This is a genomic window from Neisseria basseii, from assembly GCF_962707005.1.
Lineage (GTDB): Bacteria > Pseudomonadota > Gammaproteobacteria > Burkholderiales > Neisseriaceae > Neisseria > Neisseria bergeri.
In genome coordinates this window covers 1-57,497 of the sequence record NZ_CAUIXH010000010.1, presented here as the reverse complement: position 1 = coordinate 57,497, position 57,497 = coordinate 1, and the positions used below count along the sequence as shown (strand labels likewise).

Here is a 57,497-nt window from a genome sequence, read left to right as displayed (position 1 = left end):
TTCATAATCGAAGGCGGGAACGCCGACTTCCATCTTGCCGCTGCCGTTAAAATAAACGGTATTGGCAAGGGAAACCGGAGCTTGTTTCCCAAAAAAGCGTTCCAGAACTTTTTCCGTTTCAGGCGCGTATTTGAACTCGGTTTCAATGTGCGCCTGCGTGCCGAATCCGCCGGCAAAAGGACCGTGCGTGATATGGTTTACCAGCGTAACCGGCTGTTCCAACACTGTTTTCAGGTTGTCCGGCAGGTATTTCCGGGCATTATTCAGCAACTCCGGTTTCAAGCGGATGACCGTCGTTTCCGTAGAGGTAAACCAGCCGCGGTCATATTGGTGCGATTCGACGGTCAAGAAGCCCGTTTCCTGCAATATTTTTTGCTGCTGCGTCAGGCTTTCTTCGGCTTTGACACCCAAATAATAAGGTGTACCCAAAGCAACGCCGAGCAATGCTGCAGCAACCGAAATCAAAGGTTTTTTCATCACTTCAAACAAGCAGGTTTCAAAGGCACTAGAATAGCATTATTTAAGCATATCCCGCCATATCTCTTTAAAAGAAATGCCGTCTGAAACCTGTTCGGACGGCATTTTCCGGATGCGGAGAAATCAGAAATCCAATTCCGCCTTCAGCCAGTAAGTACGCGGCATACCGACGACGGCGAAGCTGCGGTCAAATTGTCCGCGCTGTACCTGCCAGTAGTTTTTGTTGAATAGGTTTTCTACCGAGCTGCTGACGGTCAGGGTGTTTTTGCCGAGCTTGGTTTTGTAGCGCGCGCCTACGTCAACCAAAGTGTAAGACGGGAAGGCGTATTGTTTTTGCGTGTCTTGGTAAGACTTGCCGAAATACGAAACATTGCCGTTCAAGGTCAAACCTTTGGCAAACGGTGTATCCCATTCCACGCCTGCTTTGGCAATCACGCGCGGATTGGCGACTTGTACGCCGTTAACCAGCATATCGCGCGAATTCGGATAATTCTTCACGGTCGATTGCAGATACATCAGACCAAAAGTCGGACGCAGGGTTTTGTTCAACAGGTTGGCGTATGCGTTGAACTCGATACCGCGACTGCGTTCCATTCCTTGCTCGTCGCCCGCCTCGCCTCCTGCTGCTTTGTATGCTGCAAAACCAGTACCTGTTTTGGTATTGCCGCGCCAGTATCCCGGGCGTTTGATTTGGAATGCGTTCAGCGTCGTTACGAAATCGCCCCAGTTTTTGCGTACGCCGATTTCAAACTGGCGGCTGACGCGCGGTTTCGCCATCGTGGTGTCGCCTGTGCCGTCGTCTTTGATGTCGGCAGGCTCAAGGTCTTCCATATAATTGCCGTAAACCACCAAATCAGGCTGCGGAACCCACGCCGCCATCAGCATCGGGCTGAAGCGTTTGGCATTACCGCTCTGCGATTTTTTCTTGTCGGTGTATTCAACCGCTTGGAAACGACCGCCCAAAGTCAAGCGATATTTGTTGTCGGCAAAGCCCAAGGTGTCGGACAAGGCAAGGCTGTTGACTTTGATATTGGCATCCTTGGTGGCGGAGTTCTTCCAAGAATTGGGATAGTCGGCTGTAAACGATGCCAATTGATGCTCAATATTTTCGTTTGCCTTCACTTCTGCCTTGTTTGTTCCGGCTTTACTACCATCGATCGTTGCACGTTGACGGATGATGCGGTCGAAAGCCGTACTCCAGTTGTGTGTTACCGGGCCGGTTTCAAATTCGCCGCGTGCGGTCAGGTTCATACTCAATGTGCGGAAATATTGGTCGGTCAGTTTCGCCGTGCCGGTGTGGTATTGCTTGGCACTTGTGCAGGTAGCGGTTTGGTCGCTCGCACCGCTTGTACCGCAAACGGTCGGGGAAATCAGCGTACCGTAATAACGCGCTTTGTTGTAGCCGATACCGCCTGTAATCTGTGCATTGTCAAACGCATCCCATTCAAAGGTCAGCATATTGGTTTCGCCGACGGTATTTTGCCAGTTCCAAGAAGGCAGCAGATTGGTTTTACCATCGGGCGCGTCAAACAAGCGTCCGTTGGCGTTTTGAATATCTTGCATACGCGCGCGGCCGCCGTTGGTTTTGCGTTTCGCGTAGATGGAATCAAACGCCACGCGCAATTTTTCGCCGCGATAGTCGGCATTCAAGGCAAATTCTTTGTTGTCTTCGCTGTAACCGTGGCGCGGGGTGTCGCCGTGGCGCAGTTTGCCATTGGCGCGCACACCGAATTCTTTGTTTTCGCCGAAGCGTTGGCCCAAGTCGAACGTACCTTGGACGCGGTTGTTGCTGAACCAGCCCAAACCGATTTTGCGGTTGCCTTCATCGGCGGCTTTTTTGGTCTCGATATTGACGGAGCCGGATACCGCGCCTTCAGGGTCCATGCCGTTTACGGCGGTGGACGCGCCTTTAATCAGTTGTGCGGAGCCGACTTGCACGCTCGCCGTGCCTTGCGTGCCGTACATACCTGCCAAACCGTTGACGCTGAATTGGCGCGCATCAAGCTGATAACCGCGGAAATACAGACCGGTCAGCGTGTTGCTTTCGCCGCCGAACTGCCAAACGGAAGCGTCTTTTTTCGCTACGGCATCCACCAAAGTACGCGCTTCGGTGTTGTTGAGGGCTTGTTCGTCGTAGTTGACGACGGTAATCGGCGCGGTAAAGGCGTTGGCTTTGCCCAATACGCCCAAGTTCACGCGGTCGCGCAAATCACCGTCGCTGGCAATGGAGTAAGAACGGGCGGCTTTGACGCGTTTGGCATCGGCACGGACATGAACCTGTCCGAGTTCACCCTGCTGCGGAACATTGTCGGCGGCAGACGAAAACGCACTCAAAATCAACAGCGGCATTAAGGCAAGTTTTTTGTTCATGAAAATGCTCTCTTTATTGATTGTTCAAATTTGAATTGGAAAAGATAAAACCCAAAGGATATTTTGTGCGCGCATTATATTTGATAATCAAACCCATTACAAAACGAATCCATACGCTTAATCTATCCGCCTATCAAATATCGGTTTATTTCTATTTTCAAGTGTGTACTTTATACCACACCTGCAGGGTGTGCCGTCCCCCCGCGCTTTAGGCAGCAATAAAGGAAAAGTTAACGAACCGACAATATCCGACCAAAAGATTGTTCCGCTTAAAAGCAAAATGCCGTCTGAAATACGGTCGGGTATTTCAGACGGCATTCTATTCTTCCCCTCCTTCGGGAAAGACTCGGATTAAACATGTGCGGAAATGATTTTCAACATTTGCGCCAGCACTTTGGGATTGGCGGCGACAACATCGCCGCTTTCCAGCCAGCCGTCTTCACCCGACATATCGGTAACGATGCCGCCTGCTTCTTGGACAATCAATGCACCGGCGGCAATGTCCCACGGTTTGAGGTTAAACTCGAAAAAGCCGTCAAAACGACCAGTCGCAACGGCGCACAAATCCAAAGAAGCCGCGCCTTCACGACGGCCGCCGGCGGTTTTTGCCAAGAAATCTTTCAAAATCGCCAGATACTTGTCCATCATGCTTTGATCGACAACAGGGAAGCCGGTACCGATCAGGCAGCGGTTCAGTTCGATGCGGTTGGAAACGCGGATGCGGCGGTCGTTGAGCAACGCGCCTTTGCCGCGCGAAGCCATATATACGTCGTTGCGCTCAGGTGCGTACACCAAAGCTTCTTGCAACACGCCTTTGTGCAGCAGTGCCATAGAGATGGCGTATTGGGGATGTCCGTGAAGGAAATTGGTTGTGCCGTCGAGCGGATCGATAATCCATTCGTACTCGGCGGTGGCTTTACCGTGGGAGCCGCTTTCTTCGCAAGTGATTTTGTGGTGCGGATAGGCTTCTTTCAAAGCCTCAACCAGGATGATTTCGGAATTGCGGTCAACATCGGAAACAAAATCGTTGAAGGCTTTGCTGTCGGTTTTGACGGCATCGAGGTTGCCTGCGGCGCGTATCATCATCTGACCGGCACGGCGGGCGGCTTTAAAGGCTGTATTCAAAAACGGATTCATCAGATTTCCTTAAGGGTGGCATACCGCCGGTTCGGACGCGCAGTCCTTCGGAGCGGCAAAATCGGAGTTTATTTGGTTGGGGTAAACCCTGCCAAATCGGGTAAAATACCGCCTGACGCGTGTCTGCTTCAGGCGCAACGTTAAATTTCCGACGTTGTTAAAGAACAGTTCAGACGGCATTTGACCGTCCGAACGAAAAAGACGGCGCATTATACCCTATTCCATTCCGACCGAAAACCGAACATGACTGCTCTCAAACCCGCCCTGCCCGCTTATCTGGACAACATCCGCATCGTCCTGACCCGCACCAGCCACCCCGCCAACATCGGCTCTGCCGCGCGCGCGATGAAAACAATGGGTCTGCACAAACTGACCATCGTCGCCCCCAATCTGATGGCTACGCCGATGACGGAAAACCCGCCCGTTTTCAATCCCGATGACGTGCAAAGTTTTGCACTGCCTGAAGAAAGTTTCATCCTCGCTTCGGGCGCGGCAGACGTATTGCACAACGCCGAAATCGTCGCCACGCTGGACGAAGCCCTTGCCGACACTACCATCGCCTGCGCCCTGACCAGCCGCCGCCGAGAAATCACCGTGCCGCTGCAAACCCCGCGCGATTTGGTGCCCAAATTACTACAGGCCGCCAACCGCGGCGAGAAAGTGGCGCTGGTTTTCGGCAACGAAACTTTCGGCTTGAGCATCGAAGAAGTCCAAGCCTGCAACCGACTGATGACCATCAACGGCAACCCCGATTATTTCTCGCTCAACCTCGCCCAAGCCGTGCAGGTCGCGTGTTACGAAATCTTCAGCCAGACCGATATGCCCATGACCCACCTGCAACAGGAAGACCACGCCGCCACCCACGAACAAATTAAAGGTATGGTCGCCCATATGGAAAGCGTGATGGACGACATCGGCTTTTTCAACCGCCGCAACGGCGAGCGTCTGATGCGCCGTATGCAGAGCCTGTTCGGACGCGCCAACACGCAAACGGAGGACATCGATATCCTGCGCGGTTTTTTCAATACGCTGCAACAGCGTCTGAAGGACGGGCAATCCTAAGCACATGCCGTCTGAATCCGCTTTTCAGACGGCATTTCAGGAAAAATCAGAATACAGAAACAGGAAAACCATGAACTACGCCCTCGATGCCCTGTGGTGGAAACTGACCGACCCTGCCGTGCGGGATTTAGCCTCGCTGCTGACCGCGCCGCCTTTGTGGCAAAGCGGTTGCGAATTGAGCGTGCGCGAACTATTGGGGGAATGCGGTTTCCGTTACCTTTTGGCATTGGATGCCGCTTCCGCGCCGCTGACGGAACACCTCGCCCAACGCGCCCCATTCGGACACCGTCTCGGCATTTATGCCGAAGAGTTGTTGGCTTTCTGGTTTGCCAACGCGCCGCACGCCGAACTGCTCGCACACAACCTGACGGTTTCCGGTTCGGACGGCAATACGCAAGGCGCGGCGGATTTTGTGGCAAGGCTTAACGGCAAGCCCTACCATATCGAGCTGACCTGCAAATACTACGGCGGCGGCACGGGCAAACCCGAAGACATGCGCGGACTCAACCCCAAAGACACGCTGTTGGGAAAAGCCGCCAAATTGACTGCCCAACTCGGTCTGCCGCACACTTCAGACGGCATCCGGACCTTGCGGCAGCACGGTTTGCCGCTTGACGTAAAACCCGTTTCCATCGTGCGCGGCATCGGATTTTTTCCACAAGGTTTCCATGCTTTTGAGCCGCCGCTTAATCCATACGGTTGGCACGGCGTCTATATTCAAGACTGGGCGGAATACGGGTTTGAATGCCAAGAAGCGCGCTACCATCTGCTCGACCGCATGGCCTATCTCGCGCCTGCGCGTGTCGCCGAAACCGATACTTTGAACGAAACCGAAATCCGCCGTATCGACCAAGGCTTGATTGCCGTTTTGGAATGTCGGCCGGACGGCTTTTGGCACGAAATCGAACGCATCATGAAGGCCGTCTGAAACCATTTACCAACTTTAAGAGAACCCATTAATGATGAACACCGCACAACTCGACCATACCGCCGAAGTTTTGGCTGAAATGCTGACTTTCAAACAGCCTGCCGATGCCGTCCTCTCCGCCTATTTCCGCGAACACAAAAAACTCGGCCGCCAAGACCGCCACGAAATCGCCGAAACCGCCTTTGCCGCGCTGCGCCACTATCAAAAAATCAGTACCGCCCTGCGCCGTCCGCACGCGCAGCCGCGCAAAGCCGCGCTCGCCGCACTGGTTCTCGGCAGAAGTACCAACATCAGCCAAATCAAAGACCTGCTTGATGAAGAAGAAACAGAGTTCCTCGGCAATTTGAAAGCCCGTAAAACCGAGTTTTCAGACGGCCTGAATACCGCCGCAGAATTGCCGCAATGGCTGGTGGAACAACTGCAACAGCATTGGCGCGAAGAAGAAATCCTCGCTTTCGGCCGCAGCATCAACCAAGCCGCGCCGCTCGACATCCGCGTCAATACTTTGAAAGGCAAACGCGATAAAGTGCTGCCGCTGTTGCAAGCCGAAAGTGCCGATGCAGAGGCCACGCCTTATTCGCCTTGGGGCATCCGCCTAAAAAACAAAATCGCGCTTAACAAACACGAGTTGTTTTTGGATGGCACGCTGGAAGTCCAAGACGAAGGCAGCCAGCTGCTTGCCTTATTGGTGGGCGCAAAACGCGGCGAAATCATTGTCGATTTCTGTGCCGGCGCCGGCGGTAAAACCTTGGCTGTCGGCGCGCAAATGGCCAACAAAGGCAGAATCTACGCCTTCGACATCGCCGAAAAACGCCTTGCCAACCTCAAACCGCGTATGACCCGCGCCGGACTGACCAACATCCACCCCGAACGTATCGGCAGCGAACACGATACCCGTATCGCCCGACTGTCAGGCAAAGCCGACCGCGTGTTGGTCGATGCGCCCTGCTCCGGCTTAGGCACACTGCGCCGCAATCCCGACCTTAAATACCGCCAATCCGCCGAGACCGTCGCCAAACTTTTGGAACAGCAACACAGCATCCTCGATGCCGCATCCAAACTGGTCAAACCGCAAGGACGCTTGGTGTACGCCACTTGCAGCATCCTGCCCGAAGAAAACGAGCTGCAAGTCGAACGTTTCCTGTCCGAACATCCCGAATTTGAACCCGTCAACTGCGCCGAACTGCTGCAAAGCCTGAAAATCGATTTGGATACCGGCAAATACCTGCGCCTCGATTCGGCAAAACACCAAACCGACGGCTTCTTCGCCGCCGTATTGCAACGCAAATAACCCTGTTTAAACAAAATGCCGTCCGAACCCTTTTCAAAGCATTCAGACGGCATTTCATCAATTATAGCGGATTAAATTTAAACCAGTACGGCGTTGCCTCGCCTCAGCTCAAAGAGAACGATTCTCTAAGGTGCTGAAGCACCAAGTGAATCGGTTCCGTACTATTTGTACTGTCTGCGGCTTCGTCGCCTTGTCCTGATTTTTGTTAATCCACTATAAAAATATCAAAATACCGCAAATTCAACCGATTCAACACCAAAGGCAGAATCACACGCCCCATCGGATTTTATACGCACAGGGCTGCAATTTTCTTTTTCTTTGTCGAAATATACGGTAGCATAAGCATATTCCAATGATATTTTTGGGAATCTGTTTTATACCCCAATATATAAAGCACCATATTAAGGCGGAGTGTCTTCCCTGCTTTGACCCGAACCCGGAAAAGACACCGCCCGAGCCAATCCTGATGCTGCCCCGGCAGCCAACCATTAAGGAAACCCTAATGAACTTTGCTTTATCCGTCATCACATTTGCCCTCGCCTCTTTCCTGCCCGTCCCGCCTGCCGAAGCCGCCGTCTTTACTTGGAAGGACGGCGGCGGCAACAGCTATTCGGATGTGCCGAAACAGCTTCATCCCGATCAAAGCCAAATCCTCAACCTGCGGACGCGCCAAACCAAACCGGCGGTCAAGCCCAAACCTGCCGTCGATCAGAATGCAGGCAGTGCGAAGGAAAACGAAAAGGATATTGCCGAGAAAAACGGGCAGCTTGAGGAAGAAAAGAAAAGAATTGCCGAAACCGAACGGCAGAACAAAGAAGAAAACTGCCGGATTTCCAAAATGAACCTGAAGGCGGAGGGAAACTCAAATGCGAAAAACAAGGATGATTTGATTCGGAAATACAATAACGATGTGAACAAATACTGCCGTTGAGCGGCCTCATCGAAAACCCCGATGCCGTCTGAAGCGGCACGGGGTTTGTTTATTTCTGCCAGTATGTTTTGACGTTGACGAACTCGTACAGCCCGAATTCGGACAGTTCGCGCCCGTAACCGGAATCTTTGACTCCGCCGAAAGGCAGGCGCAAATCGCTGCTGGTATGGCGGTTGATAAACACCGATCCCGCCTGTATTTTTTCGGCAAACCGCCAGGCGCGTTCAGTATCGGCGGTATAAATGCAGGCACCGAGTCCGAACGGGGAATCATTGGCAAGGCGGATGGCGTGTTCTTCGTTTTCGGCACGCAAAATCAGGGCGACGGGGCCGAATACTTCTTCATGCCAGACGCGGCAGGCAGGATTTACCCCGTCTAAAACCGTCGCGGGGTAAAACCACCCCGACCCCGGCGGGATTTTGCCGCCGGTCAGGCATACCGCGCCGTTTGAAACAGCATCTTCAACCTGCCCGTGAACCCGCTCCCGCAAATCTTCGCGGTGCAGCGGTGCAAGCGTGGTATCGGGATGCTTGGGGTCGCCCATTTTCAATTTGGCGCATTCGGCGAGAAACAGCGGGATGAAACGATCGGCTGCGGCTTCGGTTACGATGATGCGCTTGGCGGCATTACACGACTGTCCTGCGTCGCGGAAACGGGAATAACAGGCTTCTGCGGCGGCGCGTTCCAAATTGGCATCGGGCATCACGATAAAGGCGTTGCTGCCGCCGAGCTCCAACACGGTTTTCTTGAGGTTTGCGCCCGCGTGTGCCGCAAGGATGCGCCCCGTATGCGTCGAGCCGGTAAACGCCATCGCATCGGTATCTTCGACTGCCTTGAGCGTATCCGCCTCATCCAGCCACGCGCCAGCCAAAGGAATGCCGTCTGAAGCCAAATCGAACAACGCCTGACTGACGCGAGCCACGCTGGGCGCGGGTTTGACGGCACACGCGTTACCCGCGCACATGGCGGGAACGGCGAAACGCAAAACCTGCCAGACGGGATAGTTCCAAGGCATGACGGCAAACACCACGCCCAAAGGCTCGAAGCGCACCTGACTCAAACTCGCCTGCGTCGCGATGGTTTTGTGGGCGAGCAGTTCGGGGGCAAGGCGGGCGTAATAGCGTATCAGTTCGATAGACTTGCCGATTTCCGCGCGACATTCGTGCAGGCAGCGGCCGACTTCCTCGCACACCATTTCTGCAAAACGCTCTTTCTCCGCCTCCAGACGGTCAGCAAACCGCCTCAGACGCGTGGCACGTTCGGTTACGCCCAATTGCGCGAACGCCCCGCCGCGCATTTTCAAATCCGCCAGTTGCCGTTCAAACTCCGCATAATCTTGAGCGGAGCGGCGGTAAAACGTTTCGCCCGTAAATACATTGACACTGTGAAACATCGAATCAACCTGCCAGTTGCGGGAATATCGTTTTCAGTCCCGACACAATAATCTCCACCGATACCGCCGCCAGCATCATACCCATAATGCGGTTTAAAATCGTCAGCCCCGTCGTGCCCAGCAGGCGGCTGACCTTCCCGGCAACGATTAAAATGGCATAACAAATCGCACTGACCACCAAACCGGCCGCGATAATCAGTGCTATGTCGCCGTATGTTTTAGCCGCCGATGCATAAATAATCACGGTCGAAATACCGCCCGGACCGATGGTGATCGGTATGGCGATGGGCACGACGGCAATCGCCCCGGCATTGCGGGCGGGGCGCGCCTGCCCCGTTTCCGGCTGCGCGCCGAGATTCTGCTTGGCGGGATTGTCGTTGCCGTTCATCATCGAAATGGCGATCAGCAGCACCAAAATCCCGCCGCCGACCTGAAACGAACCGACGCTGATGCCCAAAACCTTCAACAGCGCACCGCCAATCAGCGCAAATACCGCAATCACGGCAAACACAGCAACGGCGGCCGTCCGCGCAACCTTCCTGCGCTCCTTCGTACTGTGCCCGTTGGTCAGGTCAAGGTAAAGTGACAACGCACTAAACGGATTAATCAGCACCAAAAAAGCCACAATCAGCTTGCCGATTTCCACACCCAATCCCATTATTCCCCTCCTTCAAACCCGTGCGGCAGGCATTCGATGCCGCAAATTGCCGCTACAACAGATTTTTCCGTTATAATTAAAAATTCAAGATTTTTCCGTTATAATTAAAAATTCAAGCAATACACCCCATCATACCCGAACGACGGTATCTTTACCATCAGACAAGGATGCTTTTCATGGCACTGACACTTGCCGACGTAGACAAAATCGCCCGACTCTCCCGACTGCACCTGACTGCGGAAGAAAAAGAAAAATCGCTTCAAGAATTAAACGACATTTTCGCTATGGTCGAACAGATGCAGAACATTAACACAGACGGTATCGAACCGATGGCGCACCCGCACGAGGCCGCCCTGCGCCTGCGCGAAGACGAAGTAACCGAAACCGACCGCGCCGCCGAATATCAGGCGGTCGCTCCGGAAGTACGCAACCGTCTGTACATCGTACCGCAAGTTATCGAAGAATAATCCGAATACGCTTCAGACGGCATCAAAAATACCGCCTGAAACCCTTTAGGGATGGAAGATTTATGACCCAATATACATTGAAACAGGCGGGCAGCCTGTTGCAGTCCAAACAGATTTCCGCCGTCGAACTGGCAAACGAATACCTCGCCGCCATCGCCGAAAAAAATCCCGCCCTCAACGGCTACATCACGCTGAACCCCGAAAAAACCCTCGCCGAAGCCCGCGCCGCCGACGAACGTATCGCGCAGGGCAACGCCTCCGCGCTTACCGGCGTTCCCGTCGCCTACAAGGATATTTTCTGCCAAACCGGCTGGCGCAGCGCGTGCGCTTCCAAAATGCTCGACAACTTCATCTCCCCCTACACCGCCACCGTCGTCCAAAACCTGCTCGACGAAGGCATGGTAACGCTTGGCCGCACCAATATGGACGAGTTCGCTATGGGTTCGACCAATGAAAACTCATTCTACGGCGCAGCCAAAAACCCGTGGAATCCGGAACACGTCCCCGGCGGTTCATCAGGCGGTTCGGCAGCCGTCGTTGCCGCGCGCCTCGCCCCTGCCGCGCTCGGTTCGGACACCGGCGGCTCTATCCGCCAACCCGCATCGCACTGCGGCATCACCGGTATCAAACCTACCTACGGCACGGTTTCCCGCTTCGGTATGGTCGCCTACGCCTCCAGCTTCGATCAAGCCGGCCCGATGGCGCAAACTGCCGAAGACTGCGCGATTCTGTTAAACGCGATGGCAGGTTTCGACCCCAAAGACTCCACCAGCCTCGAGCGCGAAAAAGAAGACTACACCCGCGATTTGAACCAACCGCTCAAAGGTTTGAAAATCGGCCTGCCCAAAGAATATTTCGGCGAAGGCAACAGCGCCGATGTTCTGACGGCATTGCAAAACACCATTGATTTGCTGAAAGCCCAAGGTGCGGAATTGATTGAAGTTTCCCTGCCGCAAACCAAGCTGTCCATCCCCGCCTACTACGTCCTCGCCTCCGCAGAAGCCAGTACCAACCTTTCACGTTACGACGGCGTACGTTACGGACACCGTGCCGCCCAATTCAGCGATTTGGAAGAAATGTACGGCAAAACCCGCACCGAAGGTTTCGGCAGCGAAGTCAAACGCCGCATCATGATCGGCACTTACGTACTATCGCACGGCTACTACGATGCCTACTATCTCAAAGCCCAAAAACTGCGCCGCCTCGTTGCCGATGACTTTCAGACGGCATTTGCACGGTGCGACCTCATCCTCGCGCCAACCGCACCCACTGCAGCCCCCAAAATCGGAGCGGATGCTTCGCCGGTTGAAACCTACTTGAGCGACATTTACACCATCGCCGTCAACCTCGCCGGACTGCCCGCATTGACCCTGCCTGCAGGTTTCAGCGGCGGCGGACTGCCCATCGGCGTTCAGCTTATCGGCAACTATTTCTCCGAAGCCAAAATCCTCGGTGCGGCGCATCAAATCCAACTCAACAGCGATTGGCACGGCAAACGACCCGAATGAAGCAGAACCGCACCTTTACCTTTCCCGATTTTCGCACCGTTTATAGCTATGCCCCTTTATATCGGCTGCAACATTTAAAATACACATTGCGAAAATTTTTCGGAAAAAAAGAAATTTACGCCTTCGAGCAGTTTGTCAACGCCTCCCCTATCCGTCAGGGGCTGTTCCTCCACTGCCCGCAGGATGCCTATCCGCTGCTGCGCGAATTTGTTGACAGGCGTTTTAACTGCAAACGCCGTTTAGATGCGATGACGGCAGACTTTCTTATGGCGGAAAAACTGTTCGGCACAGACATTCTGCACCAAATGGAAGACTACCGCTTCCATCTGGTCTTGGCGCACCTTTCAGACGGCATCAGCTTGTGGCTCAACCGCAACGACAACTGCGTCGAAGAAGGCGCGTGGTCTTTATCTTTGCGCGATGAAGCAGGCAACCGGCTGTATATGGCGACCTTCGCCTTTGTCGGCACACACCTGCTGACAGCCTCCGTACAAGGGCCTGCGGGTGAAGAAGCCAAAGACACCGTCCGCCGCATCACCAAACAACTTCACGGCTTGCGTCCCCAACAACTGATGGTAACCGCGCTGCAATATTTCGCCGCCGCATTAAAATTAGACGGCGCGATAGGCATTGCACAGAAACATCAAGTCAAATTGCGCTGGAAACTTAAAAAGCGCGTCAAAATGAATTACGACGCATTCTGGCAAGAATACGGTGCAAGTTTGGAACGGGACGGCTACTGGCATCTCCCCCAAACCCCCGCCCGCAAAAACCTTGCCGACATCGAAAGCAAAAAACGCTCGATGTACCGCAAGCGTTATGAAATGCTGGACAACATGGTTGCAGAGATGAAGGACAGTCTGAAAACAGAAGCACGCGGCATTTCAGACGGCATCCAAACGGAAAAACCGCTCCGCCGGACAGCCTGACGCGAAGACTATCGAATTGATATTTTAGAGAAAGAAGCTCTTATGACCTGGGAAACCGTAATCGGCTTGGAAATCCACGTCCAATTGAACACCAAATCCAAAATCTTCAGCGGCGCATCGACCGCATTCGGCGCAGAACCCAACGCGCACGCCGGCGTAGTGGAATGTGCTTTGCCGGGCGTACTGCCGGTAATGAACCGAGAAGTCGTTGAAAAAGCCATCAAATTAGGCTTGGCTTTGGATGCGAAAATCAACCGGAAAAACGTGTTTGACCGTAAAAACTACTTCTATCCCGACTTACCAAAAGGCTATCAAATCAGCCAGTTGGACTTACCGATTGTCGAACACGGCAAATTGGAAATCGTAGTCGGCGACGATGTGAAAACCATCAACGTAACCCGCGCCCATATGGAAGAAGACGCGGGCAAGTCCGTACATGAAGGCTTGAACGGCGCGACCGGTATCGATTTGAACCGCGCCGGCACGCCTTTATTGGAAGTCGTATCCGAACCCGAAATGCGCTCCGCCGCCGAAGCCGTTGCCTACGCCAAAGCCTTGCACAGCTTGGTAACCTGGCTGAACATTTGCGACGGCAATATGGCGGAAGGTTCGTTCCGCGTCGATGCCAACGTATCCGTTCGCCCGAAAGGTCAAGAAGAGTTCGGCACGCGCCGCGAGATTAAAAACCTCAATTCCTTCCGTTTCTTGGAGCAGGCGATTAATTACGAAGCAGAAGCGCAAATCGAGATTTTGGAAGACGGCGGCAAAGTACAGCAGGCAACGATGCTGTTTGATCCCGAAAAAGGCGAAACCCGCGTAATGCGCCTGAAAGAAGACGCGCAAGACTACCGCTACTTCCCCGACCCCGATTTGCTGCCCGTCATCATTTCAGACGCTCAAATGCAAAAAGCCAAAGCAGAAATGCCCGAGCTGCCGAAAGAAATGGCAGCGCGTTTCGTGGCGGACTACGGCGTGTCCGAATACGACGCGCGCCTGCTCACCGCAAGCCGCGCACAGGCCGCCTATTTTGAAGAAGCCGCCAAAGAGAGCGGACAAGGCAAGCCGACTGCCAACTGGATGAACGGCGAACTCGCCGCCGCACTGAACAAAGAAGGCATGGAACTTGCCGACAGCCCGATTACCGCTCCGCGCCTCGCCGCGCTGGTAGGCAAAATCGCCGACGGCACATTAAGCAGCAAATTAGCGAAAAAAGCCTTTGAAGCCATGTGGGCAGAACCCGAAGCCACCATTGCTGAAATCATTGAAAAACACGGTTTGCAACAGATGACCGATACCGGCACGATTGAAGCCATGGTGGACGAAGTGCTCGCCAACAACACCAAAGCCGTGGAACAGTTTAAATCCGGCAACGAAAAAGCCCTGAATGCGATTGTGGGGCAAGTGATGAAGGCCAGCAAAGGCAAAGCCAACCCCGCGCAGGTTCAAGAGCTGATCAAAGCCAAACTTGCCTGATAAGCAAGATGCCGTCTGAAACCCAAATCCGACGTTCAGACGGCATTTTCACAGTCTGACCACATTAAAACAGCATAAAAAACAATATTCCATGAACCACACCGTTACCCTGCCCAACCAAACCACCTTTGCCGCCAACGACGGCGAAACCGTTTTGGCCGCTGCCGCCCGACAAAACCTCAATCTGCCCCATTCCTGCAAAAGCGGTGTCTGCGGACAATGCAAAGCCGAACTGGTCAACGGCGATATTCAAATGGGCGGACACTCGGAACAGGCTTTATCCGAAGCAGAAAAAGCGCAAGGCAAGATTTTGATGTGCTGCACCACTGCGCAAAGCGATATCAGCATCAACATCCCCGGCTACAAAGCCGATGCCCTACCCGTCCGCACCCTGCCCGCACGCATCGAAAGTATGGTTTTCAAACACGATGTCGCCCTCCTGAAACTTGCCCTGCCCAAAGCCCCGCCGTTTGCCTTCTACGCCGGGCAATACATTGATTTACTGCTGCCGGGCAACGTCAGCCGCAGCTACTCCATCGCCAATTCGCCCAACCAAGAAGGCATTTTGGAACTGCACATCCGCAGGCGCGAAAACGGTGTCTGCTCGGAAATGATTTTCGGCAGCGAACCCAAAGTCAAAGAAAAAGGCATCGTCCGCGTTAAAGGCCCGCTCGGTTCGTTTACCTTGCAGGAAGACAGCGGCAAGCCCGTCATCCTGCTGGCAACCGGCACAGGCTACGCCCCCATCCGCAGCATCCTGCTCGACCTTATCCGCCAAGACAGCAGCCGCGCCGTCCATTTCTACTGGGGCGCGCGTCATCAAGATGATTTGTATGCTCTCGAAGAAGCACAAGGGTTGGCATGCCGTCTGAAAAACGCCTGCTTCACCCCCGTATTGTCCCGCCCCGGAGAGGGCTGGCAGGGAAGAAAAGGCCACGTACAAGACATTGCGGCACAAGACCACCCCGACCTGTCGGAATACGAAGTATTTGCCTGCGGCTCTCCGGCTATGACCGAACAAGCAAAGAATCTGTTTGTGCAACAGCATAAGCTACCGGAAAACTTGTTTTTCTCCGACGCATTCACGCCGTCCGCATCATAATTCCCCGGTATAGTAAAAGGGCAGTAATTATGCAAAAAAAATAATACTTTCTTTAAAAGAAAAAATAGAGGGTATAGGTAATAATGTAGATCATATCTTACTCGCAACTTTAATTCTTAAATGGTTACATGATTATCCTGGTTTAGAGAAAGAATTTTTAGATCACCGTTCAAATATTTCTGAATTTATGAATATAGAAATTTTAGATATCCCTAATTATCCAATAAAAAAATCACTAATTAGTTTTTACGATTTAAAAGCTCTTAAACGGCAAATAGATATTTCCATGCAAAGAAATAATTCATATATTTATCAATCGCTACAAAATTTTTTAGAGAATTTATTTATTATTCAAGAACCAGATATGGAATGTAATATTTGCCATGGCACCTATGGTTTTGATTTATGGAAGGAAATCGAGACTAATAGATTAGTTTATTGCTGCAAAACATGTACATTCACAGAATATGTTAATGGGGAATTTAGAAATAATGAAAATCACCTTACCATTCCAACAAATGATGATTTGAGTTTATTGAATACATAATTAGTAGAATAAAATGAAACAACGTAATCAAAAAACTAAAATTTGGACAGAGAATGAAGTTGAGCAGTCATTAAATGAATTTAATGATATTTTGCTTAATAATACATTTCTTATTGATGATTTAAAAAAGAAGTTTTTAGCAACAAGTGCCTATTGTTTATCTATACTTCCGGAAGAAGAAGATATATATAAAATATTAGTCAATGGCACTAAAATTGTAAATTTAGAATTTAACAAGCATGCAAATACATCATATATTACAAATGTAATTGATATTGATGAGTATATAGAAACATTAAATAATGAAGCTTGCAAATTATTTTTTAGGTTGGCAAAAAAAATTGGTATGCAGAATATAAATATTTAGTCTGCGTAGCCTGTGCAACATACTAATCGTGAAATGGTAGAGTGTGCATTCATGCATACGCGGTTTGGGCTTCACGGAATTTTATTTCAGGCCGTCTGAAAATACTGCGTGGGTAACAAGTTGCCCACCCTGCGCGTGCTTGCCGTGTATGCTAAAAATGACATTACTATCAGCTCAGGCATCCATACCGGCCAAGTTATAGAATAAGTTATAGAAAACCATGTTTACATTTTTCATCATGAGAAGCTTAGGACTGAATTAAATCTTGTTTTAGATAACCTCAAAAGAGGATTCAGGCTTTCCGTTCGGAACACAAAAAACTTCCCGTCCGTATTTTCCCCGTGAAAAAATGCCGTCTGAAACCTGATTCCGGTTTTCAGACGGCATATGTTTTTTCCTGTTCAAGGCGACAGCCGCTCGCGTATCCAGCCGCCATCCAGCAAACGGTATTGGATGCGGTCGTGCAGCCTGCTCGGTCTGCCCTGCCAGAACTCAAGCAAATCGGGAATCACAATATAGCCGCCCCAATGCGGCGGACGCGGCACATGCAAAGGATGTTTGAGTCCGACCGCCGCCGCCTTTGCCACCAATACCGCCTTGTTCGGAATCACCTCGCTCTGCGCACTTGCCCACGCACCTAAACGGCTCTGATACGGGCGACTCTCAAAATATTCGTCCGACAACTTCTCCGCCAGCCTTTCAACACGCCCTTCCACGCGCACCTGACGCTCCAGCTCCGGCCAAAAAAACGTCATCGCCGCAAATGGATGAGCATCCAGCGAACGACCCTTGCGGCTGTGATAATTCGTAAAGAAAACAAAACCTTCAGAATTAACTTCCTTCAGCAGCACCATACGGCTGTTGGGTCTGCCGCGTCCGTCGACCGCCGCCACATTGACCGCCGTCGGCTCGTTGACCTGTGCGCGTACCGCCTCATCCAACCACCGCTCAAACTGCTCGATCGGATTGTCGGCGCAATCGCCTTCCGACAATTCCCGTTTGCTGTAATCTTCCCGAATATTGTGCAAATCCATTTACCGCTCCTCTTATAGTGGATTAACAAAAACCAGTACGGCGTTGCCTCGCCTTAGCTCAAAGAGAACGATTCTCTAAGGTGCTCAAGCACCAAGTGAATCGGTTCCGTACTATTTGTACTGTCTGCGGCTTCGTCGCCTTGTCCTGATTTTTGTTAATCCACTATATCATTTGAAAGATTCTACTCCCGCACGCAAACCGATTTCAACCGTTGCACAAACTTTGTCCCCAAAGCCGCAGCGACGATTTCATCCGCAAAACCGCCGCATCAGGTACAATATCGAACCGTCCGACTGAGGACGGCATTTTATCAACCCGTCCTGCCGCATACGCCGCAGAAGAACCGCCTTATCAGGCGAGTTAGGAAAAATGATGTCCAAACAGCCCACCAGCAAACGCCAATGGCGAGACGGCGCAGCCCCGTCTGCCAAGAAAACCGTCAAACCTTTCAAAAGCAAAGCCCGTCCCAAAGACGAAACGCGCAAAGCCGCTTCACAACCTTACGGACAAAAAGCTTCAGACGGCATCAAGCCTCAAAACGTCCCCAAACAGCGCGCCGCCAAAGCCAAAAAACTCGTCGTCCGCAATCCCAACCAAAAAATTATGGAACACGCGCGCGATTTGAAAGAACGCCGCAGCGACCTATCGCGCATGGAACCCGAACGCCTGCAAAAAATGCTTGCCGCGTCCGGCGTCGGCTCGCGCCGCGAAATGGAAGAATGGATCAACAACGGCTGGGTAACGGTCAACGGCAAAACCGCGCAACTGGGCGACAAAGTCACCCCCGACGACCACGTTACCGTCAAGGGCAGCATCATCAAACTCAAATGGGCGGACCGCCTGCCGCGCATCATCCTGTATTACAAACAAGAAGGCGAAATCGTTTCCCGCGACGACCCGCAAGGCCGCGTCAGCATTTTCGACCGTCTGCCGCAGGCCGCCAGCAGCCGCTGGGTCGCCATCGGACGCTTGGACATCAACACCAGCGGCCTGCTCATCCTCACCACCTCCGGCGAACTCGTCCAACGTTTCGCCCACCCCAGCTTCGAAGTTGAACGCGAATACGCCGTGCGCGTACTAGGCGGGCTGACCACCGAACAAATGCGCAGCCTCACCGAAGAAGGCGTGATGCTCGAAGACGGCTTGGCAAAAGTCGAACGCATCTACGAACAAGGCGGCGAAGGCGCGAACAAATGGTACAACGTCGTGATTAAAGAAGGCCGCAACCGCGAAGTGCGCCGCATTTTTGAAAGCCAAGGGCTCACCGTCAGCCGCCTCGTGCGCGTCGGCTTCGGTCCCATCGGACTGCCCAACCGCCTCAAACGCGGACAGTTCTACGAACTCAACCCCGCCGAAGTCGCCAACATCATCAAATGGGCGGACATGCTGCTGCCCGGCGAATACCGCCGCAAAAAAGCCTAAACCCGCCAAAACACAAAATGCCGTCTGAAACACCTGCTGTTTCAGACGGCATTTTATTCGGGCGTTTTCAGGAGAAAAGGTCGAGTGCTTTGACAAAGACCATCACCACGCCGTAGGCGAGCGGTATGACGGCCAATGCCCAACGCCACCAGACCGATATGCCGCCGCCGGAAACTTTTTCGCCCACAAGGTAAGCGTCGGATATGGCGGTTTCGTCGTCGGGGTTGCCGCTGCGTGCGGCGGTTTTGATGTCTTTTTCGTGGTGTTTTTCGTGTACGGATTTAACGGCGAGGTTGCACAACAAACCGATAATCAGCAGGCCTGCCATAATGTACATGGTTACGCTGTATGCCTGTGCCGCTGGTATGCCGCTGTCGATTTGGCTTTGGCGTATGTAATTGACCAGTACCGGGCCGATGACGGCAGCAGTTGACCAGGCCAGCAGGATGCGCCCGTGAATCGCGCCGACCTGATAGGTGCCGAACAGGTCTTTCAGGTAGGCGGGAATGGCGGCAAATCCGCCGCCGTACATGGAAATAATCACGCAAAAGCCGATGATGAACAGGGCTTTGCTGCCGCCCTCGCCGATGGAGGGAACGGCGAAATACAGCAGCGAACCGAGTACGAAGAAGATGGTGTAGGTGTTTTTGCGTCCGATTTTGTCGGAAACGCTCGACCATAAAAAGCGTCCGCCCATGTTAAACAGGCTCAGGAGGCTGACGAAGCCTGCCGCCGCACCTGCGCCGACTGCCGCCTGCCTGCCTGCTGAGGTTTCGGAAAAGAGTTCCTGAATCATCACGGATGCCTGGCCCAATACGCCGATGCCGGCGGTTACGTTCAGGCACAATACCCAGAACAACAACCAAAACTGCGGCGTTTTCATGGCTTGGGACACGTTGACATGATTGCTGCTGACCAGCTTGTTTTGCGTTTTCGGCGCGGTATAACCTTCAGGTTTCCAGCCGTCGGCAGGTACGCGGATGGTAAACGCGCCGAACATCATCAGTGCGAGGTAAAGCAGGCCCAATACGGCAAAGGTTTCGGCAACCCCGACCGAAGCGGCGTTTGAAAAGGCGTTCATCAGCGATACGGAAAGCGGCGAGGCGAGCATTGCGCCGCCGCCGAAACCCATAATCGCCAAACCGGTCGCCATACCCGGCTTGTCGGGAAACCATTTCATCAGTGTGGAAACCGGCCCGATGTAGCCCAAACCCAAGCCTATGCCGCCGATAACGCCGTTGCCCAAATAGAGCAGGAAAAGGTTGTGCGTACTCACGCCGAATGCGGATACGAAAAAGCCCAGGCTGAAACAGCAGGCGGCGGCAAATATGGCTTTGCGCGGCCCTACCCGTTCCATCCATGTGCCGAACAGGGCGGCAGACGCGCCCAGCATCGCGAGTGCGATACTGAAAATCCAACCTACGGTCGTCAGCTTCCAATCTCCGGCCGCCGATTCGGTTATGCCGACAAGTTTGGTCAGCGGCGCATTGAATACGGAATAGGCGTAAATCTGCCCGATGGCAAGGTGCACCGCCAATGCAGCGGGCGGTACGAGCCAACGGTTGAAACCCGGCTTGGCAATGCTTGCCTCACGGTCTAAAAACTTCATAACATCCTCTTTCTGTCAGTTGAAAAATAAAATTTCATTTGCTCAATGAAAACTTATTGAAAATTATAAAAAAATATCGGGTCGGGTTTTTATCCGCCCCAAGATGCCCCGTCTGAAACATTTCGGGTGTACGGAGAGGTTTCTGTTTTTTCCGATAAATTCCTGCGGCTTTTCGCTTCCGGATTTCCGCTTTTGCGGGAATGACGAATTAAAGATTATCTTAAGGTCAAGGGACTGGATTCCCGCTTTTGCGGGAATGACGGCGGCGGGTTGCTGTTTTTTGTTTATAAATTTCTGTAACTTTGAATTTCAGCCATCTTCAATAAATTATCGAAACGTATCAATCGTCATTCCCGCGCAGGCGGGAATCCATCCAGTTCGTTCGATTTCGTTTTTTTAAGTTTCGAGTAACTTCTGACTCGTCATTCCCGCGTAGGCGGGAATCCGGTTTTTTGAGTTTCGGTCATTTCTGATAAACCCCAGCGACTTTCCGCTTCCGAATTCCCGCTTTCGCGGGAATGACGGCAGAGGGGGAGCGGTTTTTCCGATTGAGTTTAAATACAATCAAACAAATCCTGCTGCCCTTGTTCTTTGCTTACGCGCACGTCGGTTTCGCCGTCGGCGAAGATAATGTGCAGCTTCTGTCCCTGCTTCAAAACATCGGCGTTGCGGATGACTTGTCCGCGTGTGTTTTTGACGACGGAAAAGCCGCGCTCCAGAATGTGCTGCGGCGAAACGGCTTCGAGCAATGCGGCTTGGGCAGTCAGGCTTTGGCGGCGGCGGGCGAGCAGTTGGCGGAAGGCGGCAGGCAATGCCGTCTGAAGGCGGACGATGTTGTTTTTGCAAACGGAAATATCGGGGCGGCAATGTTGCAGGGCTTGGGTTGGGCGTTCAAAACGGGCGGTGTGGGCGCGGAGGTTTTGCGTCATCGAATAGGACAGCGTTTGCGCCAGCTTGCCGATTGAAGCTCGCTGTTCGTCGAGTTTTTGGCGCGGATGACGGATTTGCCGCGCCAGCCAGTCGAGTTTTTGGCTGGCATCGAAATAGCGTTGTTCCAAAACGGTTTTCAGACGGCCTTGGGCTTGGGCGAGACGGTGCAGCGATTCTTGGCGGTTGGGGCTGACCAATTCTGCCGCGCCGGTCGGCGTGGGCGCGCGCATGTCGGCGACGAAGTCGGCGAGCGTGAAATCGGTTTCGTGGCCTACGCCGCTGACGACGGGAACCGTGCAGGCTTCGATGGCGCGTACGACCGGTTCTTCGTTAAACGCCCACAAGTCTTCAATGCTGCCGCCGCCGCGACAGACAATCAGCACATCGCATTCGGCGCGTTGCGATGCGGTTTTAATCGCTTGGGCAATCTGAAACTCGCTGCCCGCGCCTTGAACGGCGGTCGGATAAACGATAACGGGAATTTCGGGCGCGCGGCGTTTCAAGGTGGTAACGACATCGCGCAATGCCGCCGCCGCCAGACTGGTTACGATGCCGATACATTGCGGACGGGCGGGCAAAGGTTTCTTGCGTTCCGCCGCAAACGCGCCTTCCGCCTGCAACTGCGCCTTCAACCGCTCATAGGCTTCGTAAAGCTGCCCCAAACCTTTGAGCCGTACTTCGTTTACGGTAATCTGAAATTCGCCCCGTGCCTCGTAAATGCTGATTTTCCCTGATACTTCGATATGGTCGCCTTCTTTCAAAGGCTTCGCCAAACGCGCCGCCGCACCCTTGAACATCGCGCAACGCACCTGTGCGCGGCTGTCTTTGAGCGAGAAATAATAATGCCCGCTGGCGGCACGGGTCAGGTTGGACACTTCGCCCGCAATCCACAGGCCTGCAAGGTGGTTTTCCAAAATACTTTTGGCAAATGCGTTCAACTCGGAAACGGACAACACGTCAGAATGAAAAAAATCAGACATCGAATCAATCAAATAATAAAAAATATGAATGTGTTTTGAAGCCCAAGGCGGCATTGGGCCGCCTAAATTGTCAACAATATTATAACACGCGCCATCTTGCCGCCCGCCTTTTCCCGTATGACTTTTTTAAGCGGGGAATGGGAAAAATATTCATCAACCCGCCCGCAATCTATTCAAATTAAACCGCCGGCAGGCTATGATGCGGATATTTTCGACAGGAGGAAAAATGGATACGCAGGCAGTTATCACACATATTGTCCGATGGTTGGACGAATACGCCGCCCGAGCAAATGCAAAAGGGTTTGTCGTGGGCGTTTCCGGCGGCATCGATTCCGCCGTCGTCTCCGCACTCGCCGCCCGCACCGGCCGCCCCACGCTGCTTTTGGATATGCCGATACGCCAACACCCAGACCAGCTTGAGCGGGCAAGGCTGCACATCCGCAATCTGCAACGGCAATATGCCAATGTAAGCGCACAAACGGTCGATCTGACCGACACCTTCCAGACCTTTGAGCAAACCGTCGGCGTTCATCAGACGGCATTTGACAATCAGCCGCTTTCCCTCGCCAACGCCAGAAGCCGCCTGCGTATGCTGACCCTGTACTACTACGGGCAGATACACGGACTGCTGGTTACGGGGACAGGTAACAAAATTGAAGATTTCGGCGTGGGATTTTTTACTAAATACGGCGACGGCGGCGTGGACATCAGCCCGATTGCCGACCTGACCAAAACGCAGGTTTACCGGCTTGCCGAAGCATTGGGCGTGGACGAGGCGATTCAAAAAGCCCCTCCGACCGACGGTCTGTGGGATACGGAACGCACCGACGAGGAACAGATGGGCGCAAGCTATCCCGAACTGGAGTGGGCAATGGGCGTGTACGGCACGCGCAAACCCGAAGATTTTGAAGGGCGGCGGCGCGAAGTTTTGGAAATCTATACGCGGCTTCATCACGCGATGCAGCACAAAATCAACCCGATTCCCGTGTGCCGCATTCCGCCCGAATTGTTGGGCTGAAACGTGGAAATGCCGTCTAAAACGGAAAACCGTGTTTCAGACGGCATGGAAATATCCGGCTCCCGTTCCTTAAGAAGCAAGTACGCGGGCAAACAGAATATCGTTTTCCAAATGAATGTGGTCGTTCAAATCGTCCGCCATTTCTTTTGCCAGCGCGTAAAGGCGCGTCCAACTTCCGCAAGCCCCTTCGGGCGCTTGGAAATTGTCGGTCAGCTCTTTGAGCCGTGCGATGGCGCGGTCGTGTTCTTCGTGTTCGTGCATCATCACGCTGATGGGCATCGCCGCACCCCGACCGACACCCTGATTAATCATCGGAAACAGCATCCTTTCCTCTTTCATCATATGCATCAGCAGTTCGTTCTGCATATAGGCAAGCAGCCCGGCAATTTCCGCCGGAAAGGTATCGGCATGGACTTGGGCCACTTTTTGCGCCAGCGGCACCAATTCTTCAAATTGTGCACGGTGTACATTGTGGTATCGTTGCAGGATATGATCGACAGTCGCACCAAAGGGGGCGGTTTCCCAAACGGAAAAATCAGTCATCGCAGTGTTCCTTTTATAGGGTTTCGGGTTTGGTTTTGAACATTCATACTTTAAGAATCTATTTAAACGGAGCATACACCGCCCGCGCGTTTCTGTACAGCTTCAAAAACATTCCTTACATTTTGATAATAAAAGTAATTTTCAAAAATAAAATACTGTCCGAACCGTTTTTTAGAATTTGCAAAGGCGATTGGGGCGGTACAGAAAAACTATTATCCCGCCCGCCCACTTGAAATTTTTATGCCCAAGCCCTATCCTGCACGCTATCGTGCCAATCCCAACCGAAAAGGAAAAATAATGAGCAGCGAATTAATCGTACACACCGGCGATGCCGCCTTCGAGCAAGATGTTTTGAAATCCGACCTCCCCGTCCTGCTGGACTTTTGGGCTCCGTGGTGCGGTCCCTGCAAAATGATTGCCCCGATTTTGGACGACATTGCCGCCGAATTTGAAGGCCGTCTGAAAGTGGTCAAAATCAACATCGACGACAACGAAGCTACCCCGTCCCGTTTCGGCGTGCGCGGCATTCCGACCCTGATGGTGTTCAAAAACGGCGAAGTCGTGGCCACCAAAGTCGGCGCATTGGCAAAAGGTCAGCTGACCGCCTTTGTCGAAGCCTCCATCGCCTGATAAAGCGCAATCGAAAAGCCGCCGGAAGATTCCGGCGGCTTTTTCGCACCCTTAAGATTTGTGGCGGATTTCCCAGCACCGGTGGATTTTTTTGTTGCGGAAATCTTCGGGAACGGATTGTTTGGAAATGTCTTTTACGGCGTATTGTTCCGATACCGAATCGTCCAAAACGAAGCTGCGCAGGTTGTTGGAAAAGTACAAAATGCCGTCTGAAGCGAGCAGCTTCACCGCGCCGTCAATCAGCTTTTTGTGGTCGCGCTGGATGTCGAGGATGTCGAGCATCTTTTTGCTGTTGGAGAAGCTGGGCGGGTCCATCACAATGAGGTCGAACTGCCTGCCTTCCCCATATGCCGTCTGAAGATATTGGAACACGTCGGCGCGGACAATTTTGTGCCGTTCCATATCGATGCCGTTCAATTCAAAATTGCGCTTCGCCCAATCGAGATAAGTGTTGGACAAATCGACGGTTTCGCTGGATGCCGCGCCGCCGGTCGCCGCATAGACGGTAAAGCTGCCGGTGTAGGAAAACAGGTTTAAAAACCGTTTGCCCGCCGCCGTTTCGCCGACTTTTTTGCGCGTGTTTCGATGATCCAAAAAAAGCCCCGTATCCAAATACTTATCAAGGTTGACCCAAAACTTGCGGCCGTTTTCGGCAATGACGAAATCTTCGCCCGCCTTGCCGGTTTTCTCGTATTGCTGCAAACCTTTTTGGCGTTCGCGGCGTTTGAGATGGATTTGTTCGGGTTCAAAACCGGTAACGAAAGCAACGGCTTCCAAGACTTCGGCAAGCCACGCTTCATATTCTTCGGGCCGCATCAGCCAGCCGGTATCGTATTCCTGAAGGTGGATTCGATCGCCGTAAACATCGGTGGCAAAAGGGAATTGCGGGATGTCGCGGTCGTAAATGCGCCAGGCTTCGATGCCGTTGCGTTTCGCCCATTTCATAAGGTGTTTGATGTTTTTGCCCAAGCGGTTGGCAAACGGTGTGATGTCGGTCATTGATTTCAGGCGGAATAAAGTGGAAAACGGCAATTTTACTGTAATTAACGCCCGATTGCTTGACCGTTTCGGGCAAACCCTATACCATCCGCCGCTTATCTTGTCATACGAAGCCATCGCCTTCCAACCTAAACCGCCCTTCCGGGCGCGTTTCTTTTGTTGCTTTGATTTTGCAAAGCGTATCTGTGCAGGTTGCCGTCGATGTAAACCACAAGCGAGCCGCTTGCGACAACCCTGTAACTTCACATTCCCCGTATCGTTACCCTTCCCTGCTTCAGGCCGTCTGAACCTTTCGGACGCGGGCGTTGTTGTCTTCCAAGGATAGCCATGTCTATTAAATTTGCCGATTTGAACCTTGATAAAAACATTTTGTCCGCCGTCAGCAGCGAGGGTTACGCAAGCCCGACCCCGATTCAGGCGCAGGCGATTCCGTTTGCTTTGGAAGGCCGCGACATCATGGCTTCGGCGCAAACCGGTTCCGGCAAAACCGCCGCCTTCCTGCTGCCGACCTTGCAGCGGCTGACCAAACGTAGCGAAAAACCGGGCAAAGGCCCGCGTGCTTTGGTGTTGGCACCGACCCGCGAACTGGCGGCTCAAGTCGAGAAAAACGCACTGGCGTATGCCAAAAATATGCGCTGGTTCCGCACCGTCAGCATTGTCGGCGGCGCGTCTTTCGGCTACCAAACCCGCGCCCTGAGCAAACCGGTCGATCTGATTGTCGCCACGCCGGGCCGTCTGATGGACTTGATGCAAAGCGGCAAGGTCGATTTTGACCGCTTGGAAGTGCTGATTTTGGACGAAGCTGACCGTATGCTGGATATGGGCTTTATCGACGACATCGAAACCATCGTCAAAGCCACCCCGGCCGACCGTCAGACTTTATTGTTCTCCGCCACTTGGGACGGCGCAGTCGGCAAACTGGCGCGCAAACTGACCAAAGACCCTGAAATCATCGAAGTCGAACGCGTGGACGACCAAGGCAAAATCGAAGAGCAGCTGTTGTATTGCGACGATATGCGCCATAAAAACCGCTTGCTCGACCACATCTTGCGCGATGCCAATATTGATCAATGCGTGATTTTTACATCCACTAAAGCCATGACCGAAGTCATCGCGGATGAATTGTACGAAAAAGGTTTCGCCGCCAACTGCCTGCACGGCGACATGCCGCAAGGCTGGCGCAACCGCACGCTGATGGATTTGCGCAAAGGTCGCTGCAAAATTTTGGTTGCTACCGACGTTGCCGCACGCGGTATTGACGTACCGACCATTACCCACGTCATCAACTACGACCTGCCGAAACAGGCGGAAGACTACGTCCACCGCATCGGCCGTACCGGTCGCGCAGGCCGTACCGGTATTGCGATTACCTTCGCCGAAGTAAACGAATACGTCAAAGTCCACAAAATTGAAAAATACATCGGCCGCAAATTGCCTGAGCTGACCATCGAAGGCATGGAACCGACCCGCAAGCGCAAATCCGCAGGCGGCAAGCCGAAAGGCAAAGGCGACTGGGGCGAGAGAAAATCTCGCGGCCGGCGCGGCGATCATAAACCGGGCAAAGAAGGCTTCGGCGGCAAAACGCGCGGCGAAGGTTTCAAGAAAGAAGGCTTTAAAAAAGACGGTTTCAAAAAAACCGGCGAAGGCTTCAAAGGTAAACGCAAAGCCGGCGATTCTTTTGCAGGCAAAAGCGAACGCCGTTACAAAGACCGCTAAGCCCCAACCTGCCGCATAAACCAATGCCGTCTGAAACCGATTTCGAGTTTCAGACGGCATTTTTGTAATGTTTCAACACCGCCCGGCTTTGATACCCAAAGGATTAGGCTGCAATAAAAACCCTTTTCCGCTTTGGAAACGATTGAAAATTTCCGTAAATTCAAATAGCTAGATTCCTTCTTGCGTGGGAATGACGCAGAAGGGGTTCAGATGCAGGGTGGGTATTCCTGCCCACCAAATCCCGCCCTACGGTTTGACGGTTCGATATGATGCCGTCTGAAAACCCAACGGCGACATGACAATGCCGCCCTGCCAACGCACCTGGGTCAGAATTGCCATCCCGACATCAAACGCTTGGAAACGAAATGCCGTCTGAAAGCCCTTCAGACGGCATTGGTGCGACGGATTTACCGCCTCCTGCCGAAACCGCGCATAGCGGGGCGGCGGTAATTGGCGGGCGGGCGCGTTGTCGGACGGTAACGCTGCACCGCCTGTTGTTCTGCACGGAGGCTGCGCGTGTTCAAATCCCTGCTGGTGCGCGCATTGGGGCGTGCGGACTGATGGTAGGCGGCACGCGCGCGCCGGGCGACAGGACTGTCTTGGTTGCCCGCCCGTGTGAATTTGTTTGCCAGCGCGTTGCCGATAAACGCGCCCGCCGCCGCGCCGACCAGGCTTTGCAGCAGCCAGCTTCCTGTCGATTGGTCGTAAATATACTGCTGCCCATCTTTGCCGGTAACGGGCTGACCGTTATTGCCGTTTGCCTGTGCTTCGGCAGGAATGGTGTCTTTGACTGCTTCGGGAGTCAGTTGGTAAACCGTATCGTCTGCCTGCTGTGCGAGCTGCTGTTGCAGGGCTTCAATCTGTTTCTGCTGCCGTTCGAGCCGCGCCTGCGTGTCGTCTTGGCAGGCGGCGAGTGCGAATGTTGCGATAAGCGCGGAGGCGATGATTTTTTTCATGTGTGTCCTGTTCGGGTGGAAAATCGGTTTTATTGTATCGCCGTCGGGAATTTTGGCAAGCATTCTGCCGGCGAATCGTGATGTTTACAGGGGCAGGGGGTGCAGTTTGCGGACAAATGCGAGGCTGTTGGCGACGGGGTTGCCTTTGTTTTCGACTTCGTGTTCGGTTTCTACGGTCAGCAGGCGGCGGTTTTTGTGTTTGTTCAAACTCAATTCGGCTTGCGCAGGTGTGAAAAACAGGCGGTGTTTTTCGGCAAAGCGGCGGGCGCGGCTGTTGGCGGTTTTCAATACTTGCAGCAGCGATACATCCAGATGGAAGCAGCGCACGCCCAATACGAGAATCCGTGCGGCAAAAAAATCGGCGGCATCGGTAAACTCGGCGGGACTGATGCGGCTGAAATCGTGCCGTTCGGCGGCTATCAGGGCGGCAACGGTGCGGATTTGCGGAATCATCGATTCGCTGATGAGTGTGTCGTCCCGCCCTGCATCGAGAAGTATGGGGGAAAAATCCTGCGCATCATCGACAATAATGCTGCAAGTGTGCAGGGTTTCGTTTTGTGCGGCGGTTTGGGGCATTGCATTCATGGTCATTTTCCTGATTCTGTCGTGTGTTGCCGAATCGGGCGACCTGTGTGAAGGTAACAAAAAAGCCGCCCCGTTTTCGAGCGGCCTGTTTTGCGTATGGGATGGATTTCAAGCAAGCGCAAAAAAGTACCGCACGTCTGTGTGGTACCAATAGCAGTAAGCGGTTGTAAACATTTTGCCTTGCATGATGAAATGCCGTCTGAAGATAAAAATATGGGGGAGAGTCTAAATCAAAACGCTGCCGCGCCTCAAGCATTTTATTGAAATTTTTTTGATTTTTCAGCTATCTTGTTGAAAATATTTAGGTTTATTTTTACCACTGCCCGATATTGTCGGCAATTTCCCTTTATCCGCCTTGAAAAACGGTGCATAATCCCGAGCAAAACCGCAATCAGGAGTAATTATGCAAAACTATCTGACCCCCAATTTCGCCTTTGCACCGATGATTCCCGAACGCGCTTCAGGCAGCCGCGTTTGGGATACGGAAGGGCGTGAATATATTGATTTTTCAGGCGGCATCGCCGTTAACGCGCTGGGACACTGCCACCCTGCCCTTGTCGATGCTTTAAACGCGCAAATGCACAAGCTGTGGCACATTTCCAATATCTATACGACGCGTCCGGCGCAGGAATTGGCGCAAAAATTGGTGAAACACAGTTTTGCCGACAAGGTTTTTTTCTGCAACTCGGGCGCGGAAGCGAATGAGGCGGCGTTGAAGCTGGCAAGGAAATATGCTCGCGACCGTTTCGGCGAAGGCAAAAGCGAAATCGTCGCCTGTATCAACAGTTTCCACGGACGCACGCTGTTTACCGTGTCCGTCGGCGGCCAGCCGAAATACAGCAAGGATTATGCACCGCTGCCACAAGGCATTACGCACGTTCCGTTCAACGATATTGCCGCGCTGGAAACTGCCGTCGGAGAACAGACCTGCGCGGTCATCATCGAGCCGATACAGGGCGAAAGCGGCATCCTGCCCGCCACTGCGGAATATTTGCAAACCGCGCGCCGTCTGTGCGACCGGCACAATGCGTTGTTGATTTTGGACGAAGTTCAAACCGGGATGGGGCATACGGGCAGGCTGTTTGCCTATGAACATTACGGCGTTGTTTCCGATATTTTGAGTTCGGCAAAAGCCTTGGGCTGCGGCTTTCCGATCGGCGCGATGCTGGCGACAGAAAAGATTGCCGCCGCCTTCCAACCCGGCACGCACGGATCGACTTTCGGCGGAAACCCGATGGCGTGTGCGGTCGGCAGCCGCGCCTTCGACATCATCAACGCGCCGGAAACCTTGCACAACGTCCGCAGTCAGGGGCAGAAACTTCAGACGGCATTGCGGTCTTTGGGAGAACAAACGGGCGTGTTTAAGCAAGTTCGCGGGATGGGGCTGCTGCTCGGCTGCGTGTTGGATGCACCTTATCGCGGACGCGCATCCGAAATCGTCGCCGCCGCCTTGAAACACGGCGTGATGATTTTGGTTGCAGGTGCGGACGTATTGCGTTTCGCGCCTTCGCTGCTGTTGAACGATGAGGATATGGCGGAAGGTTTGGCGCGTCTGGAAAACGCGCTGGTAGAATTTGCCGCCGCAAACCGCGCTTAGGCAGAAAACAGATGCCGTCTGAAGGCGGGAAGGCTTCAGACGGCATCAGAAACAAAAAACCGCTTCGGAAACGTGGTTCGGCGTTCCGAAGCAGTTTTGCTTGCCATCAGGACTCGAACACCAATTCCGGTTCCCTGCCCTCTTCGATAACTGCCTTACCGACCACCACTTTTTTCAAGCCTTGCAAATCGGGCAGGCGGTACATCGTATCGAGCAGGCAGCGTTCGACGATGGAACGCAGGCCGCGCGCGCCGGTTTTACGTTCCATTGCCTGCCGCGCGATGGAACGCAATGCGCCTTCTTCAAACGCCAGTTCGACATTTTCCATACCGAACAAGGCTTGATACTGCTTGACCAAGGCGTTTTTCGGTTCGGTTAAAATATTAATCAACGCGTCTTCGTCCAACTCTTCCAAAGTTGCAATCACGGGCAAACGTCCGATCAATTCAGGAATCAGACCGAATTTGATCAAATCTTCCGGTTCGACGATGCCGAACAGCTTGGTAATGTCGGCATCCTCGTCCTTGCTGTGAACGGACGCACCGAAACCGATACCGCCTTTCTCTGTGCGCTGGCGGATTACTTTTTCCAAGCCTGCAAACGCGCCGCCGCAGATAAACAGGATATTGGTGGTATCGACGTTGATAAATTCCTGATTCGGATGCTTGCGGCCGCCTTGGGGCGGAACACTAGCCACCGTGCCTTCAATCAGTTTCAGCAAGGCTTGCTGCACACCTTCGCCGGATACGTCGCGCGTGATGGACGGATTGTCGCTTTTACGTGAAATTTTGTCGATTTCGTCGATATAGACGATGCCGCGTTGTGCTTTTTCGACATCGAAATCACATTTGCCCAACAGTTTGGTGATAATCTGTTCGACATCTTCGCCGACATAACCTGCTTCAGTCAAAGTTGTGGCATCCGCCATCACGAACGGTACGTCCAGTTTGCGCGCCAAAGATTGCGCCAGCAGGGTTTTACCCGATCCGGTCGGGCCGATAAGCAGGATATTGGATTTCGACAATTCGACATTACCGCCGACTTTAGGATGGCGCAGGCGTTTGTAATGGTTGTACACCGACACCGCCAAGGCTTTCTTGGCTTGTTCCTGACCGATAACGTGGTCGTTAAGGTTGGCGACGATTTCGGCGGGCGTGGGCAGTTTGCCAGATTCTTCCGACTCCCTTCCGGCACTTTCCGAAGACGTGCCGTCATTTCCGTCTTCATGCAATATTTCAATACAGTTTGAGACGCATTCGTCGCAGATAAAGGCGTTTTCGCCCTCAATCAAATGTTTAACGTGTGATTTGGATTTTCCGCAAAAGGAACAGGTACGGTTTTCGTTGGACATGGCTTTCTTTACAATGTATGCGTTGCAGAAACGGCACGCGCCGTTCGGGTTGCCAAGTATAATAACTATATCCGTGCTTATCAATATAAAAGAATAGCATACATCTCAAGAATCAATTCTCTCGACTGAGATGTATATACCAACCGTTTTTTATAGGACGATATAACTCTATATTTGCAGAATATCTTTGAGCAACTTGATCCAAATCTTCCTCCGTAATTCTTTCTACGATATACATTTCAGTGCTGGGATCTAAGGCAACCTCTTTATCGTAGTTCTTTATATGATCCTCAAGATTTGGAGTATAGACATACTCCTTGTACCCTCCGCTGATAGAAACACCCCATGTATGAAAGAGCAAGCATACTTCTGATATCCCATCATACTGTATACTAATAATATCCAGTCTCTTGATTAAAGAGTCCAATTCCTTTTTATCTTTAGATGAAATAACATAGGCTGTACTATCTGTTTCGTCATAAGGGGTATAATGAAATCCATCGTACTTAACAGAAATTTTTCTCAATCTCTCAAATTCAGACTCGTAGAGATTGAAATGCTCTAACATTTGATGATCTGACGACACATTATTTCTTGTACACCCAAAAAGCAAAAAAATGAATATAATTAAAAAGAATATTGATGATTTAGGCATTTCTTGATATTTACAGGTTTGTTATCTTGATAAGATTTATAGATTTCATCTAAGATAACTTGAGCCGTTAAAAAAGAAGGAGTTCCTCCGTATCTATTATATAGTCTGAAACCTATTTTGATAGCTTCATTATCACTCGCATCATCAAAAGCTGCTAAAAAATCTGCATCCCAAAGTTCTCTAATCCGATTTTGAATGTATTGAGAAACCCATGCCCCCAAATTTCGATTATTATCTTTCAACTGTGCTACTCCTGCCCCCGCTGTTAACTCCCATTCTGTAAACCCAACCGCTTTTCCGATAAAAACATAGTGTATATTTAGACCACAAATCATAGAAAAACAAGAAATGTTTATTCTTATCACAAGACCAATGTTTATACCCTTGAAGTCTTTGTATTGCCTTCTTGTGATCCCAAGGACATCCTGCCGCGTATTACCTTAAAATCCCGCCGATTCGGCTATAATATGCCCCTTCGCAACCGCCCCGGCGGCAAAAATGCCGTCTGAAACCAAATCTGAGGATATTCATGAAAAAACCCCAACGCGGCTACGCCCGCCAAGACCGTGTCAAAGAACAAATTATGCGCGAGCTTGCCGAACTCGTCCGTACCGGACTGAAAGACCCCCGCGCCGGCTTCATCACCATTAACGAAGTCGAAGTCACCCGAGATTACAGTCATGCAACCGTGTTCTATACGGTTTTAAACCAAGACGCGCGCGAAATTACGGAAGAAGTGCTGGAACACGCGCGCGGACACCTCCGCAGCGAATTGGCCAAACGCATCAAGCTGTTCAAAATCCCCGAGCTGCATTTCAAATACGACGAATCCTTGGAACGCGGTTTGAACCTGTCCGCCCTTATCGACCAAGTGGCGGCGGAAAAACCGGTTGAAGACTGATACTGCCAGAATGAACAATCTGATTCCCGAACATTTAGCCGCCTATGCACATAGTGACAGCCTGCAAATTGAAGGCGTGCATCGTTGCTTTTCATTATCCTGCCAAGGTAGGGATACTTTCCGCATCCGTTACTATGGAGAGCCTTTTGACGGATTGATTACCGATACTGATAAGGCGCCGGTAAAAATTGTGGCGGTAGAAGCTGTAAGCGGCGATGAAATCGTATTGTTTGATGGCGCGGAACATGGCTATAACGCTATGTTTTGCGACAAATATAGCCCAAATCAAAAGCAAAACAGAATGTTAACTGATTTGGATGAGTATGCTTACCGGGTTCTGATCCATCTTTATTACAATATAGACTACGAAGATGAATATGAAGATTTCGTCAATTCTGAAGGACAAGTCCCCTTAATTGATGGTCGCATCATTAGTTTCGACTCATTAAAACGAAATGGCTTTGATGCAATCAGCGTTGATCTAATTGATGAAAAACACTCTGTTCGTGAATTATTGAATGAAGAATTAAGCTGACACGCAAACCGTCCGAACCCTTTCAGACGGTCTGAACATTAATATTCCCTAATTGATATGACCAATAAACCCGCCAAACGCCCGGTCAACGGCGTTCTTCTTCTCGACAAACCCGAAGGCCTTTCCAGCAACACCGCCCTGCAAAAAGCGCGGCGTTTGTTCCATGCCGAAAAAGCCGGGCATACCGGCGTACTCGATCCTTTGGCAACCGGACTTTTGCCCGTCTGCTTCGGCGAAGCGACCAAGTTCGCCCAATACCTGCTGGATGCCGATAAAGCTTACACCGCCACGCTGAAACTCGGCGAAGCCAGCAGCACGGGCGATGCCGAAGGCGAAATCGTTGCCACCGCCCGCGACGATATTTCCTTAGCCGAATTTCAGACGGCATGCCAAGCCTTAACGGGCGACATCCGCCAAGTGCCGCCGATGTTTTCCGCGCTCAAACACGAAGGTAAACCGCTGTACGAATACGCGCGCAAAGGCATCGTCATCGAACGCAAAGCGCGCGACATTACCGTCTACGCCATTGATATTGCCGAGTTTGACGTGCCCAAAGCTGTGATAAGCGTGCGTTGCAGCAAAGGCACCTATATCCGCACCCTCAGCGAAGACATCGCCAAACACATCGGCACGTTCGCCCACCTGACCGCCCTGCGCCGCACCGAAACCGCCGGCTTTACTATCGCCCAAAGCCACACGCTTGAGGCCTTGGCAAATTTGAACGAAACAGAACGCGACAGCTTGCTGCTACCCTGCGACGTATTGGTTTCACACTTTCCCCAAACCGTTTTAAACGATTATGCCGTCCATATGCTCCGCTGCGGACAACGTCCGCGTTTCGAGGAAGACCTACCTTCCGACACGCCGGTACGCGTTTACACTGAAACCGGAGAATTTGTCGGTTTAGCAGAATATCAAAAGGAAATATGCCGTCTGAAAGCCTTGCGCCTGATGAACACGGCGGCATCCGCCGCCTGAACGGGAATGAAAAATATAATGCCGTCCGAACCCTGTGTTCAGACGGCATCGTATTTTTCAGTATCTAAACCGTTTCTCTACCCCAATCCTTACCCCTCAAAATCGAGGCATCGACATCTTGAATATCGCGGTGTCCCGTAAACGCCATAGATATATCCATTTCTTTATACAGGATTTCCAGCGCACGGGTTACGCCTTCTTCACCATACGCACCCAAACCATACAGAAACGCCCGGCCTATCATCGTGCCTTTCGCACCCAAAGCCCACGCCTTCAAAACATCCTGACCGCTGCGGATGCCGCTGTCCATCCAAACTTCGATGTCGCTGCCCACTGCGCTGACGATGTCGGGCAATGCCTTGATGGCGGACACGGTATCGTCGAGCTGGCGGCCGCCGTGATTGGAAACGACCAATGCGTCCGCGCCGCTTTTCGCCGCCCTTTCTGCGTCTTCAGGCTCCATAATGCCTTTGATAATCAGCTTGCCGCCCCACAAATCTTTAATCCGCGCCACATCGTCCCAGCTTAAGCGCGGGTCGAACTGTTCCGCCGTCCACGAAGAAAGTGAAGACAAATCGCCGACGTTCTTCGCGTGTCCGACGATATTGCGGAAGGTGCGGCGTTCCGTGTTCAGCATTTTCATGCACCATTCGGGCTTGGTCGCCAGATTGATTAAATTGGCGATGGTCGGTTTCGGCGGCGCGGATAGGCCGTTTTTGATGTCTTTGTGGCGTTGACCCAAAACCTGCAAGTCGGCGGTCAATACCAATGCCGAACATTTGGCATCCTTCGCGCGCTTAATCAGGTTTTCCATAAACTCGCGGTCGCGCATCACATAAAGCTGAAACCAAAACGGCGCGCTAGTGTTCTCGGCAACGTCTTCAATCGAGCAGATGGACATGGTCGAGAGCGTAAACGGAATGCCGAACTTCTCCGCCGCCCGCGCCGCCAAAATTTCACCGTCGGCGTGTGCCATACCGGTAAAACCCGTCGGCGCAATCGCCACCGGCATTTTCACATCCTGCCCGATCATTTTGGTCTCCAGGCTTCGGCCTTCCATATTGACCAATACCTTTTGTCGGAAGCGGATATCTTTGAAATCCGAAGTATTTTCCCGATAAGTCGTTTCCGTCCACGAACCCGAATCGATGTAATCGTAAAACATACGCGGCATCTTGCGTTTAGCAACGCGGCGCAAGTCTTCGATGCAGGTCATTTTGCTCAAATCACGTTTCATCTTGTTTTTTCCCTGTTTGACAGCCTGATGGAATATGCCGTCTGAAACCGCTTGAGCCTTCAGACGGCATTTCAGGCAATACCCAAATAAACCACTAAGATTTAGATAATCTATATCAATATCGAAAATAAATCAAATCGTTTTGAAACCGCTTACCGGCAAAACGCCCCGACCTCCGCTCCTCAAAAAACATAACCGACTGATTCAAAAAAAACAAAACAAATAAAGCAAAATCAGACTATACCGCCATTTAAACAAACAATCGGCAACAGCTCCCCCATACTTGACTAAAACACTCAGATATTGGACAATTCCGCCCACTATAAAAAAGCCGACACGGGCAACCACCACCATGAGACTGACCACCAAAGGGCGTTTTGCCGTTACCGCTATGCTGGATTTGGCGATGAACGCGCAAACCGGCGCCGTCAAACTCAGTGCCATCAGCGAACGCCAAAACATATCCCTCTCCTATCTCGAGCAATTGTTCGGCAAACTCCGCCGCGCCGGACTGGTTGAAAGTCTGCGCGGACCCGGCGGCGGTTACATCCTCGCCGCACCGGCGGCACGCATCAACATCGCCCAAATCATCGCCGCCGCCGAAGACCGGCTGGACGCGACTCAATGCGGCAGCAAAGCCAACTGCCACCACGGCGCGCCCTGCCTGACGCACGATCTTTGGGAGAATTTAAACAAAACCATCAACGACTATCTCGGCAGCGTTACCCTGCAAAGTATCATCGAACAGAAAAACAACGGCGACGGCAGCCGCGTCGTCCAATTTACACACATCCATTAAATAACACCCGAAAAAGAAAGAGCAAACCATGACCGTCAAAACCCCCGTTTACCTCGACTACGCCGCCACTACCCCCGTTGACAAACGCGTTGCCGAAAAAATGATTCCCTATCTGACCGAAACCTTCGGCAACCCCGCCTCCAACAGCCACGCATTCGGCTGGACAGCGGAAGAAGCCGTCGAAAAAGCCCGCGCCGACATTGCCGCCCTGATTAATGCCGACCCCAAAGAAATCGTCTTCACCAGCGGCGCGACCGAGTCCGACAACCTCGCCATCAAAGGTGCGGCAAACTTCTACAAAACCAAAGGCAAACACCTCATCACCGTCAAAACCGAACACAAAGCCGTTTTAGATACAATGCGCGAACTCGAACGCCAAGGTTTCGAAGTAACCTACCTTGGCGTGCAGGAAAACGGTTTGATTGATTTGGAAGAACTCAAAGCCGCCATCCGCGACGACACCATCCTGATTTCCGTAATGTGGGTGAACAACGAAATCGGTGTGGTGCAAGACATTCCCGCCATCGGCGAAATCTGCCGCGAACGCAAAATCGTCTTCCACGTCGATGCCGCCCAAGCCTGCGGCAAAGTGCCTGTCGATGTCGAAGCTGCCAAAATCGACCTGCTCTCGATGTCCGCGCACAAAGTGTACGGCCCCAAAGGCATCGGCGCGCTGTACGTCCGCCGCAAACCCCGCGTCCGCCTCGAAGCCCAAATGCACGGCGGCGGCCACGAACGCGGCTTCCGCAGCGGCACCCTGCCGACCCACCAAATCGTCGGTATGGGCGAAGCCTTCCGCATCGCCAAAGAAGAACTCGAACAAGATATGGCGCACTACCGCAAACTGCGCGACATCTTCCTCAAAGGCATCGAAGGCATCGAAGAAGTCTATATCAACGGCGACCTCGAACACCGCGCCCCGAACAACCTGAACGTCAGCTTCAACTTCGTCGAAGGCGAAAGCCTGATTATGGCGGTAAAAGAACTCGCCGTATCCAGCGGCTCCGCCTGCACCTCCGCCTCGCTCGAACCCAGCTACGTCCTGCGCGCGCTCGGTCGCAACGACGAACTGGCGCACTCATCCCTGCGTATCACCTTCGGCCGCATGACCACCGAAGAAGAAGTGCAATTCGCCGCCGAACTGATTAAATCCAAAATCGGCAAACTGCGCGAACTGTCGCCGCTTTGGGAAATGTTTAAAGACGGGATTGATTTGAACTCGATCGAATGGGCGGCGCATTGATAATCTAAATAGGCTATCTGAAAAAGGGGAAGGATTTTGTTTCAGATAGCCAAAAAACTATTCTTATTAATTTTATTTCTAACTCCTAAAGGGATATAAAAATGGCGTATCGTTGTGACACTGATCTGGAATTTTTGGCAGAGATTAAATCAGAAGATTTAAATGACCTTGTATATTGCCTAACTCATGATAAAGATGGTGAGAAAAGATTTACAGAAGAATTAAGTGAGAGTAGCGCATATAAAGAATACTATCCAGACCACCATCAGTATTGGAAATTGATAGCAGCAGAAATTCAATGTTTTGGTGCAAATACTTTTGCTACATTATTAAGAGGAGGAGAAGGAATACTTTACAAGGAAGTATTAACTGATGTATGTGATAAATTAAAAGTTAATTATAACAATAGCTCATCAGTTGAAAAGATAGAAACACATCTATTAATGAAAATTCTAGAGGATTCAATAGAAAAATTAAGTCATTCTGAATTGCAAGACTTGGCAAGAAATTTAGGACTTAAAAACTTTTCAGGAATTACACCAGAAGCACTAGTGGGTATATTTCAAGCAGTATTTAGAGCAGGTGGGTTTAAATCATACCAGCTGACCTTAATCATTGTTAATTATATTATGAAGGCTATTTTAGGAAGAGGGCTAAGTTTAGCAGGTAACGCAGCTTTAACAAGAACAATGTCTGTTTTAGCTGGCCCGATTGGTTGGACTATTACAGGATTATGGACTGCGATTGATATAGCAGGTCCTGCTTACCGTGTAACAATTCCTGCTGTAATTCATGTTGCGGTACTTCGCCAAAAATATTTGTATGATGAGAAAGCAAGAGATGTTTCTTTTGGATAATTATAGTAATCGCAGGTTGGGTTAAAAACCCAACAAAACTATCAATCCACTCGAAGTGTTGGGTTTAACAAACCAACCTGCCTAATATATTAAAAACAACAAAGGTCGTCTGAAACCTCACGAAGACCTTTTCAGACGACCCCAATGCCACAACCTTCAAATTAAGGATGCAACCCATGAACGAACAAGAACTCGACCTCGACAATCTTGACAACCTGCTTGAAGATTTTGACGGCGTTACCGTAGAGGGCGGCGTCGATTCGGAAAATGACGACGGCTGCGAAGGCGGCGCGTGCAAAATCTAACTCAGGCCGTCTGAAAACCGGCAAACAAACCACTGAAACCATCAAAAAACATTAAGGAAACCACATCATGGCATACAGCGATAAAGTAATCGACCACTACGAAAATCCCCGCAACGTCGGTACTTTCGACAAAAACGACGAGTCCGTCGGCACCGGCATGGTCGGCGCGCCCGCCTGCGGCGACGTGATGCGCCTGCAAATCAAAGTGAACGATGAAGGTATCATCGAAGATGCGAAATTCAAAACTTACGGCTGTGGTTCCGCCATCGCTTCGTCCAGCCTGATTACCGAGTGGGTCAAAGGCAAAAGCTTGGATGACGCGCTGGCAATCAAAAACAGCGAAATCGCCGAAGAACTGGAATTACCGCCGGTAAAAATCCACTGCTCCATCTTGGCTGAAGATGCGGTAAAAGCGGCCGTTGCCGACTACCGCAAACGTCAGGAAAACAGATAAAGCCCTTCAGACGGCATCGTCCCGCAATGCCGTCTGAACCGCCCGCCGCTTCGGGTTCGTCCCGGGTCGGTACAACAAGGAAAAAATATGATTACCCTTACCGAGAATGCCGCAAAACACATCAATGACTATCTCGCCAAACGCGGCAAAGGCTTGGGCGTACGCTTGGGTGTGAAAACCAGCGGCTGCTCGGGTATGGCGTACAACCTTGAATTTGTCGATAAAGCCGACGGCGACGACCTGATTTTCGAAGGACACGGCGCGCGCATTTATATCGATCCGAAAAGCTTGGTTTATTTAGACGGTACGCAAGTCGATTACACCAAAGAAGGTTTGCAGGAAGGTTTCAAATTTGAAAACCCCAATGTCAAAGACTCCTGCGGCTGCGGCGAGAGCTTCCACGTTTAAGGCATAAAAACGGCGGGACAGTATCAAAACCGTCCCGCCATTTTTTCGCTTCCTGCCTGTTGTAGCTGCCTTTGCCTTTCCTTTTCCGTTCCACCTTGTGCCAGAACAAATCGGATTTCACTAAGGCTTTTAAAGCATTGTCGCGTATTTTGCCTTTATTGTGCTGCACTTTGCCGCCCATATTCAGTCCTTTCGTTTAAGAAGCCGCAGATTATAAGGCAAAAACAGTTTTCTGCCAAAATCTTACATTTATCATCCTACTATGTCCCAATATTTCACCCTCTTCCGGATTGAACCCGCTTTCGATATCGACACCGAAAACTTGGAACAAACCTACCGCGCCTTGGCCGCCCGTTTCCATCCCGATAAATTCGCTTCAGCTTCCGCCTTTGAGCAAAAGCAGGCAGTGATGATGTCTTCCACCATCAACGATGCCTACCGCACCTTGAAAAATCCCATCGACCGCGCCGCCTACCTGCTGAAAACATCGGGTATCGATGCCGACGCGCCGGAGCATACCTCTTTCGCCCCCGAATTCCTTATGCAGCAAATGGAATGGCGCGAAACGCTGATGGAGGCACGGGCAGGCAACGACCTTGAATCCTTGAAAAATCTCGATAACGAAATCCGCGCCGAACAAGAAAAACTGCTCTGCGGCCTGAAACAGTCATTTGCCCGCAACGACTACGACACCGCCGCACAACAAGTCCGCCAAGGCAGGTTTCTCGACAAACTCCGCAACGAAATTTCCTCGGCATTATAATCCGCACCGTGTTTCAGACGGCATAACCGCTTCATACGCCATGCCGTCTGAACATACCAGCTACCTGTCCACAACAGACAAAAGCCGTGGAGGGACATCCAAAAAATAACATTTTTGCGGGAGGCAATGCCGAACCTCCGCCTGCGTCCGTTTTTTAATGACGTGCGCCGGCGTTTCGGCATTGCCCCCATTCTATCCTTCGAAACATTACCAATCAGATAAGTCAGGTAATTTTATACCTTTCCCATTCATTGCATTCAATTCGTACATTATAACACTCCACAAATTAGGACAATCATCACCGAAATTAAAACATATCCATTCATTTCGTGTTGAGAGTGATTTTTTTGTTCCCTCAAATTTGGTAAAAGATTTGTAAAAGAAATAAAATCTAATTCACTATCTTGCATATAATACACAATCAACCAAAACCATTCCGATTTGCTTAATTCATAAAATGCTTTGTAAAATTCGGATTTATCAAAATATGGGTTTAATTGTATATAGCTTTTGATAGTACGAGAAACTGTTATTGTATCTGTTGGCATATTTGCCTCATACAATTTAATTTCATATTCTCCTTTTCCAACTAAAAAAATCAAAAATTTCGTCCTGTGCAATAGCTTTTTGCAGTTTTTCTGTATTATTCATAATGTTTTTGTTATTATTACATCTGTTACTCTAATAGGGTCTACTACCGGCAGAAAAGCCTTCTTCGGACGGTATGCCAAAATCGGCATCAGCTTCGGCAAAGACCGTCCCGAAAGCACACATACCTGCACATCAAACTTTTTCAATCCGCCCGTTTTTCCTCCTCGCATTCCCATCCGAAAAGATACCGTCTTCACCCACCTGTTCCTCCAAATCGAAAAACGCCAATACGTCCCACCAATCACCGTCATCGGCACGATACGCCATCTTCCCCTCCGTCCCGTTTTCCTATGGAAAGGATTATGCCCCAATGCCGTCTGAAATGCCGCCTGTACAAATTTGTGGAAGCCGGACGCTTCCCGCCGCATTTTGCCCGTGCCTTTCAGACGGCATATCCGGCCGCCGCACCGTTCCGCGTCAAAATATGCTAAAATAAGCAACAATTTTTGCCATACGAAACATTGAAACCATGACCGACGCAACCATCCGCCACGACCACAAATTCGCCCTCGAAACCCTGCCCGTCAGCCTTGAAGACGAGATGCGAAAAAGCTATCTCGACTACGCCATGAGCGTGATTGTCGGGCGCGCGCTGCCGGACGTGCGCGACGGTCTCAAACCCGTACACCGCCGCGTGCTTTACGCCATGCACGAGCTGAAAAACAACTGGAACGCCGCCTACAAAAAATCGGCGCGCATCGTCGGCGATGTCATCGGTAAATACCATCCGCACGGCGATTCTGCGGTTTACGACACCATCGTGCGCATGGCGCAAGATTTTTCGATGCGTTATGTACTGATCGACGGTCAGGGCAACTTCGGCTCGGTTGACGGCGACGGCGCAGCAGCGATGCGTTATACCGAAATCCGCATGGCGAAAATCGCCCACGAAATGCTGGCGGACATCGAAGAAGAAACCGTCAATTTCGGCCCGAACTACGACGGCAGCGAACACGAGCCGCTGGTGTTGCCGACCCGCTTCCCCGCGCTGTTGGTCAACGGCTCGTCCGGTATCGCCGTCGGTATGGCGACCAACATCCCGCCGCACAACCTCACCGACACCATCAACGCCTGTCTGCGTCTTTTGGACGAACCCGAAACCGAAATCGACGAATTGATCAACATCCTGCAAGCCCCCGATTTCCCGACTGGGGCAACCATCTACGGCTTGAGCGGGGTGCGCGAAGGCTATAAAACAGGCCGCGGTCGCGTTGTTATGCGCGGTAAGACCCATATCGAACCCATAGGCAAAAACGGCGAACGCGAAGCCATCATCATCGACGAAATCCCGTATCAGGTGAACAAAGCCAAGCTGGTGGAAAAAATCGGCGAGCTGGTGCGCGAAAAAACCTTGGAAGGCGTATCCGACCTGCGCGACGAATCCGACAAATCCGGTATGCGCGTCGTCATCGAATTGAAACGCAACGAAAACGCCGAAGTCGTTTTAAACCAACTCTACAAACTCACCCAGCTTCAAGACAGCTTCGGCATCAACATGGTTGCCTTGGTGGACGGTCAGCCGCGCCTGTTGAATCTGAAACAGATTTTGGCGGAATTCCTGCGCCACCGTCGCGAAGTCGTTACCCGCCGCACCCTGTTCCGCCTGAAAAAAGCGCGTCATGAAGGCCATATCGCCGAAGGTAAAGCCGTCGCCCTGTCCAATATCGACGAGATGATTCGGTTGATTAAAGAATCCGTCGACGCGCCCGAAGCCAAAGAAAAACTGTTGTCCCGCGCATGGCGCAGCGGCTTGGTGGAAGACATGTTGAGCCGTACCGACCTCGACCTGCGCATGGCGCGTCCCGAAGGTTTGCCCGCCAATCTCGGCTTGCAGGAACAAGGCTATTATCTGAGCGAAATCCAGGCCGACGCCATCCTGCGCATGAGCCTGCGCAACCTGACCGGCCTCGACCAAGAAGAAATCGTCGGCGACTACAAAAACATTATGGCAAAAATCATCGACTATTTGGACATTTTGGCGAAACCGGAACGCATTACCCAAATCATCCGCGAAGAATTGGAAGAAACCAAAACCAATTTCGGCGACGAACGCCGCAGCGAAATCAACCCGTTCGGCGGCGACATTGCCGATGAAGACCTGATTCCGCAACGCGAAATGGTCGTTACCCTGACACATGGTGGCTATATCAAAATCCAGCCGACCACCGACTATCAGGCGCAGCGTCGCGGCGGACGCGGCAAACAGGCTGCCGCCACCAAAGACGAAGACTTTATCGAAACCCTGTTTGTTGCCAACACGCATGATTATTTGATGTGCTTTACCAATTTGGGCAAGTGCCACTGGATTAAGGTTTACAAGCTGCCCGAAGGCGGACGCAACAGCCGCGGCCGTCCGATAAACAACGTCATCCAGTTGGAAGAAGGCGAAAAAGTCAGCGCGATTTTGGCAGTACGCGAGTTTCCCGAAGACCAATACGTCTTCTTCGCCACCGCGCAGGGAATGGTGAAAAAAGTCCAACTTTCCGCCTTTAAAAACGTCCGCGCCCAAGGCATCAAAGCCATCGCGCTCAAAGAAGGCGACTACCTCGTCGGCGCCGCGCAAACAGGCGGTGCGGACGACATCATGCTGTTCTCCAACTTGGGCAAAGCCATACGCTTCAACGAATACTGGGAAAAATCCGACAACGGCGAAGCGGAAGATGCCGACATCGAAACTTTAGACGGCATCGAAGACGAAACCGCCGACAGCGAAAACGCCCTGCCGAGCGGCAAACACGGTGTTCGCCCGTCCGGCCGCGGCAGCGGCGGTTTGCGCGGTATGCGCCTGCCTGCCGACGGCAAAATCGTCAGCCTGATTACCTTCGCTCCTGAAACCGAAGAAAGCGATTTGCAAGTTTTAACCGCCACCGCCAACGGATACGGAAAACGCACCCCGATTGCCGATTACAGTCGTAAAAACAAAGGCGGGCAAGGCAATATTGCCATTAACACCGGCGAGCGCAACGGCGATTTGGTCGCCGCAACCTTGGTCGGCGAAACCGACGATTTGATGCTGATTACCAGCGGCGGCGTGCTTATCCGCACCAAAGTCGAACAAATCCGCGAAACCGGCCGCGCCGCAGCAGGCGTGAAACTGATTAACTTGGATGAAGGCGAAACCTTGGTATCGCTGGAACGTGTTGCCGAAGACGAATCCGAACTCTCCGACGCTTCTGTAATTTCCAATGTAACCGAACCGGAAGCCGAGAACTGAAAATCATCTCCCGATGCCGTCTGAAGATTCAGACGGCATTTATTTTTCCCTCATCCGTCATCCAGCTTCTCACAATATAGCGGATTAACAAAAATCAGGACAAGGCGACGAAGCCGCAGACAATACGGATAGTACGGAAACGATCCACTTGGTGCTTCAGCACCTTAGAGAATCGTTCTCTTTGAGCTAAGGCGAGGCAACGCCGTACTAGTTTTTGTTAATCCACTATAAAATTTGAAAACAGCTTCCCGACTTTAACTTATCAAAAGCATATTGCATCCTTTTTAAAGATTATAGAAAACAATATATTAATAAAAAATGGATGGTCAAATCCGTTAAAAGCAGCTACGGCGTACACGACATTTATGCCAACCGGCAGCCTTTGGGCAAAGACAATATGAACGTCAACTTTGCCGTCAATAATATCGACAACAAAAAATACCGTTCACACAGCCAACGCTTCCCCGACGGTGTGGCACGCGTACCGTTCTACGAACGTGGCAGAGAGTTTGTCTTCGGCCTGAACTACCGTTTCTGACCTGCCGTTTTAAAGCAATGCCGTCTGAAAACCTTTTCAGACGGCATTTTTTATGGAATTGCCCTGCTCAACAACACGGAATGGACACCAGATTTCCTGCTCCAATACAGATGTTTTATCGGCTTTTTTACTTCAGGAATCGGAATGTCCAAAACCAGCCGAAGGGTTCTCCGTGGAACACCAATACTGAAAGATGGTTTGAGAATATTTCGGCATAGGATTGCATATGTTTCAACACACAGGACGACACATAAAGCGTCGCCCTATGTATTGTCCTGATTTGAAAGGGGTTACCCCCTCCCAAATAAAGTCTGATTCTACCGCTCTAAAGGGCGGGGTTTCAACCGAAAAGGAAATACGATGAAACACATCCAGCATCTTGCCCGAATTGGAAAAAAGCCAATAAACCAAATCTTCCCGTCCTTCAAAGCGGAACTCAGCCATCAGGGAAATTCCGATAAAGCAGGCCGATCCTTTTGTCCCATACAAACCTATGCCGTCTGAAGACCCTTTCAGACGGCATAAGTTGAAAATGCGGCACACCCAAATAAAAAGGGCGGCAAATCGCCGCCCTTCCCTTCAGATTCTCCGCCTATCCCAAACAGCAGACAGGCGAAAAAAGCTCTTACCACTGATAGCCGACAGATGCGGAAGCACCGAAATGGCCGCGCGAATTGCCGGAAGCCGTGCCTTTGATGATCCAGTTGCCGCCGTCGGAAATGCTTGAGTAGCCGATGGCATAACCGGCTTCGCCGCGATAAGTGCCGCCGCCGATCGCCATCATACTCTTGCCGGGCAAATACGCCTGAACCAAACCTGCGGTTGCAATCGCTTGGGCGATGCCCGCACGCGCGTTGCCGTCCACATTGTCGATGCGGTTGTTCAAGTTTTGCGCCACGCCTTTAAGTTGTGCAACGTTTGTAACATCCCCCTCTTTAACGCCCGGGGCGACATTGGTAATGCGAACGGGTTTGTTGTCCTTCTTACTGCCAACATTCAATGCGTCCCCATCCACGCTCAAAGTCGGCGCATCCGCCCCCGCACCGAGCGAAACGCTGGAAAACTGCGGTGCCATCGAAGTGGCAATCTCGATATTTTTACCGTTGCGGGTAATCTCGATGTTGTTGCCGGCATCAATGTTGACGGTTTCATCCATCTTTACCTTGCTCGGCGAAACATTACCGCTGATGACTTTGCCCGAAGAACCTGCAACCGCTTTGGAATCCAAATTCCAACCGCTGTTTTGCAGCTGATCGACGTTGACGGCATCGTCCGGTTTCTGACCCCAGGCAACATTGGTAATGACCGTGCCGCCGATGCCTTTGTCCAAACCGTTGTCTTTCAGGTATTTGTCTTTTGCTTCAACCCGTGCGACTTCTGCTGCGGCTTTTTGAGCGGCTTCGATAACAGCTTGAGGCTGACCTTTCAGCTCTTTGGCAATCTTGTCGGCAGCATCTTTGGCATATTGGTCCTGCTGCTTGGACAATGCGTCTTTCTGATCGGCAGTCAGCGCGGCATCGTCGGAACGTTTCGCAAGCGGCGTATAACGGTCGCCCTTGTTCTCAGGATCCATGCTGGCAGACTGGCGGACTTTCGCCGGATCGACTTTAGGCTGGGTCTTGTCGGCAGTACCGTCGGCTTTGCTGAGATACCAGTTGCCGTCTGCATCTTTAACCACTTTATTGCCGTTTTCATCGACAGCGGAAATCTGGCTTATCGGCAACTCGGCATCTACTCTGATGTAGGTGTTGGTTACGGTCTTACCGTCTTTGTCGACTTCCTCAACCGTTGCCGCTTTAACGACGGTATTGTTGCCGTTGGCAAAGTGTACATTGTCGTCAGGATTCACTTTTTCCGGCTTGCCCGCATCCAGCGCGTATTTGCTGTCGCCGAATGCCGCATCCGCTTTGGCTTTTTCTGCCAATCCGACGTTCCAGCCGGATTTGTTGATTGCATTGGCGACCGTGTTGCCGGTTACAAAGCCCGAGCCGCCATTGTCTGCCGATTTAATATCCGCAGCGGGAATTTCCGTCTTCGTCTTCGGTTTCCCGTTTTCATCGCGCTCATAGTATTTGCCGTCGATGATGACCGCATCGACTTTCGAGCCGTCGTTTTTGGTTATCTCGACTTTGTTGGTAACCTTGCCTTCTTTGGCAGACACGGTAATCACGCGTGTGCCGTCGGCGGCGGTGCTTCCGCGCACCTCGATACCGTTGTCGCCTTTGAAGTCCACTTTGTCGGCGTTCTTCACAACATCGGTATAACCGTTGCCGTCTTTGGTCGATACCACCCAGCCCATATTTTGCAAATCGCCTACGGTTGCGGCGGCGTTTTTGTTGACCGGAGCGGCATTTGCACCTGCCAAATCGATCAGTTTTTCCGTTTTCGACTCTGCCGGCGTACCGTCCGCCTTTTTATCGCCGTTCGGTTTGGTGCTGACTTCGCTTGTATTCAACACCGATGCCACGCCGACAAGTTGGGCCGGTTTGCCGTCTGAAGAGATTTTCAGTGCCGTTGCCGGTTCTTTTCCTGTTTCGTTGTTGCCTGCGTTTACGGCTTTTTCCGTCGTCAGGCTGACCGGTTTTTTGCCGTCTTCATCTTTACCGATTTTCACAGTTGCAAACTCAACGTCGTCTTTGGTCGCATAGGTCACTTTACCGCCCGCATCCTGTTTCACGGTCAGGTTTTTACCCGCAACCATTTCAACGGTTTTTCCCGGGTTGATGACTTCGTCGCCTGTCGATGCGGCATCTTTCTTGCCCTCGGCAGTGGCGGAAGTCTTCAGCGTAAAGCCGGACTCGTTAATGGCTTTTGCCACATTCTGCGCCGTCACGCCTTTATTTTGCTCCTTCGCCAAATCGGCTTCCGCCTTTACCAATGCGGTTTTTTTCGTCTCATCCGTCGGGTTCGCGTCTGCATCGGCTTTTGCCGCCTTCACGGCATCTTCCAATGTCTTCAAATCGGGCGCACTGATTTTACCGTTTGACGCGGTCAAATCCGCCGTATCCACATCCACCTTCACCCGGCTTTCCGCGCCGTCGGTTTCGATGCTGACCGTCGTACCTTTGCCGTTTACAAAATTCACAGTGTCATACGCCCTGACAAAATCAACCGCGCTTCCGTTGCCCTTCAAGTTCCAGCCGCTGTTTAACACGTCGCCCACGGTGGCGGCGTTGTTCGCATTCACATTGCCGTCCGCCGTGCCGATTGTCGGGGCGGATTGCGATTTGCTTGCCGGTTTGCCGGTCGGATTGTCGGCATCCGCCGTGTTGCGGGTTTCGGGAAGGTTTGATTTGACATTCGACAAGGTGGTCGGAGATGTCGTGCCTTTCGCGCCGTTGACCGAAACGATTACGTCGTCTGCCGGCACTTCGTCTCCCGTACCGTCGGCATTCGGATAAAACTTGGTTTCCGTCGTGCCGTCATTTTTAGTTACGGTTTTCGGATAGACTTTTGTTCCGTCTTTCTTGGTATATTCCACCGGTTTGACCGAATTGTTCGTCGCAAGCTGGTGATCCACGCCCACCGTAATGGTGCGGACATTGTCCTTCGTTTCACCGGAAACGATAACGCCCGACGCGCCCACGAATTTCACTTCATTCGCATTCCGCACCTGATCGTGATATTCCTTTGATTCGCCTGTGTTTTTGGCAGAAAGTACCCAGCCCATACCGCGCAAGTCGCCCACGGTGGCGGCGGTATTGTCGCCGACCGCCGGAGTGCCTGTAGTCGGTTTGCTTAAATCAACCAAGCCTGTTTTTGGCGTATCTTTGTTGCCAACTTGCGGATAAGTCGCTAAACCGCTAGTTACGCCTGTAATACTCACCGGTTGAGCCGCACCACCTGCCGCAGCGGGTTGTTTGCTTAAGTCCAAACCGTTTGCAGTCGGCGCGATATTGACGGTGTTGCCGCCTTTTTTCAGCGTTACGCCTTCAAATTCTGGTTTTTCGACGGTGGCAAACGTGAAGTTTTTACCGTCACGTTTGACGCGCAGGTTTTTGCCTGCCGTCAGCGTCAACGCATCGCCCGCGCCCATCGCCTCACCATTGTCGCCGGTGGTTTTACCCGTATCGCTGACAGTGGCGGTTTGGTCGTTGTCCGCCTTCGCATACCATTTCGCGCTGTTGACGGCATTGGCGACGCTTTCCACCGTGGCGAGCTTGCCTCCATCGCCGGTTTTGGCTTTAAGCTGCCCTTTTTTCTTGCCGTCTGCATCCGCCGACAGTGTTTCCGTTTCGCCCGTTACGGCTGTAACTTTACCGTCGTCGCCCACTTTAATGGTCGTGTCGTCGGCTTTGACATCGTATTTCACGCTGACGGTATCGGGATTGCCGTCCTTACCTTGCGTAACTTCCACATTGGCAACCGTGCCGTTGCCGTTTTCGTAATTGACGGCATCGCCCGGGTTGATTAATTGGGTTTTGTTTGCGTCGGTTGCCGCCTTGCCGTCGATTTTGGTCGCATTGGTTTTCCATCCTGACTGATTGATGGCGTTTGCCACATCGCCGGTTTTTGCCACTTTGTCCCCTGCTTTAGGGTCGGTGTCTGCCTGCCCTTTTGTGCCGACGACAACCTTGCCGCCCGCCGTCGTAATGCTGCCGGCTTCGTTTTTGGCGGTAATGGTAACGACTGCGCGTTTGCCGCCGTCTTCTGCGGAAACGGTAACATCTGTCGTCGCCTCATTGCCGCTGACGAAGTCCACGGTGTCGTAGGTGCGGACGAAATCGACGTTTTCGACCTTGCCGCCCGCCTGTTTCGCGCCCCGGATGTTCCAGCCGGCATTTAACACATCTTGAACGCTGGCGGCGCGGTGATAGGCGGCAGCATCAATGTTGCCGGTAATGTTCGTGGTCGGGCTGCCCGCCAAGGTGTCGGTCAGGGTCGGCTTGATACCGTTCAGATAGACCGGTGCTTTGTTGTTTATCGAGCCATCGGCGGCGGTTTCCGTACCGGCGAGGGTCAGACCGTTTGCACCGCTTGCGATATTGACTTTCGCCCTATCTTTGCCGATGCTCAGCGTGTTTTCCACATTGGCGGTTTCAACTGTAATGTCCTTCGCCAAGGCAAAGGTAATGTTGCCGCCGTCGCGTTTGACACGCAGGTTTTTGCCCGCTTTCAGGTTCAACGTGTCGCCCGCCTTGACTGCCGTGCCTTTATCGTTTTCGGTCGGCGTGTCCACACTATCGTCCGTGTTTTCCACTTTGGCAATCCACGCCGCGCTGTTGATTGCATCCGCAACGTTTTTCACTGTGGCAATCTCGGAAGCCGCGCGGGTTTCTGCCTCCGCCTGTGTTTCCGTCGTGCCGTCTGCCTTGGTTTTTGGGGTAACAGTTACCTTGCCGCCATTTGCTGCGGCAATCGCGCCTGTATTGACTTTTACGCCGTCTTTGCCGACCGTAAGCGTTTTATCGGCGGCTTTCACGGCAATGCCGTCCGTCGTGGTCTCGATGCCGTCTGAAGTCTTGACCTTCACGCCGTTTGCGCCAACTTCCAAAGATTTGTCGGCAGCTTTGACGCTGTATTTCACGGTCGAGGTCTGCTTGTCGTCAGACACGCTGACAGACACGTCCGTGCCGTCGCCTTGTGCGAAGTTTACGGTGTCGTAGGCTTTGACAAAGTCTTTTGCCGTACCTTTTTCTTGGATGTTCCAGCCGCTGTTCAACACGTCGCCTACGGTTGCCGCATTGGTTTCGGTAAGTGCGGTCGGTTTGGCTGCCGAAGTTGTCGGCGCGTCCGTACCGGTTTTCGCGCCGTCAAGGTTGCCCGCCACGTGGGTAATCGCATTGCCGCCGTTGTTCAAGCCGTTTTCGGTCAAGCTGACGGTAGGCGAAGTTTTGCCGTTCGGCGTGATGACTATGCCGTCTGAACTGATTTTTGTCGTCGGTTTGCCGTTGGCTTTGAACTCAGCGGAGGTCAGGTTAATTAATTCCGGATTCAAGCTGTAAGTTACTTTACCGTTAGCTTCTTGTTTCACGGTTAAGTTTTTACCCGCGACCATTTCAACGGTTTTGCCCGGTTTGATGACTTCGCTGCCTGCCGATGCGGTATCTTTCTTACCCTCGTCAGCGGAAGTTTTCAGCGTAAAGCCGGAATTGTTAATCATATCCGCAACGTTTTTAGCCGTGGCAACGCCTTTATCGTCTAAAGCGTTATTTAATGCAGTTTCGGCAGCTTTTACTTTATTCTCAGCCGCTTCTTTTTGCTCAGGTGTCGCTGCAGCAGCCAACTCGTCTTTTGCAGTTTTTAATGCGTCTTGAAGTTTGGAATCAGTTGAGGGCGCAATCACAGAACCGTCGGTGCTTGAAACCAGCTTGGCAGTTTTAACATCGGGCACTTCCACATCAACGGTAATGGTGCGTACGCCGTTCTCGGTTTTACCCGATACTTTGGCTGCGTTTTTGCCGACGAATTTCACTTCGTCCGCATTTCTCACAACATCATTGTATGACTTATTTTCCGCACCGGTCGCTTTATCTGATGAGACTTTCCAGCCCATATTTGCCAAATCGCGTACAGTCGCCGCAGCATTTAGTACGTTATTGTCTAATGTTGTTTGACCGTGAGCCGTACCCAAATTAACCAATTTTGGTTGTTGGGCGGCATCTGTCGCCGTACCGGCAGGAATTGTCGGCACTGCGTTCGTATTCAATACGGAACCTACGCCTGTAATTTGGGTCGGTTTGCCGTCTGAAGATACATTTAATGCTGTTGTCGGTTTATTTGCCGGATCGTTATTGGATACATCGGTTGCTTTATCTGTTGTCAAGTTAACCGGTTTTTTGCCGTCTTTGTCTTCGCCGACTTTGACAGATTTAAATTCAACATTATCTTTTGTCGAGAATGTGAATTTACTTCCATCTTGAGCAATCTTGATGTTTTTGTCCGCCTCAAAAGTTACCGTATCGTCTGCTTTGATTTCTTGTTCTTTAATAGTCCCGCCATTTTCACCATCATTGGTTTTTGCAGCTGTCGCCTTCCACGCCGCTGCTTTAATGGCATCTGCCACGTTGTCTACGGTAGCGATTTTGCCTTTATCGGCATCGGCTACAGTTGGTACAGATGAAGCAGTGATGTTGCCAGTATTAACTTTTAAGCCGTTGGCATCGGTTGTAAGAGTTTTGTCGGCGGCTTTTACTTTAACGCCATCATTTGTTACTTCTAAAGACTTATCGGCTGCTTTTACCTTGATTTTATTGGTCGCAGCATCTTTGTCCAATCCGTCGCCAAGGTTTACGCTGTATTTGATTTTACTGGTTTTATTGTCTGTATTTTCAACAGATACACTTGTACCGTCGCCGTCGATAAAGTTAACGGTATCATAGGCGGCAACAAAATCTTTTGCCGTGCCTTTTTCTTGCAAGTTCCAGCCTGCATTTAATACATCGCCTACAGTTGCGGCGTTGTTTGGATTAATGTATTTATCACCATCTTTATCCGTTGTATTTGGTGCTGCCGCATTGGTCGTTGGTGCTTGAGTATTTGCTTTCGCGCCGTCAAGGTTGCCGGCTACATTGGTAATCGCATTGCCGCCGTTGTTTAAACCGTTTTCGGTCAATGAAACGGGTTGCTTACCTACAGTTGCCGAAGTAATGGTTATGCCTGCATTGGTGAGTTTGGTGGTCGGCGCATTTTTGCCTGTGCCTTTAAACTCTGCCGATGTCAGCCCGCTTAAAATCGGATTGAGCGAGTAGGTAAAGTCCGTACCTGCCTGTTTGATTATCAGGTTGTCGCCCGCTTTAAAGGTTACGCTGCCGCCCGCGCTGATTTTTTCGGTGGTTTTGGTATGACCGGACGTTGCGAAGCTGCCGCCGTCGGTATCGGACGTAATGCTCCACGCGGCATTGTTGACGGCATTTGCCACCGCATCAACTGTTGCCAGTTTGCCTTTATCTGCTTTAACAGGACGCACTTGACCCGCTTTTTCATCAGTACCTTTGTTAGTATCTGTAACCGTTTCGGTCGAGCCTGTAACCGCCTTCACTTTGCCGTCTGTGCCGACAGTGATTGTTTCATCATCAGTATCAACCGCAACTTTGCTGCCATTAGCCGCATCAATTTTGAGGCCTTTACCCGTATTAACTTTAATGCCGTCTGAACCAACAGTCACACCATCGCCCGCTTTGGCTTTGATTTTGTTGTCGTCGGTTTTTTCTAAACCATCACCAAGGTTTACACTGTATTTGATTGTGCTGGTTTTATTGTCTGTATTTTCAACAGATACAGTTGTGCCGTCGCCGTCAACAAATGAGACTTTATCACCCGGTTGAACGAGATCTTTATCGGCTGTACCTTGTTGTAGTGTCCAACCGCTTGCGTTGATAGAATCCGCCACGTTTTGTACGGTGGCAATTTGGTTTGCTCCGGCGTCAACGAAGGCTTTCTTCGCAGTATTAAAGGCCTCTTTTTTCTTGTTTAAATCGCTATTTGCCACATCATAAGCATCTTTTGCCGTATTGCGTACTGTCTCGGCTTTATTTTTTTCTTGTTCTAACACAGACACTTGGGTTTGACGCTCTGTCAATGTTGCCTGTTGGTAAGCCAATTTTTGTTCGCGTTGATCCACAACAAACTGAGAGCCCCCTACCTTCTCTTTGGCTTGATTCAGTTCACTTTGTTTTTGAGTGTCATTTGGGTTTCTTTGTACCTCATTCTCTGCTCTTGTAAGTGCGGCTTTGTCTGTTGCTAATATGTCTTGTGCTGCCTGTAACTCTTGCTTTGTTGTTACAATATCGGCTTGTATTGCTTCAACTGCTTCTTTTCCTTTGGTTAAGGCAGTATCCGCTGCCAAATACGCTGATTCTGTTTGTTGATACGCATCGTTTTTCTCACGCCATGTTGTTTGGCTAGCAACCAATGCCGTTTCAGCAGCATTCATCGCTGCTGAAACCGTTGCATTGTTTGCTTTGGTGGTGTTGTTTGGCGTATTCATCGTACCATCAGGATTTGCCGTCACTTCCCCCGTGGTAACTTTCAAACCTACAGAGTTAACCGACAAGGTGCTGTTCACTTCTTTTACATCAAATGTAACATTTGCACCTGCCGGTTGTTTTTTAATCTCCGCAGCAGCCACTTTTTGTGCACCGGCTTTCAACTCACCCTTGTCGTTAAAATCGCTTGCCTTATAGAAATCACTCCCAATTTTGACCAGCTTATTGCCCTTTGTGTCTTCTGCTTGATTAATTTCAGCAATATTAACCGCTGTGCCCAAGCCATCTAGGAAGTTCACACGGTCATTGCTACCAATGTTAGACATGCGGAATTTATTATTGCCGCCCACTTGCCAACCGTTAGTAATGGTTTGAGAAAGTGAACGGGTGATCGCATTTAACTGCGAACCATTGACCGCATCGGTGGAATCTTCCGCCACACGACCTGCCGCCACGTTTTTCAACTGGCGTTCCGCACCCGGTGTACCAAAGGAAACCACATCCCCTTCAGACGTGTTAATACCACCCGCCCATCTGAAGGTGTATTTTGCCTTCGCTGAACCGGTTTCAACCACGTTGCCGTCTTCATCGTAAGAAATATCTGTTTGACGTGTACCTTTGCTCACCTTATCAGCCACGGCACCCGTACCAATCGCTACCGAATTTTGCATGCCGGCGTGCGCACCCGTACCCAATGCCATTGAACCAAGTGCATCTGCCCGTGCACCCGTACCAATCGCTACGCCCATCGCTCCTTTAGAAAGAGAGTGGATCCCCATCGAGATAGAGGCATGACCATTTTTGTTGTCTGGGATGCTGTAATCTAAGGGGAGGGTATTCAGGTAATAGCCAGTGATTTCGCGGTACGCATCGGAAAGCTTTTTCCCCATCACCGTTTCGGTTTGCACTAATTTGACAGTACGAGTAACAGTTTTACCATTGATTACTTCCGTAATTTTGCCATCGTATAGTTCAGGTGTGCCATCCTTGTTCATTTTTTCTCTGCTATAGCTTACAACTTGATCCGCAGCCGTGCTAATATCCGACCCGCCAATCATAATAGATGAGTGCCCTTGTGCAATGGTGCCCAAGCCCATCGCAATCGCACCCTGTTCACCTTTAGCCTTCGCCCCTTGACCGATGGCAATGTCGGACACTTTTTCCGATACTGCACCTTGACCGACTGCAACAGAAGAGGTTGCCGCCTTAGAACTATCACCAACAGCCACAGCAGATTCTTCAGCCTTTGCCTGATAACCTGCGGCCACCGCAGATTCTTTTGCCTTCGCTGCCGTACCTGCCGCTACTGCATACTTACCATTAGCAAAAGCTCCCATACCAATTGCTACCGCTGCTTCTGCATTAGCTTGAACTTGTGAACCTGCACCAATGGCTGTTGCACCAAATGCACCTTTACGTATTAAAGCATTCGTACCAAGTGCCGTTCCCAATGGTGTGCTTGAGTGAGCTTGAGCCCCTAATACTACTGAACCATCTTGTGCATAAGTTGCCTTATATGCTGTATCTAACCTGGTACCAACAAGATCATTATAAGTATCACTAATTGTTTTATCAGATATTTTTGCATCTTGATTGTGATCTATTGTTTCTCTAACATCAAAATTTTCTTTGGTTGATTTGTAATATTTTTTATTTGCAAATTGAGTAATGTCATTTCCACCTAAAGCAACAGCGCCATGACCTGCAATAGTTTGGGCGCCTATTGCCACAGATTGGTCTCCTATAGCACGTGCATTACGGCCTAAGGCTGTTGCTTCATTAATATCCACATTTGTGTATCCATTAGCACCTCCCGCTATTAGTTTATAATCCGCAACATTTTTAACACCAAACGCTTTTTTCAGCACTTCATCATTGTTATCAACATCGGTCGCATTCTCCGCAGGCATATTATTGTTCTTAGCATCTAACTTTCTAAATCCTGCTCCAGCACCGGCCCCTACTGCAACAGAAGAGTTTAAAGAAATATTAGTTTTATTTACCCCGGTATAAGCACCAGTACCAATAGCTACACCGCCTGAATCATTACCATTGAGATTTTTCACAGCCTGGTTACTTCCCGACACAGCACCAACACCAATGGCAATACTATAACCTTTACCTAGATTTCGAGTTTCAGCTTCTGAACCCAAAACAATATCATAGTCTTTACTTGCTTTACTTTGTCGACCAAACGCTATTGATGTAGTTCCAATGGCATCACTTCCATAGCCTATGGCATAACTATCGTGACCTGTAGCTTTCGATCCCATTCCCAATGCCAACGATGTAGCACCATTTGCTTGTGAGTTTGCACCAATAGCTACAGCATTATTATATTGTTGAGCACTAGCACCCCTACCGATAGCTACAGCAAAATTTTTATCTGCTTTCGCTAGATAACCTAATGCTATATTGCTTTCTCCACTGGCTTTTGAGTCGCTACCTAAGGCTATACTACTGTTCTTTCCATCGGCTGTTGAGTTTCTACCTATTGCTAATGCTCCATCGTTTCCACTTGCCTTGGAATCTTTACCAATAGCAATAGAGTCGCTACCTGTTGCAGCAGCCGTCGTCCCTTTTGTTGAATTAATCTGAATCAACCCACTTGCAGCAGTCTCAGCAGCCGCATAAGCCGCACTACCGCTTAATAGCGACAATGCGATGGCTGAAGATTTAATAAGGTTCGCTGAAGAGCCGGACGCACTTTTTTTGGCACTCGATGAGCTTTGTTTTTTGTGTGCTTTGGTTAATTCGGATACTGCCACCCAAGATTGGGTTGCCCGGTTGTAAATGACACGGAAGATTTTGTTCATTGATTCTCTCTGCTTGCAATACACCGCCCGCGCTTTTGACGTTTCCGGCCGCCGGACGGCAAACGGCCATACACAATTATTGACAGTCCCATTGTATTGTAATAACCCAGTTAGGAGAATCGCTCTAATTGTCAACATTCCCTTATGATTAAAGGGATTACACTTTCTTACGCAAATGCGGGGGGGGGGGGGGGGGGGTTTTTGC

52 protein-coding genes and 2 pseudogenes (1 of these 54 running past the window's edge) are annotated in these 57,497 nt (G+C 51.3%); 30 read left to right on the top strand and 24 right to left on the bottom strand.

Going from position 1 to position 57,497, the window contains the following annotated elements; genetic code table 11:
• From Q9I99_RS06755 to Q9I99_RS06735, 5 genes are all read right to left on the bottom strand, one after another.
• Positions 1-477 carry the beginning of a YdgA family protein gene (locus Q9I99_RS06755; RefSeq protein ID WP_301666814.1) on the bottom strand. The gene continues 1,074 nt to the left of window position 1, outside the view, so the window shows 477 of its 1,551 coding nt (coding positions 1-477); the start codon lies at positions 475-477; its stop codon lies beyond the left edge, outside the window.
• A gap of 123 nt (positions 478-600) precedes the next feature.
• Positions 601-2,847, bottom strand: a complete 2,247-nt coding sequence (locus Q9I99_RS06750; RefSeq protein ID WP_301666813.1) for a TonB-dependent receptor — start codon at positions 2,845-2,847, stop codon at positions 601-603.
• Positions 2,848-2,964: 117 nt separating this feature from the next.
• Positions 2,965-3,165, bottom strand: a complete 201-nt coding sequence (locus Q9I99_RS06745; RefSeq protein WP_301666812.1) for a hypothetical protein — start codon at positions 3,163-3,165, stop codon at positions 2,965-2,967.
• A gap of 33 nt (positions 3,166-3,198) precedes the next feature.
• A complete protein-coding gene (locus tag Q9I99_RS06740) occupies positions 3,199-3,984 on the bottom strand; it encodes an inositol monophosphatase family protein (RefSeq protein ID WP_301666811.1) in 786 nt (261 codons plus the stop codon).
• A gap of 9 nt (positions 3,985-3,993) precedes the next feature.
• Positions 3,994-4,164 (bottom strand): RNA-binding protein, encoded by a 171-nt coding sequence (locus Q9I99_RS06735; protein WP_301666810.1) that lies wholly within the window; start codon positions 4,162-4,164, stop codon positions 3,994-3,996.
• A gap of 63 nt (positions 4,165-4,227) precedes the next feature.
• On the opposite strand from Q9I99_RS06735, the gene Q9I99_RS06730 reads away from it, so the two are divergent.
• From Q9I99_RS06730 to Q9I99_RS06715, 4 genes are all read left to right on the top strand, one after another.
• Positions 4,228-5,046, top strand: a complete 819-nt coding sequence (locus Q9I99_RS06730; RefSeq protein WP_301666809.1) for an RNA methyltransferase — start codon at positions 4,228-4,230, stop codon at positions 5,044-5,046.
• Between the two features lie 70 nt (positions 5,047-5,116).
• Entirely contained in the window at positions 5,117-5,974 is an 858-nt protein-coding gene (locus Q9I99_RS06725; protein WP_301666832.1) for a DUF1853 family protein, read from the top strand.
• Between the two features lie 34 nt (positions 5,975-6,008).
• On the top strand, positions 6,009-7,265 hold the full coding sequence (locus tag Q9I99_RS06720; protein WP_301666831.1) for an RsmB/NOP family class I SAM-dependent RNA methyltransferase: 1,257 nt from the start codon (positions 6,009-6,011) through the stop codon (positions 7,263-7,265).
• 502 nt (positions 7,266-7,767) lie between these two features.
• On the top strand, positions 7,768-8,196 hold the full coding sequence (locus Q9I99_RS06715) for a DUF4124 domain-containing protein (RefSeq protein ID WP_301666808.1): 429 nt from the start codon (positions 7,768-7,770) through the stop codon (positions 8,194-8,196).
• A gap of 49 nt (positions 8,197-8,245) precedes the next feature.
• On the opposite strand, the gene Q9I99_RS06710 is transcribed toward Q9I99_RS06715, so the two are convergent.
• Together Q9I99_RS06710 and Q9I99_RS06705 are read right to left on the bottom strand one after the other, a co-directional pair.
• On the bottom strand, positions 8,246-9,589 hold the full coding sequence (locus Q9I99_RS06710; RefSeq protein ID WP_301666807.1) for an aldehyde dehydrogenase family protein: 1,344 nt from the start codon (positions 9,587-9,589) through the stop codon (positions 8,246-8,248).
• Between the two features lie 4 nt (positions 9,590-9,593).
• Positions 9,594-10,247 (bottom strand): MarC family protein, encoded by a 654-nt coding sequence (locus Q9I99_RS06705; protein ID WP_301666806.1) that lies wholly within the window; start codon positions 10,245-10,247, stop codon positions 9,594-9,596.
• A gap of 176 nt (positions 10,248-10,423) precedes the next feature.
• Between Q9I99_RS06705 and gatC the strand changes: the two genes are divergently transcribed.
• The 7 genes from gatC (at position 10,424) to Q9I99_RS06670 (ending at position 16,640) form a co-directional block, all read left to right on the top strand.
• The gene (gene gatC / locus Q9I99_RS06700) at positions 10,424-10,714 is read left to right on the top strand and encodes an Asp-tRNA(Asn)/Glu-tRNA(Gln) amidotransferase subunit GatC (protein ID WP_002238011.1); all 291 of its coding nucleotides are present in this window, start codon (positions 10,424-10,426) and stop codon (positions 10,712-10,714) included.
• Positions 10,715-10,776: 62 nt separating this feature from the next.
• Positions 10,777-12,222, top strand: coding sequence for an Asp-tRNA(Asn)/Glu-tRNA(Gln) amidotransferase subunit GatA (gene gatA / locus Q9I99_RS06695; RefSeq protein ID WP_301666805.1), 1,446 nt, complete (start codon positions 10,777-10,779; stop codon positions 12,220-12,222).
• On the top strand, positions 12,219-13,151 hold the full coding sequence (locus tag Q9I99_RS06690) for a VirK/YbjX family protein (RefSeq protein WP_301666804.1): 933 nt from the start codon (positions 12,219-12,221) through the stop codon (positions 13,149-13,151). The genes gatA and Q9I99_RS06690 overlap by 4 nt, the downstream gene beginning before the upstream one ends.
• Positions 13,152-13,193: 42 nt before the next feature.
• Positions 13,194-14,624: an Asp-tRNA(Asn)/Glu-tRNA(Gln) amidotransferase subunit GatB gene (gene gatB, locus Q9I99_RS06685; RefSeq protein ID WP_301666803.1), complete on the top strand. Its 1,431-nt coding sequence runs from the start codon at positions 13,194-13,196 to the stop codon at positions 14,622-14,624.
• Positions 14,625-14,715: 91 nt separating this feature from the next.
• Positions 14,716-15,726, top strand: a complete 1,011-nt coding sequence (locus Q9I99_RS06680; protein WP_301666802.1) for a 2Fe-2S iron-sulfur cluster-binding protein — start codon at positions 14,716-14,718, stop codon at positions 15,724-15,726.
• Positions 15,727-15,913: 187 nt separating this feature from the next.
• The gene (locus tag Q9I99_RS06675) at positions 15,914-16,273 is read left to right on the top strand and encodes a hypothetical protein (RefSeq protein ID WP_301666801.1); all 360 of its coding nucleotides are present in this window, start codon (positions 15,914-15,916) and stop codon (positions 16,271-16,273) included.
• A 13-nt stretch (positions 16,274-16,286) separates the two neighbouring features.
• On the top strand, positions 16,287-16,640 hold the full coding sequence (locus Q9I99_RS06670; protein ID WP_301666800.1) for a hypothetical protein: 354 nt from the start codon (positions 16,287-16,289) through the stop codon (positions 16,638-16,640).
• Positions 16,641-17,041: 401 nt separating this feature from the next.
• Here Q9I99_RS06670 and pdxH read toward each other — a convergent pair whose 3' ends face one another.
• The gene (pdxH, locus tag Q9I99_RS06665) at positions 17,042-17,674 is read right to left on the bottom strand and encodes a pyridoxamine 5'-phosphate oxidase (RefSeq protein ID WP_002217006.1); all 633 of its coding nucleotides are present in this window, start codon (positions 17,672-17,674) and stop codon (positions 17,042-17,044) included.
• Positions 17,675-17,886: 212 nt separating this feature from the next.
• Between pdxH and Q9I99_RS06660 the strand changes: the two genes are divergently transcribed.
• A complete protein-coding gene (locus Q9I99_RS06660) occupies positions 17,887-18,039 on the top strand; it encodes a hypothetical protein (RefSeq protein WP_301666799.1) in 153 nt (50 codons plus the stop codon).
• Between the two features lie 8 nt (positions 18,040-18,047).
• A complete protein-coding gene (locus tag Q9I99_RS06655; RefSeq protein WP_301666830.1) occupies positions 18,048-19,097 on the top strand; it encodes a pseudouridine synthase in 1,050 nt (349 codons plus the stop codon).
• 67 nt (positions 19,098-19,164) lie between these two features.
• On the opposite strand, the gene Q9I99_RS06650 is transcribed toward Q9I99_RS06655, so the two are convergent.
• Together Q9I99_RS06650 and xseA are read right to left on the bottom strand one after the other, a co-directional pair.
• Positions 19,165-20,706 carry an L-lactate MFS transporter gene (locus Q9I99_RS06650; RefSeq protein WP_301666798.1) on the bottom strand — a complete coding sequence of 514 codons (1,542 nt, stop codon included), beginning with the start codon at positions 20,704-20,706 and terminating at the stop codon, positions 19,165-19,167.
• Between the two features lie 554 nt (positions 20,707-21,260).
• Complete coding sequence (xseA, locus tag Q9I99_RS06645) at positions 21,261-22,616, bottom strand: exodeoxyribonuclease VII large subunit (RefSeq protein ID WP_301666797.1); 1,356 nt, start codon at positions 22,614-22,616, stop codon at positions 21,261-21,263.
• A gap of 196 nt (positions 22,617-22,812) precedes the next feature.
• Here xseA and nadE point away from each other — a divergent pair, with 196 nt between their 5' ends.
• Complete coding sequence (gene nadE, locus Q9I99_RS06640) at positions 22,813-23,634, top strand: NAD(+) synthase (RefSeq protein ID WP_301666796.1); 822 nt, start codon at positions 22,813-22,815, stop codon at positions 23,632-23,634.
• A 69-nt stretch (positions 23,635-23,703) separates the two neighbouring features.
• Here the strand turns inward: nadE and dnrN are convergent, their stop codons facing one another.
• Positions 23,704-24,177: an iron-sulfur cluster repair protein DnrN gene (gene dnrN / locus Q9I99_RS06635; protein ID WP_301666795.1), complete on the bottom strand. Its 474-nt coding sequence runs from the start codon at positions 24,175-24,177 to the stop codon at positions 23,704-23,706.
• Between the two features lie 297 nt (positions 24,178-24,474).
• On the opposite strand from dnrN, the gene trxA reads away from it, so the two are divergent.
• A complete protein-coding gene (gene trxA / locus Q9I99_RS06630; RefSeq protein ID WP_002247584.1) occupies positions 24,475-24,807 on the top strand; it encodes a thioredoxin TrxA in 333 nt (110 codons plus the stop codon).
• Positions 24,808-24,858: 51 nt separating this feature from the next.
• Here the strand turns inward: trxA and Q9I99_RS06625 are convergent, their stop codons facing one another.
• A complete protein-coding gene (locus Q9I99_RS06625) occupies positions 24,859-25,806 on the bottom strand; it encodes a class I SAM-dependent methyltransferase (protein WP_301666794.1) in 948 nt (315 codons plus the stop codon).
• A 327-nt stretch (positions 25,807-26,133) separates the two neighbouring features.
• On the opposite strand from Q9I99_RS06625, the gene Q9I99_RS06620 reads away from it, so the two are divergent.
• Entirely contained in the window at positions 26,134-27,522 is a 1,389-nt protein-coding gene (locus Q9I99_RS06620; RefSeq protein ID WP_301666793.1) for a DEAD/DEAH box helicase, read from the top strand.
• Between the two features lie 407 nt (positions 27,523-27,929).
• On the opposite strand, the gene Q9I99_RS06615 is transcribed toward Q9I99_RS06620, so the two are convergent.
• Together Q9I99_RS06615 and Q9I99_RS06610 are read right to left on the bottom strand one after the other, a co-directional pair.
• The gene (locus Q9I99_RS06615) at positions 27,930-28,478 is read right to left on the bottom strand and encodes a hypothetical protein (RefSeq protein WP_301666792.1); all 549 of its coding nucleotides are present in this window, start codon (positions 28,476-28,478) and stop codon (positions 27,930-27,932) included.
• Between the two features lie 84 nt (positions 28,479-28,562).
• Positions 28,563-29,063 carry a hypothetical protein gene (locus Q9I99_RS06610; protein ID WP_118792202.1) on the bottom strand — a complete coding sequence of 167 codons (501 nt, stop codon included), beginning with the start codon at positions 29,061-29,063 and terminating at the stop codon, positions 28,563-28,565.
• A 403-nt stretch (positions 29,064-29,466) separates the two neighbouring features.
• Here Q9I99_RS06610 and Q9I99_RS06605 point away from each other — a divergent pair, with 403 nt between their 5' ends.
• Positions 29,467-30,660 (top strand): aspartate aminotransferase family protein, encoded by a 1,194-nt coding sequence (locus tag Q9I99_RS06605; RefSeq protein WP_301666791.1) that lies wholly within the window; start codon positions 29,467-29,469, stop codon positions 30,658-30,660.
• Between the two features lie 106 nt (positions 30,661-30,766).
• Here Q9I99_RS06605 and clpX read toward each other — a convergent pair whose 3' ends face one another.
• From clpX to Q9I99_RS06590, 3 genes are all read right to left on the bottom strand, one after another.
• Positions 30,767-32,011 (bottom strand): ATP-dependent Clp protease ATP-binding subunit ClpX, encoded by a 1,245-nt coding sequence (clpX, locus tag Q9I99_RS06600; protein WP_301666790.1) that lies wholly within the window; start codon positions 32,009-32,011, stop codon positions 30,767-30,769.
• Between the two features lie 112 nt (positions 32,012-32,123).
• Positions 32,124-32,579, bottom strand: a complete 456-nt coding sequence (locus Q9I99_RS06595) for a DUF4948 family protein (protein ID WP_301666789.1) — start codon at positions 32,577-32,579, stop codon at positions 32,124-32,126.
• 59 nt (positions 32,580-32,638) lie between these two features.
• Positions 32,639-33,031 (bottom strand): polymorphic toxin type 44 domain-containing protein, encoded by a 393-nt coding sequence (locus Q9I99_RS06590; RefSeq protein ID WP_301666788.1) that lies wholly within the window; start codon positions 33,029-33,031, stop codon positions 32,639-32,641.
• A 164-nt stretch (positions 33,032-33,195) separates the two neighbouring features.
• Here Q9I99_RS06590 and rbfA point away from each other — a divergent pair, with 164 nt between their 5' ends.
• The 3 genes from rbfA to truB are packed head-to-tail and all read left to right on the top strand — an operon-like array spanning position 33,196 to position 35,080.
• Positions 33,196-33,567: a 30S ribosome-binding factor RbfA gene (gene rbfA, locus Q9I99_RS06585; protein WP_301666787.1), complete on the top strand. Its 372-nt coding sequence runs from the start codon at positions 33,196-33,198 to the stop codon at positions 33,565-33,567.
• Between the two features lie 10 nt (positions 33,568-33,577).
• Positions 33,578-34,102, top strand: coding sequence for a hypothetical protein (locus tag Q9I99_RS06580; RefSeq protein WP_301666829.1), 525 nt, complete (start codon positions 33,578-33,580; stop codon positions 34,100-34,102).
• A 57-nt stretch (positions 34,103-34,159) separates the two neighbouring features.
• The gene (gene truB / locus Q9I99_RS06575; protein ID WP_301666786.1) at positions 34,160-35,080 is read left to right on the top strand and encodes a tRNA pseudouridine(55) synthase TruB; all 921 of its coding nucleotides are present in this window, start codon (positions 34,160-34,162) and stop codon (positions 35,078-35,080) included.
• 64 nt (positions 35,081-35,144) lie between these two features.
• On the opposite strand, the gene Q9I99_RS06570 is transcribed toward truB, so the two are convergent.
• Positions 35,145-36,317: an alpha-hydroxy acid oxidase gene (locus tag Q9I99_RS06570; RefSeq protein ID WP_301666785.1), complete on the bottom strand. Its 1,173-nt coding sequence runs from the start codon at positions 36,315-36,317 to the stop codon at positions 35,145-35,147.
• A gap of 352 nt (positions 36,318-36,669) precedes the next feature.
• Between Q9I99_RS06570 and iscR the strand changes: the two genes are divergently transcribed.
• The 6 genes from iscR to iscA all read left to right on the top strand — a co-directional run bounded on the left by iscR (position 36,670) and on the right by iscA (position 40,383).
• A complete protein-coding gene (gene iscR, locus Q9I99_RS06565; RefSeq protein WP_002213178.1) occupies positions 36,670-37,116 on the top strand; it encodes a Fe-S cluster assembly transcriptional regulator IscR in 447 nt (148 codons plus the stop codon).
• Between the two features lie 28 nt (positions 37,117-37,144).
• Positions 37,145-38,359: an IscS subfamily cysteine desulfurase gene (locus tag Q9I99_RS06560; protein WP_301666784.1), complete on the top strand. Its 1,215-nt coding sequence runs from the start codon at positions 37,145-37,147 to the stop codon at positions 38,357-38,359.
• A 101-nt stretch (positions 38,360-38,460) separates the two neighbouring features.
• Complete coding sequence (locus tag Q9I99_RS06555) at positions 38,461-39,216, top strand: YaaW family protein (RefSeq protein WP_003707718.1); 756 nt, start codon at positions 38,461-38,463, stop codon at positions 39,214-39,216.
• 176 nt (positions 39,217-39,392) lie between these two features.
• Positions 39,393-39,521: a hypothetical protein gene (locus Q9I99_RS06550; protein ID WP_003712319.1), complete on the top strand. Its 129-nt coding sequence runs from the start codon at positions 39,393-39,395 to the stop codon at positions 39,519-39,521.
• A gap of 67 nt (positions 39,522-39,588) precedes the next feature.
• On the top strand, positions 39,589-39,975 hold the full coding sequence (iscU, locus tag Q9I99_RS06545; RefSeq protein ID WP_002213175.1) for a Fe-S cluster assembly scaffold IscU: 387 nt from the start codon (positions 39,589-39,591) through the stop codon (positions 39,973-39,975).
• Between the two features lie 87 nt (positions 39,976-40,062).
• Positions 40,063-40,383 carry an iron-sulfur cluster assembly protein IscA gene (gene iscA, locus Q9I99_RS06540; RefSeq protein ID WP_301666783.1) on the top strand — a complete coding sequence of 107 codons (321 nt, stop codon included), beginning with the start codon at positions 40,063-40,065 and terminating at the stop codon, positions 40,381-40,383.
• Here iscA and Q9I99_RS06535 read toward each other — a convergent pair.
• Positions 40,343-40,564, bottom strand: coding sequence for an alternative ribosome-rescue factor A (locus Q9I99_RS06535; protein WP_301666782.1), 222 nt, complete (start codon positions 40,562-40,564; stop codon positions 40,343-40,345). The two genes, iscA and Q9I99_RS06535, sit on opposite strands and share 41 nt — an antisense overlap.
• Before the next feature lie 81 nt (positions 40,565-40,645).
• Between Q9I99_RS06535 and hscB the strand changes: the two genes are divergently transcribed.
• Complete coding sequence (hscB, locus tag Q9I99_RS06530) at positions 40,646-41,146, top strand: Fe-S protein assembly co-chaperone HscB (protein ID WP_301666781.1); 501 nt, start codon at positions 40,646-40,648, stop codon at positions 41,144-41,146.
• A gap of 269 nt (positions 41,147-41,415) precedes the next feature.
• Here hscB and Q9I99_RS06525 read toward each other — a convergent pair whose 3' ends face one another.
• Positions 41,416-41,748, bottom strand: coding sequence for a hypothetical protein (locus tag Q9I99_RS06525; RefSeq protein ID WP_301666780.1), 333 nt, complete (start codon positions 41,746-41,748; stop codon positions 41,416-41,418).
• A 181-nt stretch (positions 41,749-41,929) separates the two neighbouring features.
• Positions 41,930-42,064 carry a hypothetical protein gene (locus Q9I99_RS06520; protein ID WP_275068400.1) on the bottom strand — a complete coding sequence of 45 codons (135 nt, stop codon included), beginning with the start codon at positions 42,062-42,064 and terminating at the stop codon, positions 41,930-41,932.
• Between the two features lie 35 nt (positions 42,065-42,099).
• Here Q9I99_RS06520 and Q9I99_RS06515 point away from each other — a divergent pair, with 35 nt between their 5' ends.
• From Q9I99_RS06515 to Q9I99_RS06505, 3 genes and pseudogenes are all read left to right on the top strand, one after another.
• The gene (locus Q9I99_RS06515) at positions 42,100-42,228 is read left to right on the top strand and encodes a hypothetical protein (RefSeq protein WP_301666779.1); all 129 of its coding nucleotides are present in this window, start codon (positions 42,100-42,102) and stop codon (positions 42,226-42,228) included.
• Between the two features lie 38 nt (positions 42,229-42,266).
• A complete protein-coding gene (gyrA, locus tag Q9I99_RS06510; RefSeq protein WP_301666778.1) occupies positions 42,267-45,011 on the top strand; it encodes a DNA gyrase subunit A in 2,745 nt (914 codons plus the stop codon).
• 337 nt (positions 45,012-45,348) lie between these two features.
• Positions 45,349-45,549: pseudogene (locus tag Q9I99_RS06505) on the top strand (hypothetical protein); the annotation flags it as partial.
• A 231-nt stretch (positions 45,550-45,780) separates the two neighbouring features.
• On the opposite strand, the gene Q9I99_RS06500 reads toward Q9I99_RS06505, so the two are convergent.
• From Q9I99_RS06500 to Q9I99_RS06490, 3 genes and pseudogenes are all read right to left on the bottom strand, one after another.
• Entirely contained in the window at positions 45,781-45,993 is a 213-nt protein-coding gene (locus Q9I99_RS06500) for a hypothetical protein (RefSeq protein WP_301666776.1), read from the bottom strand.
• Positions 45,994-46,174: 181 nt separating this feature from the next.
• On the bottom strand, positions 46,175-47,122 hold the full coding sequence (locus tag Q9I99_RS06495; RefSeq protein WP_301666828.1) for a YadA family autotransporter adhesin: 948 nt from the start codon (positions 47,120-47,122) through the stop codon (positions 46,175-46,177).
• 387 nt (positions 47,123-47,509) lie between these two features.
• Positions 47,510-57,292, bottom strand: a pseudogene (locus tag Q9I99_RS06490) (ESPR-type extended signal peptide-containing protein); the annotation flags it as partial.
• Between the last annotated feature and the right edge of the window lie 205 nt (positions 57,293-57,497).

Excerpts from the sequence above, each read along its gene's own strand:
- Q9I99_RS06750 (WP_301666813.1), bottom strand. The coding sequence starts at position 2,847 with ATGAACAAAAAACTTGCCTTAATGCCGCTGTTGATTTTGAGTGCGTTT.
- Q9I99_RS06745 (WP_301666812.1), bottom strand. The coding sequence starts at position 3,165 with ATGCCGTCTGAAATACCCGACCGTATTTCAGACGGCATTTTGCTTTTA.
- Q9I99_RS06740 (WP_301666811.1), bottom strand. The coding sequence starts at position 3,984 with ATGAATCCGTTTTTGAATACAGCCTTTAAAGCCGCCCGCCGTGCCGGT.
- Q9I99_RS06735 (WP_301666810.1), bottom strand. The coding sequence starts at position 4,164 with ATGCCGTCTGAACTGTTCTTTAACAACGTCGGAAATTTAACGTTGCGC.
- Q9I99_RS06730 (WP_301666809.1), top strand. The coding sequence starts at position 4,228 with ATGACTGCTCTCAAACCCGCCCTGCCCGCTTATCTGGACAACATCCGC.
- Q9I99_RS06725 (WP_301666832.1), top strand. The coding sequence starts at position 5,117 with ATGAACTACGCCCTCGATGCCCTGTGGTGGAAACTGACCGACCCTGCC.
- Q9I99_RS06720 (WP_301666831.1), top strand. The coding sequence starts at position 6,009 with ATGAACACCGCACAACTCGACCATACCGCCGAAGTTTTGGCTGAAATG.
- Q9I99_RS06715 (WP_301666808.1), top strand. The coding sequence starts at position 7,768 with ATGAACTTTGCTTTATCCGTCATCACATTTGCCCTCGCCTCTTTCCTG.
- Q9I99_RS06710 (WP_301666807.1), bottom strand. The coding sequence starts at position 9,589 with ATGTTTCACAGTGTCAATGTATTTACGGGCGAAACGTTTTACCGCCGC.
- Q9I99_RS06705 (WP_301666806.1), bottom strand. The coding sequence starts at position 10,247 with ATGGGATTGGGTGTGGAAATCGGCAAGCTGATTGTGGCTTTTTTGGTG.
- gatC (WP_002238011.1), top strand. The coding sequence starts at position 10,424 with ATGGCACTGACACTTGCCGACGTAGACAAAATCGCCCGACTCTCCCGA.
- gatA (WP_301666805.1), top strand. The coding sequence starts at position 10,777 with ATGACCCAATATACATTGAAACAGGCGGGCAGCCTGTTGCAGTCCAAA.
- Q9I99_RS06690 (WP_301666804.1), top strand. The coding sequence starts at position 12,219 with ATGAAGCAGAACCGCACCTTTACCTTTCCCGATTTTCGCACCGTTTAT.
- gatB (WP_301666803.1), top strand. The coding sequence starts at position 13,194 with ATGACCTGGGAAACCGTAATCGGCTTGGAAATCCACGTCCAATTGAAC.
- Q9I99_RS06680 (WP_301666802.1), top strand. The coding sequence starts at position 14,716 with ATGAACCACACCGTTACCCTGCCCAACCAAACCACCTTTGCCGCCAAC.
- Q9I99_RS06675 (WP_301666801.1), top strand. The coding sequence starts at position 15,914 with ATGAATATAGAAATTTTAGATATCCCTAATTATCCAATAAAAAAATCA.
- Q9I99_RS06670 (WP_301666800.1), top strand. The coding sequence starts at position 16,287 with ATGAAACAACGTAATCAAAAAACTAAAATTTGGACAGAGAATGAAGTT.
- pdxH (WP_002217006.1), bottom strand. The coding sequence starts at position 17,674 with ATGGATTTGCACAATATTCGGGAAGATTACAGCAAACGGGAATTGTCG.
- Q9I99_RS06655 (WP_301666830.1), top strand. The coding sequence starts at position 18,048 with ATGTCCAAACAGCCCACCAGCAAACGCCAATGGCGAGACGGCGCAGCC.
- Q9I99_RS06650 (WP_301666798.1), bottom strand. The coding sequence starts at position 20,706 with ATGAAGTTTTTAGACCGTGAGGCAAGCATTGCCAAGCCGGGTTTCAAC.
- xseA (WP_301666797.1), bottom strand. The coding sequence starts at position 22,616 with ATGTCTGATTTTTTTCATTCTGACGTGTTGTCCGTTTCCGAGTTGAAC.
- nadE (WP_301666796.1), top strand. The coding sequence starts at position 22,813 with ATGATGCGGATATTTTCGACAGGAGGAAAAATGGATACGCAGGCAGTT.
- dnrN (WP_301666795.1), bottom strand. The coding sequence starts at position 24,177 with ATGACTGATTTTTCCGTTTGGGAAACCGCCCCCTTTGGTGCGACTGTC.
- trxA (WP_002247584.1), top strand. The coding sequence starts at position 24,475 with ATGAGCAGCGAATTAATCGTACACACCGGCGATGCCGCCTTCGAGCAA.
- Q9I99_RS06625 (WP_301666794.1), bottom strand. The coding sequence starts at position 25,806 with ATGACCGACATCACACCGTTTGCCAACCGCTTGGGCAAAAACATCAAA.
- Q9I99_RS06620 (WP_301666793.1), top strand. The coding sequence starts at position 26,134 with ATGTCTATTAAATTTGCCGATTTGAACCTTGATAAAAACATTTTGTCC.
- Q9I99_RS06615 (WP_301666792.1), bottom strand. The coding sequence starts at position 28,478 with ATGAAAAAAATCATCGCCTCCGCGCTTATCGCAACATTCGCACTCGCC.
- Q9I99_RS06610 (WP_118792202.1), bottom strand. The coding sequence starts at position 29,063 with ATGAATGCAATGCCCCAAACCGCCGCACAAAACGAAACCCTGCACACT.
- Q9I99_RS06605 (WP_301666791.1), top strand. The coding sequence starts at position 29,467 with ATGCAAAACTATCTGACCCCCAATTTCGCCTTTGCACCGATGATTCCC.
- clpX (WP_301666790.1), bottom strand. The coding sequence starts at position 32,011 with ATGTCCAACGAAAACCGTACCTGTTCCTTTTGCGGAAAATCCAAATCA.
- Q9I99_RS06595 (WP_301666789.1), bottom strand. The coding sequence starts at position 32,579 with ATGTTAGAGCATTTCAATCTCTACGAGTCTGAATTTGAGAGATTGAGA.
- rbfA (WP_301666787.1), top strand. The coding sequence starts at position 33,196 with ATGAAAAAACCCCAACGCGGCTACGCCCGCCAAGACCGTGTCAAAGAA.
- Q9I99_RS06580 (WP_301666829.1), top strand. The coding sequence starts at position 33,578 with ATGAACAATCTGATTCCCGAACATTTAGCCGCCTATGCACATAGTGAC.
- truB (WP_301666786.1), top strand. The coding sequence starts at position 34,160 with ATGACCAATAAACCCGCCAAACGCCCGGTCAACGGCGTTCTTCTTCTC.
- Q9I99_RS06570 (WP_301666785.1), bottom strand. The coding sequence starts at position 36,317 with ATGAAACGTGATTTGAGCAAAATGACCTGCATCGAAGACTTGCGCCGC.
- iscR (WP_002213178.1), top strand. The coding sequence starts at position 36,670 with ATGAGACTGACCACCAAAGGGCGTTTTGCCGTTACCGCTATGCTGGAT.
- Q9I99_RS06560 (WP_301666784.1), top strand. The coding sequence starts at position 37,145 with ATGACCGTCAAAACCCCCGTTTACCTCGACTACGCCGCCACTACCCCC.
- Q9I99_RS06555 (WP_003707718.1), top strand. The coding sequence starts at position 38,461 with ATGGCGTATCGTTGTGACACTGATCTGGAATTTTTGGCAGAGATTAAA.
- Q9I99_RS06550 (WP_003712319.1), top strand. The coding sequence starts at position 39,393 with ATGAACGAACAAGAACTCGACCTCGACAATCTTGACAACCTGCTTGAA.
- iscU (WP_002213175.1), top strand. The coding sequence starts at position 39,589 with ATGGCATACAGCGATAAAGTAATCGACCACTACGAAAATCCCCGCAAC.
- iscA (WP_301666783.1), top strand. The coding sequence starts at position 40,063 with ATGATTACCCTTACCGAGAATGCCGCAAAACACATCAATGACTATCTC.
- Q9I99_RS06535 (WP_301666782.1), bottom strand. The coding sequence starts at position 40,564 with ATGGGCGGCAAAGTGCAGCACAATAAAGGCAAAATACGCGACAATGCT.
- hscB (WP_301666781.1), top strand. The coding sequence starts at position 40,646 with ATGTCCCAATATTTCACCCTCTTCCGGATTGAACCCGCTTTCGATATC.
- Q9I99_RS06520 (WP_275068400.1), bottom strand. The coding sequence starts at position 42,064 with ATGGCGTATCGTGCCGATGACGGTGATTGGTGGGACGTATTGGCGTTT.
- Q9I99_RS06515 (WP_301666779.1), top strand. The coding sequence starts at position 42,100 with ATGCCCCAATGCCGTCTGAAATGCCGCCTGTACAAATTTGTGGAAGCC.
- gyrA (WP_301666778.1), top strand. The coding sequence starts at position 42,267 with ATGACCGACGCAACCATCCGCCACGACCACAAATTCGCCCTCGAAACC.
- Q9I99_RS06500 (WP_301666776.1), bottom strand. The coding sequence starts at position 45,993 with ATGGCTGAGTTCCGCTTTGAAGGACGGGAAGATTTGGTTTATTGGCTT.
- Q9I99_RS06495 (WP_301666828.1), bottom strand. The coding sequence starts at position 47,122 with ATGGATCCTGAGAACAAGGGCGACCGTTATACGCCGCTTGCGAAACGT.